At 72.5% G+C, this 56657-nt stretch carries 49 protein-coding genes (2 of these 49 running past the window's edge); 33 read left to right on the top strand and 16 right to left on the bottom strand.

Annotation, left to right across the window (positions count from 1 at the left end; all coding sequences use genetic code 11):
* Positions 1-448, bottom strand: partial view of a class I SAM-dependent methyltransferase gene (locus ACZ7CD_RS17610; protein WP_470379246.1) — the 5' portion only. Its footprint begins 233 nt before the window's first position; 448 of the gene's 681 nt are visible here — the first part of the coding sequence; the start codon lies at positions 446-448; the stop codon falls past the left edge of the window.
* Positions 449-654: 206 nt separating this feature from the next.
* Between ACZ7CD_RS17610 and ACZ7CD_RS17605 the strand changes: the two genes are divergently transcribed.
* The 11 genes from ACZ7CD_RS17605 to ACZ7CD_RS17555 all read left to right on the top strand — a co-directional run bounded on the left by ACZ7CD_RS17605 (position 655) and on the right by ACZ7CD_RS17555 (position 17457).
* On the top strand, positions 655-906 hold the full coding sequence (locus ACZ7CD_RS17605) for a hypothetical protein (RefSeq protein WP_360401597.1): 252 nt from the start codon (positions 655-657) through the stop codon (positions 904-906).
* The gene (locus ACZ7CD_RS17600; protein WP_470379245.1) at positions 903-1643 is read left to right on the top strand and encodes a PP2C family protein-serine/threonine phosphatase; all 741 of its coding nucleotides are present in this window, start codon (positions 903-905) and stop codon (positions 1641-1643) included. Before ACZ7CD_RS17605 ends, ACZ7CD_RS17600 begins: the two co-directional genes overlap by 4 nt.
* A complete protein-coding gene (locus tag ACZ7CD_RS17595) occupies positions 1640-2794 on the top strand; it encodes an FHA domain-containing protein (RefSeq protein ID WP_470379244.1) in 1155 nt (384 codons plus the stop codon). Before ACZ7CD_RS17600 ends, ACZ7CD_RS17595 begins: the two co-directional genes overlap by 4 nt.
* Positions 2791-4272 carry a serine/threonine-protein kinase gene (locus ACZ7CD_RS17590; protein ID WP_470379243.1) on the top strand — a complete coding sequence of 494 codons (1482 nt, stop codon included), beginning with the start codon at positions 2791-2793 and terminating at the stop codon, positions 4270-4272. The genes ACZ7CD_RS17595 and ACZ7CD_RS17590 overlap by 4 nt, the downstream gene beginning before the upstream one ends.
* Positions 4273-4377: 105 nt before the next feature.
* Positions 4378-10551, top strand: a complete 6174-nt coding sequence (locus ACZ7CD_RS17585) for an Ig-like domain-containing protein (RefSeq protein WP_470379242.1) — start codon at positions 4378-4380, stop codon at positions 10549-10551.
* A 17-nt stretch (positions 10552-10568) separates the two neighbouring features.
* Complete coding sequence (locus tag ACZ7CD_RS17580; protein WP_360401612.1) at positions 10569-11537, top strand: AAA family ATPase; 969 nt, start codon at positions 10569-10571, stop codon at positions 11535-11537.
* A gap of 1 nt (position 11538) precedes the next feature.
* Entirely contained in the window at positions 11539-12681 is a 1143-nt protein-coding gene (locus tag ACZ7CD_RS17575) for a DUF58 domain-containing protein (protein WP_470379241.1), read from the top strand.
* On the top strand, positions 12678-14921 hold the full coding sequence (locus tag ACZ7CD_RS17570; protein ID WP_458433485.1) for a transglutaminase domain-containing protein: 2244 nt from the start codon (positions 12678-12680) through the stop codon (positions 14919-14921). Before ACZ7CD_RS17575 ends, ACZ7CD_RS17570 begins: the two co-directional genes overlap by 4 nt.
* 135 nt (positions 14922-15056) lie before the next feature.
* A complete protein-coding gene (locus ACZ7CD_RS17565) occupies positions 15057-15611 on the top strand; it encodes an EF-hand domain-containing protein (protein ID WP_360401621.1) in 555 nt (184 codons plus the stop codon).
* Between the two features lie 72 nt (positions 15612-15683).
* Entirely contained in the window at positions 15684-15863 is a 180-nt protein-coding gene (locus tag ACZ7CD_RS17560; protein ID WP_470379240.1) for a hypothetical protein, read from the top strand.
* On the top strand, positions 15856-17457 hold the full coding sequence (locus tag ACZ7CD_RS17555) for a protein kinase domain-containing protein (RefSeq protein WP_470379239.1): 1602 nt from the start codon (positions 15856-15858) through the stop codon (positions 17455-17457). The genes ACZ7CD_RS17560 and ACZ7CD_RS17555 overlap by 8 nt, the downstream gene beginning before the upstream one ends.
* Before the next feature lie 42 nt (positions 17458-17499).
* Here the strand turns inward: ACZ7CD_RS17555 and ACZ7CD_RS17550 are convergent, their stop codons facing one another.
* Together ACZ7CD_RS17550 and ACZ7CD_RS17545 are read right to left on the bottom strand one after the other, a co-directional pair.
* On the bottom strand, positions 17500-17694 hold the full coding sequence (locus tag ACZ7CD_RS17550; RefSeq protein WP_470379238.1) for a ferredoxin: 195 nt from the start codon (positions 17692-17694) through the stop codon (positions 17500-17502).
* Positions 17691-18905: a cytochrome P450 gene (locus ACZ7CD_RS17545; protein ID WP_360401630.1), complete on the bottom strand. Its 1215-nt coding sequence runs from the start codon at positions 18903-18905 to the stop codon at positions 17691-17693. Before ACZ7CD_RS17545 ends, ACZ7CD_RS17550 begins: the two co-directional genes overlap by 4 nt.
* A gap of 73 nt (positions 18906-18978) precedes the next feature.
* Between ACZ7CD_RS17545 and ACZ7CD_RS17540 the strand changes: the two genes are divergently transcribed.
* Entirely contained in the window at positions 18979-19653 is a 675-nt protein-coding gene (locus tag ACZ7CD_RS17540) for a TetR/AcrR family transcriptional regulator (RefSeq protein ID WP_470368700.1), read from the top strand.
* A 31-nt stretch (positions 19654-19684) separates the two neighbouring features.
* Here the strand turns inward: ACZ7CD_RS17540 and ACZ7CD_RS17535 are convergent, their stop codons facing one another.
* Entirely contained in the window at positions 19685-22921 is a 3237-nt protein-coding gene (locus ACZ7CD_RS17535) for a hypothetical protein (protein ID WP_470379237.1), read from the bottom strand.
* Between the two features lie 235 nt (positions 22922-23156).
* Between ACZ7CD_RS17535 and ACZ7CD_RS17530 the strand changes: the two genes are divergently transcribed.
* Positions 23157-24812 (top strand): hypothetical protein, encoded by a 1656-nt coding sequence (locus ACZ7CD_RS17530; RefSeq protein ID WP_470379236.1) that lies wholly within the window; start codon positions 23157-23159, stop codon positions 24810-24812.
* A complete protein-coding gene (locus ACZ7CD_RS17525; protein ID WP_470379235.1) occupies positions 24809-25207 on the top strand; it encodes a hypothetical protein in 399 nt (132 codons plus the stop codon). Before ACZ7CD_RS17530 ends, ACZ7CD_RS17525 begins: the two co-directional genes overlap by 4 nt.
* Here ACZ7CD_RS17525 and ACZ7CD_RS17520 read toward each other — a convergent pair.
* The gene (locus ACZ7CD_RS17520; RefSeq protein WP_360401735.1) at positions 25176-25838 is read right to left on the bottom strand and encodes a hypothetical protein; all 663 of its coding nucleotides are present in this window, start codon (positions 25836-25838) and stop codon (positions 25176-25178) included. The two genes, ACZ7CD_RS17525 and ACZ7CD_RS17520, sit on opposite strands and share 32 nt — an antisense overlap.
* 224 nt (positions 25839-26062) lie before the next feature.
* On the opposite strand from ACZ7CD_RS17520, the gene ACZ7CD_RS17515 reads away from it, so the two are divergent.
* Genes ACZ7CD_RS17515 through ACZ7CD_RS17505 form a run of 3 tightly spaced genes read left to right on the top strand, consistent with a single transcriptional unit; the run spans position 26063 to position 28706 of the window.
* Positions 26063-26911 carry a helix-turn-helix domain-containing protein gene (locus tag ACZ7CD_RS17515; RefSeq protein WP_470373241.1) on the top strand — a complete coding sequence of 283 codons (849 nt, stop codon included), beginning with the start codon at positions 26063-26065 and terminating at the stop codon, positions 26909-26911.
* Positions 26886-27059 (top strand): DUF397 domain-containing protein, encoded by a 174-nt coding sequence (locus ACZ7CD_RS17510; protein ID WP_470373242.1) that lies wholly within the window; start codon positions 26886-26888, stop codon positions 27057-27059. Before ACZ7CD_RS17515 ends, ACZ7CD_RS17510 begins: the two co-directional genes overlap by 26 nt.
* A gap of 60 nt (positions 27060-27119) precedes the next feature.
* Positions 27120-28706 (top strand): FAD-dependent monooxygenase family protein, encoded by a 1587-nt coding sequence (locus tag ACZ7CD_RS17505; protein ID WP_470368697.1) that lies wholly within the window; start codon positions 27120-27122, stop codon positions 28704-28706.
* 3 nt (positions 28707-28709) lie between these two features.
* On the opposite strand, the gene ACZ7CD_RS17500 is transcribed toward ACZ7CD_RS17505, so the two are convergent.
* From ACZ7CD_RS17500 to ACZ7CD_RS17490, 3 genes are all read right to left on the bottom strand, one after another.
* On the bottom strand, positions 28710-29951 hold the full coding sequence (locus ACZ7CD_RS17500; protein WP_470379291.1) for a cytochrome P450: 1242 nt from the start codon (positions 29949-29951) through the stop codon (positions 28710-28712).
* An 81-nt stretch (positions 29952-30032) separates the two neighbouring features.
* Positions 30033-31928: an FtsX-like permease family protein gene (locus ACZ7CD_RS17495; RefSeq protein WP_470379234.1), complete on the bottom strand. Its 1896-nt coding sequence runs from the start codon at positions 31926-31928 to the stop codon at positions 30033-30035.
* The gene (locus tag ACZ7CD_RS17490; RefSeq protein WP_470379233.1) at positions 31922-32668 is read right to left on the bottom strand and encodes an ABC transporter ATP-binding protein; all 747 of its coding nucleotides are present in this window, start codon (positions 32666-32668) and stop codon (positions 31922-31924) included. The genes ACZ7CD_RS17495 and ACZ7CD_RS17490 overlap by 7 nt, the downstream gene beginning before the upstream one ends.
* A gap of 85 nt (positions 32669-32753) precedes the next feature.
* Between ACZ7CD_RS17490 and ACZ7CD_RS17485 the strand changes: the two genes are divergently transcribed.
* Both ACZ7CD_RS17485 and ACZ7CD_RS17480 read left to right on the top strand, forming a co-directional pair.
* On the top strand, positions 32754-34013 hold the full coding sequence (locus ACZ7CD_RS17485; RefSeq protein ID WP_470379232.1) for a sensor histidine kinase: 1260 nt from the start codon (positions 32754-32756) through the stop codon (positions 34011-34013).
* On the top strand, positions 34004-34645 hold the full coding sequence (locus ACZ7CD_RS17480) for a response regulator transcription factor (RefSeq protein WP_360401789.1): 642 nt from the start codon (positions 34004-34006) through the stop codon (positions 34643-34645). Before ACZ7CD_RS17485 ends, ACZ7CD_RS17480 begins: the two co-directional genes overlap by 10 nt.
* Here ACZ7CD_RS17480 and ACZ7CD_RS17475 read toward each other — a convergent pair.
* Positions 34632-35372: a DeoR/GlpR family DNA-binding transcription regulator gene (locus tag ACZ7CD_RS17475; protein WP_470379231.1), complete on the bottom strand. Its 741-nt coding sequence runs from the start codon at positions 35370-35372 to the stop codon at positions 34632-34634. The two genes, ACZ7CD_RS17480 and ACZ7CD_RS17475, sit on opposite strands and share 14 nt — an antisense overlap.
* Positions 35373-35420: 48 nt before the next feature.
* Between ACZ7CD_RS17475 and ACZ7CD_RS17470 the strand changes: the two genes are divergently transcribed.
* Positions 35421-35783: a DUF4406 domain-containing protein gene (locus ACZ7CD_RS17470; RefSeq protein ID WP_458433461.1), complete on the top strand. Its 363-nt coding sequence runs from the start codon at positions 35421-35423 to the stop codon at positions 35781-35783.
* 10 nt (positions 35784-35793) lie between these two features.
* Here the strand turns inward: ACZ7CD_RS17470 and ACZ7CD_RS17465 are convergent, their stop codons facing one another.
* Positions 35794-36390, bottom strand: coding sequence for a phosphoribosylanthranilate isomerase (locus ACZ7CD_RS17465; RefSeq protein ID WP_470379230.1), 597 nt, complete (start codon positions 36388-36390; stop codon positions 35794-35796).
* A 282-nt stretch (positions 36391-36672) separates the two neighbouring features.
* On the opposite strand from ACZ7CD_RS17465, the gene ACZ7CD_RS17460 reads away from it, so the two are divergent.
* Together ACZ7CD_RS17460 and ACZ7CD_RS17455 are read left to right on the top strand one after the other, a co-directional pair.
* Positions 36673-38364, top strand: a complete 1692-nt coding sequence (locus ACZ7CD_RS17460) for an L-aspartate oxidase (RefSeq protein WP_360401765.1) — start codon at positions 36673-36675, stop codon at positions 38362-38364.
* A 445-nt stretch (positions 38365-38809) separates the two neighbouring features.
* Entirely contained in the window at positions 38810-39433 is a 624-nt protein-coding gene (locus ACZ7CD_RS17455) for a TetR/AcrR family transcriptional regulator (protein WP_360401768.1), read from the top strand.
* On the opposite strand, the gene ACZ7CD_RS17450 is transcribed toward ACZ7CD_RS17455, so the two are convergent.
* Positions 39417-43217: a type I polyketide synthase gene (locus ACZ7CD_RS17450; RefSeq protein WP_470379229.1), complete on the bottom strand. Its 3801-nt coding sequence runs from the start codon at positions 43215-43217 to the stop codon at positions 39417-39419. The genes ACZ7CD_RS17455 and ACZ7CD_RS17450 overlap by 17 nt on opposite strands.
* A gap of 241 nt (positions 43218-43458) precedes the next feature.
* Between ACZ7CD_RS17450 and ACZ7CD_RS17445 the strand changes: the two genes are divergently transcribed.
* Together ACZ7CD_RS17445 and ACZ7CD_RS17440 are read left to right on the top strand one after the other, a co-directional pair.
* Positions 43459-43995: a LuxR C-terminal-related transcriptional regulator gene (locus ACZ7CD_RS17445; RefSeq protein WP_360401774.1), complete on the top strand. Its 537-nt coding sequence runs from the start codon at positions 43459-43461 to the stop codon at positions 43993-43995.
* Complete coding sequence (locus ACZ7CD_RS17440; protein WP_360401792.1) at positions 43995-44915, top strand: LysR family transcriptional regulator; 921 nt, start codon at positions 43995-43997, stop codon at positions 44913-44915. Before ACZ7CD_RS17445 ends, ACZ7CD_RS17440 begins: the two co-directional genes overlap by 1 nt.
* Positions 44916-45111: 196 nt before the next feature.
* On the opposite strand, the gene ACZ7CD_RS17435 is transcribed toward ACZ7CD_RS17440, so the two are convergent.
* Positions 45112-45963 (bottom strand): class II glutamine amidotransferase, encoded by an 852-nt coding sequence (locus ACZ7CD_RS17435; protein WP_360401777.1) that lies wholly within the window; start codon positions 45961-45963, stop codon positions 45112-45114.
* A gap of 119 nt (positions 45964-46082) precedes the next feature.
* On the opposite strand from ACZ7CD_RS17435, the gene ACZ7CD_RS17430 reads away from it, so the two are divergent.
* Positions 46083-46418 (top strand): hypothetical protein, encoded by a 336-nt coding sequence (locus ACZ7CD_RS17430; protein WP_360401780.1) that lies wholly within the window; start codon positions 46083-46085, stop codon positions 46416-46418.
* 64 nt (positions 46419-46482) lie between these two features.
* Here ACZ7CD_RS17430 and ACZ7CD_RS17425 read toward each other — a convergent pair whose 3' ends face one another.
* Positions 46483-46971, bottom strand: coding sequence for a GlcG/HbpS family heme-binding protein (locus tag ACZ7CD_RS17425; protein ID WP_470368689.1), 489 nt, complete (start codon positions 46969-46971; stop codon positions 46483-46485).
* Between the two features lie 111 nt (positions 46972-47082).
* Between ACZ7CD_RS17425 and ACZ7CD_RS17420 the strand changes: the two genes are divergently transcribed.
* Positions 47083-48045, top strand: a complete 963-nt coding sequence (locus ACZ7CD_RS17420) for a sensor histidine kinase (protein ID WP_360402168.1) — start codon at positions 47083-47085, stop codon at positions 48043-48045.
* Entirely contained in the window at positions 48042-48647 is a 606-nt protein-coding gene (locus tag ACZ7CD_RS17415; RefSeq protein WP_458433457.1) for a response regulator, read from the top strand. Before ACZ7CD_RS17420 ends, ACZ7CD_RS17415 begins: the two co-directional genes overlap by 4 nt.
* Before the next feature lie 37 nt (positions 48648-48684).
* On the opposite strand, the gene ACZ7CD_RS17410 is transcribed toward ACZ7CD_RS17415, so the two are convergent.
* Entirely contained in the window at positions 48685-49242 is a 558-nt protein-coding gene (locus ACZ7CD_RS17410) for an ester cyclase (protein ID WP_470373251.1), read from the bottom strand.
* A gap of 73 nt (positions 49243-49315) precedes the next feature.
* Here ACZ7CD_RS17410 and ACZ7CD_RS17405 point away from each other — a divergent pair, with 73 nt between their 5' ends.
* From ACZ7CD_RS17405 to ACZ7CD_RS17385, 5 genes are all read left to right on the top strand, one after another.
* On the top strand, positions 49316-49978 hold the full coding sequence (locus tag ACZ7CD_RS17405; protein ID WP_360402159.1) for a TetR/AcrR family transcriptional regulator: 663 nt from the start codon (positions 49316-49318) through the stop codon (positions 49976-49978).
* A gap of 25 nt (positions 49979-50003) precedes the next feature.
* Entirely contained in the window at positions 50004-50834 is an 831-nt protein-coding gene (locus tag ACZ7CD_RS17400; protein WP_360402156.1) for a phosphatase PAP2 family protein, read from the top strand.
* Positions 50835-50928: 94 nt separating this feature from the next.
* The gene (gene bla, locus ACZ7CD_RS17395; protein WP_470368894.1) at positions 50929-51786 is read left to right on the top strand and encodes a class A beta-lactamase; all 858 of its coding nucleotides are present in this window, start codon (positions 50929-50931) and stop codon (positions 51784-51786) included.
* A gap of 175 nt (positions 51787-51961) precedes the next feature.
* The gene (locus tag ACZ7CD_RS17390) at positions 51962-53659 is read left to right on the top strand and encodes a cellulase family glycosylhydrolase (protein WP_470379228.1); all 1698 of its coding nucleotides are present in this window, start codon (positions 51962-51964) and stop codon (positions 53657-53659) included.
* Between the two features lies 1 nt (position 53660).
* Positions 53661-54539: an NAD-dependent protein deacetylase gene (locus ACZ7CD_RS17385; RefSeq protein WP_458433453.1), complete on the top strand. Its 879-nt coding sequence runs from the start codon at positions 53661-53663 to the stop codon at positions 54537-54539.
* Here the strand turns inward: ACZ7CD_RS17385 and ACZ7CD_RS17380 are convergent.
* Both ACZ7CD_RS17380 and ACZ7CD_RS17375 read right to left on the bottom strand, forming a co-directional pair.
* Positions 54528-54887, bottom strand: coding sequence for an RNA-binding S4 domain-containing protein (locus tag ACZ7CD_RS17380; RefSeq protein WP_458433452.1), 360 nt, complete (start codon positions 54885-54887; stop codon positions 54528-54530). The two genes, ACZ7CD_RS17385 and ACZ7CD_RS17380, sit on opposite strands and share 12 nt — an antisense overlap.
* Positions 54888-54953: 66 nt before the next feature.
* Entirely contained in the window at positions 54954-55298 is a 345-nt protein-coding gene (locus tag ACZ7CD_RS17375) for an STAS domain-containing protein (RefSeq protein ID WP_470368684.1), read from the bottom strand.
* A 281-nt stretch (positions 55299-55579) separates the two neighbouring features.
* Here ACZ7CD_RS17375 and ACZ7CD_RS17370 point away from each other — a divergent pair, with 281 nt between their 5' ends.
* A protein-coding gene (locus tag ACZ7CD_RS17370) for a peroxidase family protein (protein WP_458433451.1) crosses the window boundary here: on the top strand, positions 55580-56657 show its 5' portion. 590 nt of this gene lie beyond the right edge of the window; the window shows 1078 of its 1668 coding nt (coding positions 1-1078); its start codon is at positions 55580-55582; the stop codon falls past the right edge of the window.

Genomic DNA, 56657 nt, shown 5'->3' with positions numbered 1-56657 from the left:
CGATCACGTCGAACTTCCCGTCCGGCGTGTGCGTGTCCGCGTCGGCGGCCCGGAACTCCGTGCGCTCGTCCACCCGCTGCGCCAGCCTCCGCACGGCCACCTCGGAGATGTCGAGCCCGACGTACCGCTCGTACCCGTGCGGCAGCCACCGGCTGTGCAGCACCCCTTCACCGCACCCGACGTCGAGCACACTGCCACCCGGCGCGAAGAACGTCCCGTACCCGACGATCACCGCGTAGTGCGCCTGCTCGCCCAGTCCCGCCAGGTGGTCCCACTCGCCCCTGGCGTACTGCGCGTCCCACGCGGCCCGCTCCCGGGGCGTGTCCCCCTTGGCCTCCCGCGCCTCGAAGTCGCGGACGAACCGCTCGACGCGGTCGTGGCCGGGGAACCGCCGCCCGTAACCGGCGGTGTAGTAGCCCGTGCGCAGCAGCCGACCAACACGACTCATCGGGCAAAGCTAGCAAACCGGACACGACGCCGGGAGTGTCGATTTCCGCGCCCGTGCCTTGGTCGGTCGAACTCCATCGCTTCTCGCGGCCGGAACGTTTCGCCTTCCGCTGACCACTTTTTGTCCCCAAATTTCAGCTAACGCCGAGCGTGCGCCGAACGACGAGAGGTCCGAACGGGTGAGCGGAGGAAATGCGGGTGTGCGCGGTGATCGGGTCCGATCCGGACCGGCTCGACCGGTTGGCGTCGACGCTGCTCGCGTGCGCCGACCGGGTGGACGGCGTCCGCTCCGAGCTCGCGGTCGTGCTCCTCGGTTCGCCCTGGCGCGGCCACGACGCCGCGGGGGCCTGGTACCTCTCGGACTCCGAGGACGACCCCGGCAGGAGCACCCCGGTCAGTCCCGGCGAGGCGTGCGCCCGCGTCGGCGAGCTGTTCCCGGACGTGGTGGGAGCACGGTGATCCGGACGGGGCTGACCACGCACCCCGGCGTGGTGCGGACGGTCAACGAGGACGACGCCGTCGCGGGCAGGCAGGTGTTCGCCGTGGCCGACGGGGTCGGCGGGCACGCGGCCGGCGAGGTCGCGAGCGGGCTCGTGGTCGCGCGGCTGCGGGAGCTCGACGGGCTGGAGCTGCCGGGGGTGGAGGACGTGCGGGCGACGCTGGCCGCCGCCGGCCGGTCGCTGGTGGAGGCCGAGCACGGCGGGATGACGACGGTCGCGGGGCTCGCGCTGGTCGCGTTCTCCGGGCAGCCGCACTGGGTCGTGTTCAACGTCGGCGACTCGCGGGTCTACCGCCTCGACGGCGCGGGGCTGACGCAGCTCACCGTCGACCACTCGGAGGCGCAGGAGCTCGTGGCGGCCGGGGTGCTGACCGCGGACGAGGTCAGGACCTACCTCCGCCGGCACGTCGTCACCAGGGTGCTCGGCAGCACCGGCGCCGGTGACCCGGACCTGTGGGTGTTCCCGCCGCGGGCCGGCGAGCGGTTCCTGATCTGCACGGACGGGCTGACCGGCGAGCTCGCGGACGACGAGCTGGACGAGGTGCTGCGGCTGCACGCCGACGCGGCCGGTGCCGCGGCGGACCTCGTCGCCCGCGCCGTCGTCGCCGGGGCCCGCGACAACGTCACCGCGCTGGTGGTCGACTACACCGAGGCGGTCGCGTCCAGCTGCGACACGGCACCGCGGGGTTCGCGATGACCGCTGTCGAGTACGTGCCGGGCACGTGGACCGCCGTGGTGGGGGAGCGGACGTGGCTCCTGCTGTCCGTGGCACCCGGCTCCGACCTGGTCCGCCGCTGCTGGGAGCTGGTGCGCGCGGACGAGCCGCTGGACGAGGTGCTCGCCGCGATCGTGCACGAGGGGTTCCGCGCGGTGAGCGGGTTCGCGCTCGTCCGCGTGACCGCGACCGAACAGCGCGCCGTGGTGCGCGGCGAGGTCCAGCTGCAGGCCGTCACCGGGTCCGGTGCCGTCGAGGAGATCACCGCGGCCGGTGTCGCGACGTGGGTGGACCGCGGCCTGGACGACGTGGCCCGGCTGCGGGTCACCGCCGGTCCGGGAGGCACCGCGCTGCCGTTGCGCGGGGGCGTGGTCCTCGCGGGTGAGCTCGTCGTGACGCTGTCCGACGTCGCCGCAGCTCTGCCGCCGCAACCGGCCCCGCAGACCGAGGTCGTCGAGCACACCGTTGTGCGCCAGGAAGAACCGGTCGACCTGCCCGTCGTCCGCGACCACGTCGCACCACCGCCGATGCCCGCGCTCGCCCGGACCGGTGGCGTGATCCAGTCGTTCGACTGGGCGCCCCGGGTCGCCGCTGCGGCGCCACCCGCCGAGCCGGTGACGCACACGGTGCTGCGCACGAACGCCATGTCTCCCGGCGACACCCGGATGCTGCACGCGGGGAACCACCGGGTGCGGGCGCGGCGGTGCCCGTCGGGACACCTCAGCTCGGACTACGCGGTGCACTGCCGGGTGTGCGAGGTCCTGCTGCCCGACCAAGTCGCCATCGTGCTGGACAGGCCCGTGCTGGGCCTGCTGCGGATGTCCACCGGCGACACGATCGCGCTCGACCGGGACGTGGTGGTGGGCCGCGACCCCGGTGGTGACCGCAGGCACGCGAACCTCGTGCAGGTCGGCAGCGAGACCGACGCGGAGATCTCGCGGACCCACGTCGAGGTGCGGCTAGAGGGCTGGGACGTGCTGGTGCGCGACCTCGGTTCCACCAACGGCACCACGATCTCCCGCCCCGGCTGCCCGCCGGAGCAGCTGGCCCCGCACATCGAGCAGTTCCTCACCCCCAGGACCAGGGTGTCGCTGAGCGAGCAGGTCTTCTTCACGTTCGAGGTGGGCGGATGACGCTGGGACCACCGGCGATCCCGGACTTCGAGTACCGCGGTGACATCGGTGCGGGCGGCTTCGCGACGGTGCACCGCTACTACGACGGCAAGCTCAAGGACGACGTCGCGGTCAAGGTGCCGCAGACGGCCGGCCTGTCCGACGAGGTGCGCGAGCGGTTCCTCGCCGAGGGCGAGTCGATGGCGAAGCTGCGCAAGCACCGCAACGTCGTCACGGTGTACGGCACCGGCACCGCGGTGGACGGGCGCCCGTACCTGGTGATGGAGTACTGCCCCGGTGGCGACCTGGCGAAGATGGCGAGCCGGATGCCGTTGTCGGTCAAGCAGGTCCTCGACATCGGGGTGCAGATCGCGGGCGCGCTGGAGACGGCGCACGGGCGCGGGATGCTGCACCGCGACATCAAGCCGGCCAACGTGCTCATGAACGAGTCCGGCGACGCGTGCCTGACCGACTTCGGCATCGCGGGCCGGCTCGCGGACCGCGGCCGGGAGACGCAGGTGGCGCTGTCGCCGCCGTGGTCGGCGCCCGAGCTGTTCGGCGTGGACGCCGTGGCGAGGTACGGCGTGCGCACCGAGGTGTTCTCGTTCGCCGCGACGCTGTGGCACCTCCTCGTGGGACGGTCGCCGTTCATGCCGCTCGGCACCGACCACTCGGTCGAGGCAGTCCAGCACCGGATCGTGAGCGGGTGGCGGCCGGACCAGCTGGCCGCACCCGACGAGCTCCGGCGGTTGTTGTTGCGCGCCATGGACCAGGACCCGGCGGCACGGCCGGGTTCCCTGCTCGACTTCGCCGCCGAGCTGCAGCGGATCCAGGTGATGTACCGGTTCGGCCGGACCGAACTGGTGCTGATGCCCGGCACCGTGCCGGAGCGGCACCCGGTGCGCACGGCCGGCGTCCCGTCGTTCGCGCCGCCTGCTCCGCGCACCGCGCCGCCGACCCGGCAACGGGTGCCGCCGACGGCGCCCCGCGCCCCGCACACCCTGGTGCGGCAGGGAAACCCGCAGCCGGCGACGATCGTCCGGGGGCCCGCCTCCGCACCGCGGCCGACACCGGCGGAGCACGTGGAACGGGTGCGCTGGCCGCTGTACGCCGCCGGTGCCGCCGCGGCGGTCGCGATCATCGGTGTGGGCGTGTTCCTGTTGTCCGGCGGGGAGGAACCCGCGACCGGACCGGCGCCGGCCACCGTCGTCGACGACGTCCCCGACCAGAACGCGGGCGCGGGCAGCGCCCCGCCGGGCCGTCCGGTGATCACCGCGACGCGCGTGGACGCGGGAACAGTCCGGTTCGAGTGGAGCTACTCGGCCCAGCAGGCCACGGACACGTTCTCCTGGCGCACGTCCGACGGTGCCCGCACCGGTGTGGAGAAGGCGCCGAAGGTGGTCGTCGAGGGCGCGAACCCCGTGTGCCTCCAGGTGAAAGTCGTGCGCGCGGACGGCAGCAACGCGACCGCCGACTGGTCGCAGGAGAGCTGCGGATAATCCTCCGCCCGCATTCGGGTGAAAGCTGCAACGGATTCAGGGATCGGCCCGACAGGCGGTTGACGGAACCGCCGGGGAGCGCCGCGACCGCAAACGAGGGGAACAGTGGGATTCTTCCGAAAGCACCGGACCACGCTCGCGTCCGGAACGGTGCTCGTTCTCGCGGCCGCCTCACTCGTCGCCTACGCGTTCACGTCCACCGGAAATCCGGTCCGCCAGGTCGACCTCGACGACGGCGGTGTCTGGGTCACCAGTGACCGCGACGGTTTGTTCGGCCGGCTCAACAAACCGGTCGGAGCGCTCGACGCCGCGTTCAACCCGCCCGGTGGGGCGCGGCAGAGCTATCAGCTCGACGTCGTCCAGGACGCCTCCGCGGTGGTCGCGCGGGACCGGGCAGGCGGCAAGCTGTACCCGGTCGACGTCGCCCGCTCGGTGACGCTCGGTGACCACGGGCTGGCGTTGCCCAGCGGCGGCCAGGTGGCGCTCGCGGGGGGCACGCTCGCCGTGCTCGACCCCGCCGCGGGCAAGGTCTGGGCGACCCGAGTCGACGTCGCCGCCGGCGTGAGCGCGCTCGACCAGGTGAGCCAGGAGACCCCGCCGCTCGCCGGCCTGGACGCCGCCGACACCGCCGCGCTGGCGGTCGGGCTGGACGGTGCGGTGCACGCCGTGTCCGCCAACGGCCGCACGGTGCGGGTGACCCCGGCCGGGACCGGTTTCGGCGAACCCGAGTACGGCAAGCTCCCCACCGCCCTCAAGGCACCGGCGATCACCGCCGTCGGCAACGACGCCGTCGTGCTCGACGCGGAGTCCGGCACCCTCTTCCTGCCCGGCGGCCGCACCGCGCGGGCCGGGCGCGAGTCCGTGCTGCAGCACGCAGGACCGGAGGCGGCCGCGGTCGTCGTGGCCGGCCGGACCGAGCTGACGGCGTTCGACCTGGACGGCGACGGCGCGGTGATGCTGCACGAGGGCGTGGACGGTGCCCCGGCCGAACCGGTGCGGCTCGGCGACTGCGTGCACGCCGCGTGGGCCGGCGCGTCCGGCGGCTACTTCCGCTCGTGCGGCGGCCAGAAGGCCGCACCGGGCAACATCCGGGACGCGAAGGCGCTGGTGCAGCCGGTGTTCCGGGTGAACCGCAAGGCGATCGTGCTGAACGACGTCGCGACCGGCGCGGTGTGGGACCTGAGCACTCAGCGCAAGGTCGACGACTGGCAGTCGGTGAAGCCGCCGCCCCAGCAGAACCCCAGCGACAAGGACAAGAACGAGAACACCACCGAGTCCGCCAAGGACAAGCCGCCGAAGGCCTCCGACGACACGCTCGGCGCACGACCCGGCCGCACCACGGTGCTGCACGTGCTCGACAACGACTCCGACCCCGCGGGCAACATCCTGTCCGTCACGGCCGTGAGCGACCTCGACCGCAAGGACGTGGCGCTCGCGATCGCCCCGGACGGGCAGACCGTCGAGGTGACGCTGCCGGAGCAGGCCCAGGACGCGCACTTCAAGTACACCGTCGACGACGGCAAGGGCCTCAACGCCACGGCCGCCGTCACCGTGCAGGTGCGCACCGCGACGCAGAACGAGGCGCCCGCCGTGCGCAAGGGCGCTGTGCCGCACGAGTGGTCGGTCGCCTCCGGTGGCCGGTTGACGCTGCCGGTGCTCGCGGACTGGCGCGACTTCGACGGCGACCCGGTCGTGCTGACCGAGGCCGCGGCCAAGGCGGGTGTCGCGACCACGACCAACACCGGGTTCGTCGAGTACGCGGCACCGGTCCAGGCCGGTCAGCAGGCGGTCGACTACCGGGTCACCGACGGCATCGCGAACGCCGTCGCGGGAGCGGAACGCGTGCGGGTGCTCGACGCCGCCGCACCGGCCGCCCTGCCCCCGGTCGCGCGCCCGGACGTCGCACGGGGCCAGGTCGGCACACCGGTCCTGGTGCGCCCGCTGGAGAACGACCTGCCCGGCGCCGACCCGGTCGACCCCGCCGCCGAACTGCGGCTCGCCGCCGACGTGGCACCGATCGCGGGCGCGACGGTCACCACCGACACGAAGACCGGCCTGGTCACGCTGACCGCGACGAAGCCGGGCACCTTCCCGCTGGACTACACCGCGGCGTTCGGCAACGCGCCGTTCGCCAAGGGCGCCATCCGCATCGACGTCGCCGCCGCACCCGCCTCCCCGCTGCCGCCGGTCGCCATGCCGGACAACGCGGTGGTGCGCGGTCAGGAACCCGTCGTCGCCGACGTGCTGGCCAACGACTTCAGCCCGGCGGGGTCGCTGCTGGGCGTGCAGCACGCCGAGAGCACCTCCGGTCAGCTCGAGGTCGCCGTCGTCAAGGGCCGCTGGCTGCGGATCAACGCGACCGCGCCCACCCTCGACCGCAACCCGCAGGTCGTGCGCTACACCGTGACCGACGGCGTGACCGGCCCGGTGACCGGCGAGGTCACCGTCACCCAGCTGCCGCCGCCCGCGGACGACACCCCGGTGCCCAAAGACGACCGGGCGGCGGCCCGCGCCGGTGACTCGGCGACGATCCCGGTGCTGGACAACGACATCTCACCGGCCGGTGCCCCGCTGACGCTGCAGTCCAACGTGCAGGGCGCGCCGGGCACCGGGCGCCTGACCGTCACCACGCGGGACGGCCGCCAGGACGCGGGCACCGCCTACGTCGCGGGCGACGTGGTCCGCTACGTGGCACCGGACCGGCTCGACACCCCGTTCGTCGCCGACGTCTCCTACGTGGTGCAGAACCCGGACGGCGACCAGGCCGTCGGCCACGCGCACGTGACCGTGAACCCGGCGCCGACGCCCGCCAACCCGAACCAGCCGCCGGCACCGGAACCCGTCGAGGTGCGGGTCGTCGCCGGCGACCGGGTGACGGTCACCGTGCCGTCGAGCGGCGCTGACCCCGACGGCGACTCGGTCGCGGTCACCGGCATCGCGTCCGCACCGGCGATCGGCCGCGTCGTCGGGATCGCCGGCACCTCGCTGACCTACGAGGCGTTCCCGACCTCGAACGGGACCGACACGTTCGGGTTCGTCGTCACCGACTCCTACGGCCGCACCGGCGAGTCGCTGGTCCGCGTCGCCGTGGTGCCGCCGGGAGACCCGCAGCCACCGGTCGCGGTGGACGACGTCGTGACCGCCGCACCCGGTGCGCGCCTGGCCGTCGACGTGCTCGCCAACGACGTGCGGGCACCCGGCGACACGGTGACCGTCGAACCGCTGGAGGCGCGCAACCCGTCGCTGCCCGGTGACGTGAAGGCCACCGACGGCCGCATCGAGCTGACCGCGCCGGACCTCACCGGCAAGCCGCTGGTGATCGCCTACGCCGTCACCAACGGACTCGGCCAGCCCTCGGTCGCCACGCTCACCGTCCGCAGCCGGGAGGGCTTCCAGGTCCCGCCGGTCGCCGGCGAGCTGTTCCCACTGGTGAGCAAGGGCGACAGCACGGTTGAGGTGGACCTCGCCGGCGCGGTCGCGGACCCCGACGGGCCGGCCGGCGAGCTGGAGGTCACCAAGGTCTTCCACGAGCGGGCCGAGGTCTCCGGGCTCAAGGCGACCGTGCCGGTCGGCGACCACCCGCGCACCCTCGTCTACGAGGTCAGGGACGCTTCCGGAGCCACGGCGGCGGGGCTGGTGCACGTGCCGTCGAAGGGCACCGGCGCCCCGCGCGCCATCCCGGACAAGCTGATCTCCGTGCCCGCGGACGGTTCCGTGACCGTGCAGGTCGAGGACTACGTCGAGGTCCCGTCGGGCAAGCAGCCCAAGCTCACGACGGTCGACCGGGTCACCGCCGCGCCCTCGACCGGGCTGGCGGTGCGCAACGAGGGCGACACCGGGCTCGTCCTCACCGCGCGCGACGGCTACACCGGACCGGCCGCGGTCACGTTCCAGGTCACCGACGGCAGCTCGCTCACCGACCCCGAGGGCAAGTTCGCCCTGATCACGGTGCCGGTGCAGGTCGGCCCCGACACGCCGGTGCTGCGGTGCCCGTCCTCGGCGCTCGCGGTCGTCGAGGGAGGCCTTCCGGTGAAGGTCGACGTCACGTCCGTGTGCCACGTGTGGGTCGCCGACCGGTCGAGGCTCGGGGACGTCCGGTACCGGGCGAGCTGGCTCGAACAGCCGGACGGCGTGTCGCTGGAGGGTTCCGGCGAACGCACGCTGACCGTCACCGCGGCCGGCGGCGCGAAGCCGGGCTCGACCGGCACGATCGAGGTCGGCGCGGGCGACGGGCCGAAGAGCAAGCTCGTGGTGGAGGTCGCCGCCGCACTGCCGCCCGCCATCGCACCGGTGACGGTGGACGGCGTGAAGGCGGGCGACACGGCGACCGTCGACCTCGTCTCCTACGTGCGCTCGCAGCTGCGCGACCCGAAGATCTCCGTCGTCGCGGTCACCCGGGTCAACGGTGCCGGGGCGAACGTGAGCAACGAGGGCTCGACCGTGCGCATCACCCCGAACGGCGACGCGCACGGCGCCATGGAGTTCAACGTCGTCGTGACCGACGTGGCCGACACCGGCCGGGAGGACCGCAGGGTCACCGGCCGGATCAGGCTGAACGTGCTCGGCGTGCCCGACGCCCCCGGCACCCCGGTGACCGGTCGCACGGTGCTGAGCAAGGTCGTCGAACTGTCCTGGAGCACGCCCTCGGGCAACGGCGCGCCGATCGACTCCTACGAGGTCGACCACGGCCGCGGCAAGCAGGTGTGCCCGGCGTCGCCGTGCACGATCACCGGGTTGTCCAACGGCACGGAGTACACGTTCACCGTGCGGGCGCACAACCTCGTCGGGTGGGGCAAGCCGAGCGGCTCGTCCGCGCCGGCCCAGCCGAACACGGTGCCCGGCGCCGTCACCGGGCTCAGCACGTCCGAGCCGCGGGACGGCACGCTGAAGCTGAGCTGGGCCGCGGCCGCCAACGAGGGCACGCCCGTGCTGCGGCACGAGATCAGCTGGTCCGGCGGTGGCCGCACGACGGCACCCGGCGGTGCGACGAGCGTGACGGCCACCGGCCTCGACAACGACGCGCAGACCGTGTTCACGGTGATCGCGGTCAACTCGCAGGGCCCCGGCCCCGCGGTCACCGTCGAGGGCCAGTCGGCCGGTGCCCCGGACGCCCCGGCGGCGCCGGCGTTCACCGCGACGAACGCCGCGAACGCCCAGACCCGCGCGGTCACCGTGTCGTGGGGCGCGGTCGGTGCGAACGGCCCCGGCCCCACGACCTACGCGCTGACCCGCACCGGCGGCGGCACCAAGACGGTGTGCTCGAAGGTCACCGCCACCACGTGCCTGGACGACGGCCTGCAGAACGACGGCACGATCTACAGCTACACCGTCGTCGCCGCGAACGCCGCCGCCGAGGCCGAACCGGCCGGGCACACCTCGCCGGCCAGCGCGCCCGCGCAGATGGAGGCGACCGCGACCCCGGACCCGATCACCGGGTTCACCGCGGCACCCACCGGCGTGGACGGGCAGGCGGCGCTGCGGTTCGACGTCGGCGCCTCGCACGGCAGGTCGAACACCGTGAGCTGCACCTGGTCCGGCGGCTCGTGCGGCACCTGGACCTACCCGGTCGGCGGGCAGGCCGGCGCGACGCAGACGATCAACGGACTGCCGAACGGGCAGCCGGTCACGATCAGCCTCCAGGCGTGCAACGGCAGTGGTGGCGGTGCGTACGCGGGCAACCCGTGCAACAGCGCGGCCACCGCGGGCGTGACCACCTACGGGCCGATGCGCGACCTCGCGCTCAACACCTCGAACAACAACACGGTCATCAACTTCTCCGTCTCGGTGAACCCGAACGGCAAGCCCGCGACCGTGCGCGTGACGACGAGCCGCGGCTTCGACCAGACCTTCACCACCGGTGTCGGCGGGTGGAGCTGGTCGGGCAGCCAGGACGTCGGCTACTCGCAGAACGTGACCGTGACCGTGACGGCGACGGTGTCCGACGCGGGCCGGCCGACGCTGAGCCAGTCCCGGCAGCAGGCCACCCCACCGCCTCCGCCGCCACCCACCGTGACGGTGTCGAAGGGAGCCGCCTGCGGTGCGGGCGGGTGCAACGGATCAGGTGTCTGCACTTCTTCGGCGTGTGCGTACGTCGTCGTGCAGACCGCGAATTTCAGCAGCAGCGTGACGTGCACGTTCAACAGCGACCACGGCCCGGTCGGATTCGTGAACGAGAACTTCGGCCCCAACGAGCGCCGGCAGACGAGGAACTACTACGGATATCCGGGCGAACAGGTCTACGTGACCTGTGGTGGCGTCCAGGGATCATTCCGTTGGTGAACAGTGAAGGAAATACCATGACCGTGACCCCTGAACAGGCTCGGCTGTTCGCGCAGACCTTCGAGCAAATGGTGCTGAACATCTCGCGGGCCATTTCCGGCAAGGAGCACGTGATCCGCCTGGCGCTCACCGCGTTGCTCTCCGACGGCCACCTGCTGCTGGAGGACTACCCCGGCACGGGCAAGACATCGCTGGCGAAGGCGCTGGCGAACACGGTGCAGGGCACCAGCGCCCGCATCCAGTTCACGCCGGACCTGCTGCCGTCGGACGTCACCGGTGTGCAGATCTACGACCAGCAGCGCGGTGTGTTCCGGTTCCACCCCGGGCCGATCTTCGGCTCGATCGTGCTCGCCGACGAGATCAACCGGGCCTCGCCGAAGACGCAGTCGGCGCTGCTGGAGGTGATGGAGGAGGGCCGGATCACCGTCGACGGCGAGACGCACCCGGTGGGGTCGCCGTTCATGGTGATCGCCACGCAGAACCCGATCGAGCAGGCCGGCACCTACCGGTTGCCGGAGGCGCAGCTCGACCGGTTCCTGATGAAGACCAGCATCGGCTATCCGGACCACAACGCCACCGTGGCGCTGCTGGCCGACGCGGCGACGCGGGACCGGTCGGCGACCGTGCCGCCGGCCATCGCGGCGAGCGCGGTGGCGCAGCTGACCGCGCTGGCCGACCAGGTGCACGTCGATCCGGCGGTGCTCGGGTACGTCAGCCGGATCGCCGAGGCGTCGCGGTCGCACCCCGCGGTGCGGCTCGGCGTGTCGGTGCGCGGGTGTCTCGCGTACGTGCGGTGCGCCAAGACGTGGGCGCTCGCCCAGGGGCGCGGTCACGTCGTGCCGGACGACGTCCAGCAGCTCGCGCACCCCGTGCTGGGCCACCGGATCCTGCTGCACCCGGAGGCGCAGTTCGACGGCGCCACCGTGGAGAAGGTGGTCGACTCGCTGTTCGCGGACGTCGAGCCGCCCGTGCGCCGGGGGGCCTGAGGTGGTGCGGCTGCTGGAGGTGGTCTCGCCGGCGGGCCGGTTGCTCGCGGTCGCGTCGGCGGTGGGGTGGGTGCTCGGCGCCGTGCTCGGCTGGGACGAGCTCGTGCTGCTCGGCGCCACCGGGCTGGTGCTGCTGGCGCTGGCGTGCGGGCTGACGCTGGGCCGCGGCGCGGTGCGGGTCGACGTGGCCGTCGCCAAGCGCCGCCTGCGGCCCGACGAGTCGACGCGCTGCGCGGTCGAGGTCGAGCACCACGGCCGCAGGACGCTGTTCGCGCCCGAGGTGGAGCTGCCGATCGGCCGGGACCGGGTCGAGGTCTTCGACAGCGGCCGCGAGGTGGAGGTCGCCGGGCTGCGGCGCGGGGTGATCGCGGTCGGACCGGCCACCACGGTCAGGGGCGACCCGCTCGGCCTGGTGCGGCGGACGGTCGCGATGACCGAGGTCGTCGAGCTGTTCGTGCACCCGCTGACCGTGCCGCTGGCGCCGCTGGGCACCGGGTTGCTGCGCGACCTGGAGGGCTGCACCACCAACGACGTCTCGATGAGCGACCTCGCGTTCCACGCGCTGCGCGAGTACGCGCCGGGCGACGACCGGCGGCACATCCACTGGCGTTCCACGGCGAAGCTCGCCGCGTCCACTCAGGACGGACGGTTCCTGGTGCGGCAGTACCTCGACTCCCGGCGCGCGCACGTCGTGGTGGTCGTCGACGGCGCCGAACAGTCCTATCCGGACCCTTCGGTGTTCGAGACGGCCCTGTCCGCCGGTGCGTCGGTGGTGCAGCGCGCGGTGGCGGACGGGATCGACACCAGCGTGGTCGCCTCCGGGCACCTCTCCGGCCGGGCCCAGCACGTGCTGGACGTGTTCGCCCGCGCAGAGCTGGGCGGCCCGTCGCTCGCCGAGGTGACCGCCCGTGCGGCGGCCGCGGCCCCCGACGCCACGCTGCTCGTGCTCGTCACCGGCGCGCGGCACGGCTACGGCGACCTGCGCGCCGTCGCGACCGCGTTCCCGGCCGAGGTGCGCAAGGTCGTGCTGCGGGTGGACCCGCGGCAGCGCACCGCGCGGTCGGCGAGCACCGCGTTCACCGTGCTCACCCTGCGCCGGCTGGGCGACCTGCCGGTGCTGCTGGCGGGAGGGACCCTGCAGTGACCGGACTCGTGCCCCGCCGCGACGACCTCGTCGACGCCGCCTTCCTGTGCGCGTTGTTCGTCGTCGCGCTGCTGGGGTTCCGCACCACCTACACCGGCTGGGGCTTCCTGCTCGCCGGCGGCACCGGCCTCCTGCTCGGCGTCCTGGCCGGGCACGTCGCGTCGGTGCTGCGCCGGCCGATGATCGCCGTCGCCGCCATGACGGTCGCGGTGTTCTTCCTCCTCGGCGGTGTCGTGGCGCTGCGCGAGGACGGGGGCCTGCCGACACCCGACGTCCTCGCCGGTCTGCTCGACCTCGGCGTGCACGGCTGGAAGCAGCTGCTCACCACGCTGCCGCCGGTCGACGGTGCAGGTCCGCTGCTGGTGATCCCGTACATCCTCGGCCTGCTGTGCGGGTCGGGAGGCTTCACGCTGGCCCGCCGCGTGCCGCTCAGCGGGGCACCGATCGGCGCGCCGCTCGCCGTGCTCGCCGCGGTGGTCCTGCTCGGCACCGGTGAGGCGGCCGGGGTGCTCGGCGCGGTGTTCGCCGCGGTCGCGGCAGGCTGGCTCGCGGTGCGCGCGGCCCGGCACCGCACCGGTGTGCGTGCCGGTGGGATGCGCCGGGTGCGCGCGGTGACCGCCGTGGCGCTCGTCGGCGTCGCGGCCGGGTTCGCGCTGGTGGTGTCGCCGGTGCTGCCCGGCACCGGCAGCGCCCACCGGGTGGTGCTGCGCAAGTACGTGGAGCCGCCGTTCGAGATCGGCGCCTACGCGAGCCCGCTGGTCGGCTACCGCAAGCACACGAAGGACGCCAACCAGCTCTGGGACCAGACGCTGTTCACCGTGCAGGGGCTGCCGGAGGGCGAACGCGTCCGGATCGCCACCCTCGACGGGTACGACGGCCGGGTGTGGGGCGCGACGAACGACCCGGCCGGTGCGGTGGACCCGGTGCAGCGCAACAACTTCCAACGCATCGGTGTGCGCATCCCGGCCACCGGGACCGGAACCGAGTCCGACGTGACCATCCGGATCGAGGCCGCCTACGCGACGGCGGACGAGCTGAGCGCGTGGCTGCCGACGGCCGGACGCGCACGGGAGATCGCCTTCAGCGGTGAGCGCAGGGCCGGTCACACCGAGAACCTGCGCTACAACCTCGCCACGGCGTCCGGCATCGTCGCCGACCGGTTGCGCGAGGGGGACACCTACTCGCTGCGCACGGTCCTGACCACAGCGGGCATCCCGGACGACGCCCAACCGTTCGGACGGCCGTCGGTGCGCACCTCCGAGCTGGCTTTCGTGCGCGGCAAGGTCGCCAAGTGGACCGGTGGCGCGACGACGACCGCCGAACGGCTGAAGGCGGCCGCCGCGTACCTGCGCGACAACGGCGCCTACACCGACGGCGGTCCCGGCGAGACCGAGTACCTGCCGGGGCACAGCGCGGGCCGGCTCACGGCGTTCTTCAACGCCAAGCGCCCGGCGGGCAACGATGAGCAGTACGCCGCCGCGTACGCGTTGGTGGCGAACGAGATCGGCATGCCCGCACGGGTCGTGCTGGGCGCGGTGCCGGGCAGCGGCGGTGTGGTGCGCGGCGAGAACGTGCAGGCGTGGGTGGAGCTGCACCTCGCGGACGGCACGTGGGCGGTCGTCCCGAACACCGAGTTCATGCCGGACCGCTCGAAGAAGCCGGACCACCAGCCGCCGCAGGAGATCGAGAACACCGACGCCGCGGTGGTGCCGCCGCCGAACACGGTGAAGATGCCCAGCTCGCTGGTCGACGCGAGCCGCACCGACGCGAGCGGCGTCGGCATCGGCGACCCCGGCGGGTCCTGGCTGCCGGGCTGGCTCGCCGGCCTGCTGGCCGACGCCGCCTCCGTGCTGCTGCCGATCGCCGCGGTGGTCGGTCTCGTCGTCGGGGGCAAGGCCGTGCGCCGCCACCGCCGCCAGACGCGCGGCAGCACCGCGAACCGGTTCGCCACGGGCTGGCACGAGCTCGTGGACCACGCCCGCGACCTCGGGGCACGGGTGCCGCGCGGCCTGACCCGGCGCCAGGAGGCCACCCTGCTGGCCGGGTTCGACCTGGGCGGCCTGGCGGTGCGGGCCGACGCCCACGTGTTCGGGCCGGGACAGCCGGACCAGGCGGCCGTGGACGCGTACTGGGCGGACGTGCGCGAGGCCAGGAAGCGGATGCGCACCGGCGTGCCGCGCTGGCGGCGGTGGCTCGCACCGCTCGACGTCCGCACGTTCCTGCCGGCCAGGGCCAGGTGAGGCCGTCAAGACCAAGTTCACGCTCGCGCGCTCTCATGCCGTTGAACCCGCAATCACCCGGAGCGGTGGAACAACTCCACCCGGCTGGGCGACCTGCGTTGCGCGCCAGGGGGTCGCGTGAACACAGTGCCGGACATGAAGCAGGTGTTGCAGCACAGGATCGACGCGACGTTCGCCCACTACGACGTGAACGGCAACGGTGTCATCGAGCTCGCCGACGTCTACGCGCTGGCGGAGCGGTTGTTGCGGGCGTTCGGGGAGCCGGCGGGGTCGGAGCGCGGGCGGGAGCTGGTGGAGGCGCACGACCGGTTCTGGGAGATGCTGGCCGTGCACTGCGACGCCGACCGGGACGGGCAGGTCTCGCCGGAGGAGTACCGGGAGGCGATGATCGAGATGTTCGTGACCGGAGGGCCGATCGAGGCGGACTTCCTGGAGGTGGTGCAGGAGCTGCTGGCCCTCGCGGACACCGACGGTGACGGGCGGGTCGACGTGGACGAGTTCACCGTGCTGCTCAAGGCGCGCGGGCTCGGTGACGACGAGTGCGGGGTGGCGTTCGCGCACCTCGACACCGACGGTGACGGGGCGATCAGCGTGCCGGAGTACATCGCGGCGGTGCGCGACTACTACACGAACCCGGCCGAGGACACGCCCGGCAGCTGGCTGTACCCGAAGGCGTTGCAGCGCACCTGACGGAACCGGGCCCCGTTCGCGGTGCCGGCGTTGCCGTGCTCCACCCGGTCGACGAGTGCGCTGAGCTGGTTCGTGGGCACGGCGCTGAGCCCGCCGGGCGTGCTCAGCCGCTCGCTGGTGACCGGTACCGCGACCTGGTCCGCCCCGGACCTGTCGACGATCCGGGGGGAGCTGCTGACGTTCGTGGCACGTCATCGTGCCCCCCGTTCACCGGACCGGGTGATCGGCTTGCGAGACTTCCCGCATGCGTGAGGTGGGCAACGGGCGCTACCGGCTGATCCGCGAGCTGGGGCGGGGCGGCATGGGTGCCGTGTGGCTCGGCGAGGACTCGGTCCTGGGCCGGGAGGTCGCGGTCAAGGAGCTGCTGCTGCCCGGCACCGTGCCCGCCCACGAGCGGGCCGTCTACCAGGAACGGGTGCTGCGCGAGGCGCGCATCGCGAGCCGGCTGTCCGAACCCGCCGTGGTGACCGTCTTCGACCTGATCTCCGAGGACGACCAGACGTTCATCGTGATGGAGCTGATCAACGCCCCCACCCTGGACGCGTGCGTCGACCGCGACGGCCCGCTCGGCGTGAGGGAGGCCGCCACGCTCGCCGGCCAGCTGCTGGACGCGCTGGAGGCCGCGCACGAGCAGGGCATCGTGCACCGCGACGTCAAGCCGGGCAACGTCATGGTGCCCGGCAGGGGCACGGCGAAGCTCACCGACTTCGGCATCGCGCAGTCGCTCGACGACCCGCGGCTCACCGCCACCGGGACGCTGATCGGCTCGCCCGCCTACATGTCACCGGAACGCCTGGCGGGCGGGGAGGCCTCACCGGCGTGGGACCTGTGGGCGCTGGGCGCCACGCTGTTCTACGCGGTCGAGGGCCGCGGCGCGTTCGACCGCCCGACGACCTCGGCGACGATCCTCGCGGTGATGAGCGAACGTCCGGTGCCGCGGGTCAGCGGACCGCTGGGCGAGCTGATCACCGGCCTGATGGAGCCCGACCCGCAGCGCCGCCTCGGCACCGGGCAGGCCCGCCGGCTGATCACCCGCGCGCTCGTGCAGCCGGACCTGACGGAACGCTTCGAACCGGTGTCGGGGCCGATGCCAGCGCCCAGGCCTCCCGCGTTCCACAGCGGCCCGGTCACCACGCCGCCACCGTTCACCACGCCACCACCGTTCACCGCGGCCCCACCGGTCGAGGTCCTCGTACCGCCGCGCAAGCGCCGCTCGGTCGGCATGTACCTGTCGGCGACGCTGACGCCGTTGTTCATCGTCGGAGTGTTCGTCCTGCTGTACTTCACCGTCTTCAAGCCGATGCTCGGCAACACGGGGTTCGGCAACACGGGCCTGGGCAACACGAGCCTGGGCAACACGGGTGCCGGCAACACGGGCGACGGCCCCGCCAGCTCAGCGGCGATGCAACCGGTGCTGACCCTGGGCATCGACGGCGACATCAAGGACGACAGCCTGCTGGCGTTCAGGAAGGACTGCCTGGCCTGGACGCCCGCGAAGGACGCCGCGCCGATCAAGCCGCAGCAGCGCGGCGGCTGTTACAAGGAGCACGCGACCGAGGTCCTCGACACCGTGCTCGCCAACTCCGAGATGGAGAAGGACGTGGCGTACCCGGGCGTGGAGGAGCTGACGAAGATCGGCGGCACCGCCTGCACCCGCACGTTCCTGTCGAACAAGGTCACCGGGCAGGACAAGGAGAAGACGCTGCGGTACTGGGTGGTGGTCCCGACCGCCGAGTCGTGGAAGGTGAAGACCCAGAACGGCTACCGGCACTCCAGCCGCATCATCCACTGCTTCGTGGGCAGGGCGGACGGCACGCCGCTGACCGAGCCGCTGATGGCGCAGTGAGGCGCGGCGCGGTGCGTCGAGAGCACCGCGCCGCACCGGTTCTCAGTCCTCCACGCTGATCGCGGACGCCGGGCACACCTCGGCCGCGTGCCGCACGTCGGTCCGGCGTTCCTCCGCGGGGCTCGGGTTCAGCAGGTCCACCAGCCCGTCCTCGTCGCGCTGGTCGAACACGTCGTCGGCGGCGAGCACGCACTGCCCGGCCCCGACGCACCTGCCCTGGTCGACGCTGACCCTCATTCCGACCTCCACGTCACCGGCAGTTCGGACACGCCACCCGTGAGCGTGGCCCTGATTTCAAGCTCCGACACGTCCTTGGCCAGCCGCATCCGCGGCAACCGCTTGGCCAGCGCCGCGAACACGACCCGCAGCTCGGTCCTGGCCAGCGACGCGCCGATGCAGAAGTGCGCGCCGTGCCCGAACCCGAGGTGCGTCCTCTCCGGACGGTCGGGGTTGAACACCTCCGCGTCGGAGTACACCCCGTCGTCCCGGTTCGCGGCGTTGATCGACAGGATCAGCGCGTCACCGCGCTCGATCGTCACGCCGGCGATGTCGACGTCCTCGTGCGCGTACCGCAGCAGCCCCAGGTCACCGGGCGCGCCGAGCCGCATGATCTCCTCGACCACCGCGTCGACGTGCCCGTCCGGGTCGGCGACCAGCGCGTCCCAGTGCTCGCGGTTGGTCATGAGGAACAGCACGCCGAGCCCGATCCGGTTGACCGTGGTCTCGTGGCCCGCGAACAGCAGCCCGACGCACAGCCGCACCATCTGCTCGTAGTCGAACGCCGAGTCGGCGCCCTGCGCGCGGACCAGGTCGGAGATCACGTCCTCGCCGAGGTCGGGCCGCTTGGTCTCGATCAGCCCGATCATGTAGCGGAAGAACTCCTCGCGCGCCCGGTGCGCCTCCTCGCCGATCGCCGTGCCCGCCATGCGCTCGGACAACGACGCGAACAGCTCGCTGTCGGCCTCCGGTACGCCGAGCAGACGGCAGATCATGGCCACCGGCAACGGGAACGCCAGCCCGCGGTGCAGGTCGACGACCCCGGCGGTCTCGTGCTCCGCCTCCAGCCGGTCGAGGTACCCCTCGATCAACCGTTCCATGTGGTCGGACAGCATCCGCATGCGCTTGGCGGAGAACGCGGGCGTGAGCAGGCGCCGCATCCGCGCGTGGTCGGCCTCCTCGGTCTCGTACTCGCCGGTCGGCCCGTCCAGCACGGCCGCGGTCGTGATCCGCGAGGCCTGCTCGGGGTGCGGGTGGGAACGGCCGAAGCGCTTGTCACCGAGCAGGAGGCGCACCTCCTCGAACCGGGTCACGAGCCACGCGGGGTCGCCGGTCGGTGTGGTGACCGGGGCGATGGGGGCCTCTCTGCGCAGCAGCGAGTAGAGCGGGGCGAGTTCGAGCACGTTCGGCCTGGGCAAAGGCAGCTGAATGCGTTCGGGAGCAAGGCTCATGACCCCGACCGTACCGTTTATTGGCACTAGCTGCCATTAAACTTTCGAGCCTCTGACGTGCTTGAATCACCCGATGGCGGACGTTGTGGCGGAAAACGGGGCACCCCGCAGGGGCCGGCCGCCGGTGAGCGGCGAGCAACGCCGCCGCCAGCGCCTGGAGATCTCCCGCCACGCCGTGCGCCTGTTCGCCGAGCAGGGCGTCGCCGCCACCTCCGGCGAGCAGATCGCCCGGGCCGCCGGCGTTTCCGAACGCACCTTCTGGCGCCACTTCCCGCACAAGGAGAGCTGCGTCGAGCCCCTCCTCACCCGCAGCGTGGACGCCTTCTGCGCCGTGCTGCGCGCCTGGCCGGCCGAGCTCGACCTGATCGACCACCTCCGCACCGCCTACCAGCCCGTCCTCGACGCGGGCTCCGACGACGACGTGGCCGCGGTCTTGGCGGTCGTCCGCCTCACCCACCACGAACCCGCCCTGCGCGCCGCGTACCTGATGCTCCGCGAACGCGACGAGGACGCCCTCGCCGAAGTCCTCGCCCACCGCATGGCCCTCCCCGCCGACTCGATCGCCGTCCGCGTCCAGGCCGCCGCCATGAGCGCGGTGCTGAAGGCCGCGACCGACGACGTGGCGGCCGCCACCGCCGGCGGCATCACACCGGAGGCACTCGAGGACCACAGGGAGCACCTCGCCCGCGCCCTCAGCCTCGTGCTGCGCGGCCTTTCGGACGCGAGCTCGCTGATGCGCGAACGCTGACCACTCCGGCGCGCCCGAACGGGCGCGGAACCTACTCGCGGGTTGTGACCAGTGCCAGGGCCGCCTCCCGAACGTCCGGGTCGGGGTGGGCGCGCAGCTCACGCAGCAGGGTGCGCCAGAACTCCGGCCAGCCCTCGGTTTCGCCGGCCACGTCGGCGAAACCGAGGGCCACCAAGGGCGCCGGGGCGAGCAGGGCGGTGGCCAGGGTGCGGAGCTGTGCGGGGGTGGTCTTGGCGGCGTTGTGGCGCAGCCAGCGCTGAAGTTCGGTGCGGGCGTCCAGTGCGAGCGTCGGGCGGGTGGCCAGGGAGGCGGTGAACAGCACCTGGTCGAGGACGTCGTCGGCCTGCCAGTCGACGGCGCTCGCGGCCAGGCGGATCGCTTCGCGCGGCATGGGGGTGGCCAGGTCGTGGGCCAGCAGGCGTTCGAAGGCGCGGTGGGTGGGGGAGGTGCGGTCGTCGGCGAGGAGGCGGACGACTGCGCGGATGCGTTGGCGTGCGGGGAGGTCGCGGTCCGGTTCGGCGTTGTGGGTGTCCAGTGTGGACAGCAGGCGGGTCACTGCCGTGCGCAACGGGGTGAGGTCGTCCTCGCAGGCGGCGACCAGGGCGGTGAGGGCCTGCTGCCAGGTCGCGGTGCGGGTGAGGTCGGTGGTGAGGCCGGCGAGCAGGTCCGTGCCGCCGGTGTCCCAGCGCGACCACAGCGGCAGGGTGGCCAGTGCCCGCCGGGCGGCTTCCGGTTCGGGGCGCACGGCGATCGCGCGGACCAGTGACGCGTAACGGGTGCGGTGGCGGTCGGCGACGTCCTGCGGTGGCAGGTCCAGCACCGACAGCGCCACGGGGGCCTCGCCTTCGGCCGCTGCCGACAGCAGGTCCCAGGCGGCCTCGTCGTCGAGGAAGTAGCGGCACGCCGAGACGATGGCGCGCTTGATGTCGCGGTGGGTGTCCGGCCAGATCGCCGCCAGCTCGGGGAGTGTGCCGGGCACCTGGTGTTCGGCGAGCAGGCGGACGGCCTCCTTGCGCGACGTCACCTTCTTGCCGCGCAACACCGGTGCGAGCAGCGCGCGCAAGCGGGTGGGTGGGGTGAAGCGTGCGCAACGGGTTGCGGCGTACACGGCGACGCGGGCGCGGTCGGTGTCGGCCAGCGCCAGCAGGTCCGGGAGCACGTCGGCCGGTTCGTCGGTCCACGCCAGGGCGCTCAGCGCCGCCTCGGCCACCCGGACCTCGTTGTCGCGCAACAGGGTGCGCAGGGTCGCGGCGGTGCCGGGCACCTGGCCGAGCGCGGTGGTGGCGTTCACCCGCGCGAGGACCGCGTGGCCGGTCGACCGCGCGATCGACGCGAGCTGGGCCGCGTGCTCCGCGATCTGCCGGGGCATCCAGAGGTGGAAGCACCGGGTGTAGTGCGGGACGAAGGTGACGTCGGAGTTCCAGAACCGGCCGCGCACGCGCCGGCCGACCACCAGGTCGAGGAGGTCCGTGCGCCGCGTCGACACGGCCCGCTGGACCTCGCCGAGCACGATCGACGAGATGTCGTCGGACAGCACCTGCCCGACCCGGTCGTCACGGGTGGCCGTCGGTGCCAGCCACAGGCCGATCGCCTGGCGCGCAACGTTTTCCTGCGCCGCGAACCGCGCCCGTCCGACGAGGTCCTGCAGTTCGGGCAGGTGCCACGCCCTGCGCTCGAGGCCCGCCGCCAGCGCGAGCACGAGCGAGTACTGGTCGCGTCCCGCGTCGGCGGTCATCCTGGGCCGCAGGGCCGCGAACACCTGGTGCTCGGCGCCGCGCGGCAGCGACCGGTGCAGGCCCGGCAGGTGGACGTGGGAGTTGTGCTCTCCCACCAGGTTCAGGCCGTCGAGGCCGGTCTCCACGAGCACCGGCTCGCTCGTCACGGCGCCCTGCCGGACCAGTGCGGTCGCGAGCTCCTGCACCGCGTGCCAGGTGCTCCACGAGCTGTCCCGCGCACGGGTCGCGTCGAGGAGCAGCTTGGCCAGCAACGGTGCCTCGGACGCGCGGAACAGCCACGCCGGCACCTTCGCCAGCGCCAGGAGCGCCGGGGCGCGCACCGGGTCCTGCTCGTTCGGCAGCCGGGTGAGGGTCGCGAGCATCGCGGCGAACGCGTCGGGGTCCTTGCTCGCCGCCGCGGCCTGGACGTAGAGCGGGTAGGCCTCGGCGCGTTCGTCCGCCGTGGCGCGCTTCGTGGCCGCCAGCAACGGTTCCCGCGCCTCCTCCCACGGCAGCCGCGCGGTCACCGCCAGCCGCTGGGACGGCGAGTCCGCGACCCGCCGCAGCCCGAGCAACCGTCGTGCCTGCACCGCGCGGTCGGCCACCGGCAGCTCGTCCAGCACCGCGAACGGCACGTCCGGCCGCTCGCCCACGGCTCCCTCGTAGACGGACGCCCGGCGCGACGGCGGCAGCGCGTGCAGCAGGTGCCGCAGCCCGGAGGGGTGCAGCCGGCGTGCGACGGCGACCAGCGCCCGCTCGTCGACACCGGCGAGGCGCCGCCAGAAACGGCCGCTGGCGGGCTGGTGCGCGGAGTCCTGGGCGAGCAGACCGGCGACCCGCTCCGGCGCGACGCGGGCCAGCACCGACGGCAGCCGCACCGACCACACGTGCGGCGCCACCCGTTCGACCAGGTCCAGCACGCGCATGGGCAGCTTTTCCGCCGCACTGCGCACGGCGACCTCGCGGTGGGACCAGATCTGCTTCCACGCCGACACCGGTGCCGCGGCCAGCTCCGCCTCGACCAGGTCGAGCAACGCCGCCGAGTGCCGCTTGCCGATCGCCGACCAGTTCGCCGCCGCGTGCTCCAGCTCCCGCAACGGCGGCGCCGAGCAGGCCACGAGCAGCGCCGCGGCCTCGTCGTCGCCGTGCCGCTCCCACACGACCGGCAGGAGCGCGTCGGCCAGCGCCGTCGCCTGCTCCCGGCGCACCAGCCGGTAGAGCCGCCGCCGGGTCGCGGCCGCCATCTCCGGCAGGCGTTCGAGGAACACCTCCGCGGGCAGGCCCAGCCGGACCGCCGCCCGCAGCGCCGTCCACTGCACCGCCGTCTGCGGTGCCGCGAGCTCCCGCCGGACGTGCTCGCGGTGCCCCGCGATGGCCGCCAGCTGCACCGCCAGCCGCCGCTCGAACGTGCCCCGCCCCGCCAGGTCCCGCAGCACGGCGTCGAGCTCGGCGGTGCCGGCCAGCGAGAGCGCGGTCGTGGCGATGTGCCGTTGCCGCGCGGGTGCGGGCAGCGGGTCGATCGCGGTGAGCAGGGCGGCGGCGGTAGTGGTCACAGCGGGTGATTCTCCGGTCGCCACCGTCCGGGCGCGACCGGATTTGCCCGGGGCGTGCGCACGCGTGCTGCCACAGCGGCTACCCTCGGACCGGGGGAGCGTGGCACCGCCTGACCGCGCCGGGAGCCTGGGAACTCCTGTGACGGTGCGGTCGGTGTACCTGGGGTTGGCCCGTTCTCTTCCTTCTGGGGGAAGCGCTGCACAGCGCTCAGGCGAGGAAGTGACGTGGGGGATGTTGTCTCTTGAGCTAGTGCCGTCCGCGGTGCCCGACCTGGTCGACGCCGACCCGGTCCGGACGTGGAGACGGCGGAGGTGGTCGCTGATCGGCGGCGAGGTGCTCACCTCGCTCGGTGCGGCCGGGGTGCTGCTGCTGTGGGCGCGCGGGGTGGAGGTCGACCCGGTGGACCGGGTGGGCCAGGTCAGCGGTCTGGCGGGTCTGCAGCTGGGGTTCGCGGTGATCGCGCTGGCCGTGCTCGTCGCGGTGGTCGTCGCCGCGCGGAAGCGGTACGCGCACGTCGTCGAACGGCTCGCTGCTGCCGCCGCCGCGGGGTTGTTCAGCGCGCTGGTGGCGGGTGCGGTGGTGGTCGCGTTGCGCGGCACCACCTTCGGCCTGTTCGCGGTCTACGGCGACGCGGGCGTGGTGGTCGGGTGGGCGCGGTCGCTGATCGAGACCGGTGGGATGCCGTACACCTACCCACCGGGCTTCATCCACGCGATGGCGTGGTTCAGCGAGCTCACCGGCAGCACGCCCGAGCACGCGCTCAAGGTGCTGCAGATCACCGGGACCGCGCTGTTCGGCCCGGTCGCGTACCTGGCCTGGCGGCTGGTGCTGCGGCCGATGTGGGCGCTGGTGCTGGGCGTGGTGCCGGGCATGGTGCTCATCGAGCCGTACAAGGTCTACGCGAACCTGATGCTCGTCGTGCTGGTGCCGGTGATGTTGTTCCTGCTGCACCGCCTGCGCAGGGCCGACCAGTTCACGTACCGCGCGCTCGTGGTGCGCGGCATCGGGGTCGGCGCCGTGGTCGGTGTGGTGTTCCTCGTCTACTCGGGCTGGTTCGTGTGGTCGGCACCCGGTGCGGTCGTGGCGGCACTGGTGGTGTTCCCGTGGCGCACGGGCCTGTGGCGCGGTCTCACGCTGCTGGCGGTGACGACGGTGACGTTCGTCGCGGTGTCATACCTCCACCTGTCCACCATCCTGTCCTCGTCGAGCGGCATGACGGACCGCTACTTCTACTTCGACGTCCACACCGAACCGACCTACATCGCGATGACCCGCGGCGACATGCCCGGCGCGGAACCGGGTCCGTGGCCGCCGCCCGGTGAGCTGGGCGGCGTGGGCGTGTTCACGATCATCGCGCTCGTCGGTGTGGCCGCGGCGATCGCGGTGGGGCGCAACCGGACCGCCGTGATCCTGCTGACGAGCCTCTTCGCCGGCGCGTGGCTGGTCCGGTTCTACTACGCCTCGACGATGTACGAGCGCGACGCCGTGCAGCTCTACCCGCGCAGCACCGCCGAGCTGCTCTACACGATGTTGCTGCTGTGCGGTTTCGCGCTGTACTTCGGCGTGCAACGGCTGGAGGGCCTGCCGAAGCTGCGACCGTGGCTCGGTGCGCGTTCGCTGCGGATCGCCGCGCTGGCGGGGATGTTCGTGCTGATCGCGATGGCCGGGGCGTCGATCGGCGACCGCTACATGCCGCGTTCGGACCACTCGCTGGGCATGCTCGCGCTGGCCTCGCACCTGACGCGGCAACCGGATGGGACGTGTCCGGCGTACACGCGGACGCTCCGCGTGGACTGCGCCGACAACGACGACGAGTACTGGAGCCTGTTGCCGGGCTTGGCGCGGGACGCGCCCCGGCCGGGCCTGCTGCCGCACCGGACCGGCGGATGAGCAGGGTCGTCGCGGTGGTGGCCGCGGTGTTCGCGGTCGCCATCGGCCTGGCCGACCGGTTCGCCGAACCGGTCGCCGTGCCGTTCGGGCAGGACCCGGGGTGGCTGCTGCCGCTGCTCGACGAGCTGCGGCTCTGCACCCGGTACGAGCTGGTCGCCGTGGTGGTCGTCGCGGCGGTGGTGGCCGGGTGGCGGCGGGACGCCGTCGTGCTGGCCGGGTGCGCGGGGCTGCTCGTGTTCCTGTGGCTGGACCACCCCGCGGAGCAGGGGACGGCGTTCCTCACCCAGGACGACTACGACTCCCTGCGCGTGTACAACTACAACGGGTTCATCGCGGCCGGTGTGCTGGTGGCGGCCGCGGTGGTCAGCGGTTGCCGACGAGCGAGTCCAAAGTAGCCGTGCCGTTCTGCTCGCAGCGGTGCCCGGACTCGCGCAGCACCTCGGGGTTCTTCGCGTCGTCCTCCTTGCCCGCGTCCTTGAACAGCTTCGTCAAGATCGCGAGCTGCTGGTCGGCACCGGCGAACAGGAACTCGTTGCACGTCGACCGCGCGTTCAGCGGCCCGTCGGACGGCCCGGAGGCACCGCCCGCGAAGTACAGGCCGCCGACGACCAGGGTCATGATCAGCAGACCGAGCGCGAGTCCGCCCTTGCCCGGCGGTTTCTCCTGCACTAGCCACGCCTCGACCGCCTCGATGAACGGCGCGGACGCGGTGAGCTGCTTGTCGATCCAGAACTCCCAGTCGACCTCCACCTGGTCGTCGGCCACCTCGAACTGGGCGTGGTCGGCCGCGAACAGCGCGCTCACCACCAGCTCGCGCGGGTACGACCACGACTGGAACGGGTCTGGCCGCACCACCACCAGGCGGTCGGGCAGCAGCAGGACGACGTCACGCGCGCCGCGCGCGAGACGTTGGGTGTGTCCTGATCCGATGACGGCGCCCGCGAGCCAGGCCAGCACCTGGCCGCGTTCGGGTTCGTCAAGGGCGTCAACGGCGATCTCGAACAGGCCGTCGAGGTCCGGCTCCATGGGCACCACTTTCGGCAGCGGGGGACGCCTGGCTATCGTTCGGCGACCGAGCCGGAGTTACCCGTGAAGGCTCAAGTTCGTCCGAATGGCGCTGTCGTGACGATGGCCACGTGACGCTGCGGTCACGGCCGTTCGCAGCCGGTCCACCGCACAACATCGGCCGCTGATCATTTTCACCCGAATGAGCCGGTACGTGCTCTTCGAGCAACCCCTAGCGTCAGCCTATGGCCACCACCACACCATCCACGGCGTACAGCCGCGACCTGGGCGACGAGCTGCGCCGGTTGCGGGAGACCTCCACGAACCTGAGCGGCGCCGCGCTCGCCGTCCGGCTCGGCTGGGACCCCAGCAAGGTGTCCACCATCGAGCACGGCAAGTACCGCGCCAGCGAGATCGACCTCGTGCAGTACCTGACGATGTGCGGCAAGGACGTCGACTTCTTCGAGGACTTCAAACGGCGCTACCGAACCGCGTTCGACGAGTACGTCGTGCAGATATCGGACAACCTGCGGACGCTCGCCCTGGCCGAGTCGACCGCGTTGTCGATCATCAGCTACGACTCGAGGGTCATCCCAGGCCTGCTGCAGACACCGGAGTACGCCGAAGCGGTGTACCGGCTGACCGGGTTCGTGCCGGAGGAGCGGATCTCGACGCTGGTCCAGTTCCGAATCGACCGGCAGTCGGTGCTGCGGCGCCACGATCGGCCGACTTGCTTGTTCTACGTCCATGAGCGTGCGTTGCAGCAACAGGTCGGCGACGGTCGGATCATGGAGGAGCAGTACCTCCAGCTGCTGTTCGCGGCGCGCATGGTCAGGATCGTGCCGGCCGACGAGCCCGTCGCCTGGTCGGACTGCGTGCTGTGGGAGTACGAGAAGGCGATGCCGGTCGCGTTCAGCGACACCGATCTGGCGAAGGTCTTCGTGCAGGACCCGGCGGTGATCGTTCGCACCCGGCTGCTGTTCGACCGTTTGGCTGAGGTCGCCTTGGATGAGGAACAATCGCGGAGCAAGCTGGCTGAGTACATCAGCCCACCGCGAGAGGACCTCGATGACTCAGGAACGAGCATGGCGTAAGAGCAGCTACAGCGGCGGCACCGAGGACAGCAACTGCGTCGAGGTCGCGCTGTCCGGCGACGCCCTCGTGCGCGACTCGAAGAACCCCGGGGGCGCCGTCCTGACGTTCGCTCCCGGCGCGTGGAAGAACTTTCTCGAAACTCGTTGAACCGTTCCCCGTCTCACCACGTGTCATCGCCGTCACCAGGTGAGCAGGGGGAGCGGTTCGATGGCACGCGACGACGAGAAGACGGTCCTGTTCGGCCAGGCGGCCGGCCCGACGGTGATGCTGCCGCGTCAGGGCGCACAGCTCGTGCGCCTGCCGCGGCGCAGCACCCCGATGCGCGTCGACGTCGCGGGCGGCGGCCCGGTCGGGCTGGCGTTCGCGTGCTCGCTGAAGACGATGCTCGGCGACCAGGTCTCGCTGCGCGTGCACGACCGCCGCTGGAAGCGCCACGCGGGTCGTGTCGTGTGGAAGGACGCCTCCGACGGCAACAACCGCCGCGAGCAGGTCGTGACGCTGCAGAGCAACGTCTGGGCCGCCCTGCCCGCCGAGGTGCGGCAGCGGTTGTTCGCCGACGGCCGCTTCTCCGAGATGTGGCCGCTCGGCCCCGACTCACCCGCGTCGAAGGGCCGTCCGCGCAACATCAAGATCCGCTGGATCGAGGACGCGCTGCTGGACCTGGCCCAGGACCTCGGCATCGAGCTGCTGCCGCAGGCCTACACCGTTCCGTCGAAGTGGGACGGCCTGCACGTGCTCGCCATCGCCGACGGCGCCCGTTCCGCGACCCGCGAGGCCCTGAAGCCGCACTTCGGCACGCCGTCACGCGAACTGTTCAGTGTGGACGGTTCGCCGCTGGACGAGCGCGTGCTGGGCATCCGCGTGGTGTCGTCGAAGGTGCCCGACGAGCACACCGTGCCGTTGACGGTGGCGCAGAACCGGTTCCTGTTCAACTCGATGGGCGGCGGCTTCATCAACATGCGCCTCACCGCGGAGGAGGCCTCGGAGATCGTCGCGCTGGGCGCCAACGGCCCCATCGCGTGCATCGGCAGGTTCGGCTGCACGATGCGCCCCGAGGGCGGTCGCTTCGTGTGCGACCGGCACCGCTCGGTGTTCAAGCCGTCCGTGGACAAGCTCTCCTACCTGTGGCCCCGGATTCTCGACGGTCTGCGGTTCTTCGGCGCCGGCGTGGCCGACGTCGTGGGCATCACGTCGTTCACCCTGGGCATGCAGCAGATGTCGAAGTTCACCGCGCAGCTCTCGCCGTCCACGTACGGCTTCCTGCTCGGCGACGCCGCCAACTCCCTGCACTTCTGGCCCGGCCGCGGCCTCAACACGGGCCTGAAGAGCGCCCAGTCGCTCGCGGTGAACCTGTTCCAGCGCTGGAAGGGCCGCGGTTTCCGCGCCGCCGACTTCGCCCAGCACGAGGGGATCATGCAGCAGCTCCAGTACCGCGAGAAGTCCCGCGCCTGGACCACGATGCTGATGCCCGACGCCGACGGCGTGCCGCGCGGCATCGAGGACCGCATCCGCGACGGCCTGACCGGCCCGTTCGACCGCGAGCCGCTGGTCGCCGAACTCTTCCAGCGCGTCAAGGACGTCAAGGCGCGCATGGGCGACCGGATGGGCTCGCTGGCCTCCGACGAGTGGTACCTGGGGCGCATCCAGGCGCTCGACGTGCGGACGTTGAAGGTGATGGTCGAGTCGGGGGCGTGGATCACGCGGGAGATCGGCGGGGACGAGGTCGTGGTGCCGGCCGCGGTGCCCGCCGAGCCGGTGGCCGGGGTGCGCCCCGGTCTGTCGCTGGTCTCGTGACGCTCAACCCAGGCTGACCGGCAGCCGTTCGAACCCGCGCAGGATGCGCGTCGGTCGCCGACCGGCGCCCTGCTCCAGCCGCAGCCCCGGGAACCGCCGGAACATCGCCCGCAGCCCGATCTCGCCCTCCATCCGCGCGAGCGCCGCCCCGAGGCAGTAGTGGCGGCCCGCTCCGAACGACACGTGGTCGCGCGCGTTGGCGCGGGTCACGTCGAAGGTGTGCGGGTCGGTGAACACGTCCGGGTCGCGGTTCGCACCGGCCAGCACGGTCGCGACGAGCTGCCCGCGGCGGACCGGCACGCCGAGGACCTCGGTGTCCTTCACGCAGGTCCGGCCGGTCAGCAGCACCGGCGGGTCGTGGCGCAGCACCTCGTCGATGGTGTTCGCCCACAGCTCCGGCCGCGCGCGCAGCACCTCCAGCTGCCCGGGGTGGCCGGCCAGCAGCGAGATGCCGTTGCCGAGCAGGTTCACCGTCGTCTCGAACCCCGCCGCCAGCACCAGGCCCGCCGTGGACTTGAGCTCGCGTTCGGTGAGGCCCACGCCGTCGTCGCTCGCGGTGACCAGGCGGCTGAGCAGGTCGGTGCCGGGCCTGGCGCGCAGGGCGTCGATGTGGCGGCTGAGCCAGGCGTCGAACTCGGCCAGCGTCGTCTCGACGTCGCGGAACACCCGCCACGACAGGCCCAGGTCGAGGCTCGGTGCCGCGGAGGCGCCGAACGCCAGCACCCTCGCGCGGTCTTCCTGCGGCACGCCGAGGATCTCGGAGATCACCGTGACCGGCAGCAGGCCGCAGTAGGTCTGGATCAGGTCCACCGGGTCACTCGGGTCGAGGCCGTCGAGGAGCTGGTCCGCGATCTCCTGCGTGCGGTGCCGCAGCTGCTCGACCGCGCGCACGGTGAACACGCGCGTGACGAGCTTGCGGTAGCGGGTGTGCGCGGGCGGCTCGGTGACCAGCAACGACGGCGGCTGCACCGGGTGCAGCACGTCGGTGGCCGCCCAGTCCGCGATCCTGCCCAGCACACCGTTGCCGTAACGGGGGCGGCTGGCCTGGAAGGCGTCACTGCCCAGCACCTCGCGCACGGCGGCGTGGCTGGTCGTGACGTGTCCGATGCCGGTGGGCGCCAAGGGGCCGTGTGCCCTGATCTCGTCGAACAACCCCGTGAGGTCGTTGCCGTTGTTCGCCTCGACCGTGATGCGGCCCTGGAGGTCGCCCTTGCGCGCGGCCAGGCGCAACGCCACCCTCGGCACGCCGTGGTTCAAGCCCCAGCGGATGACCGTTTTGATGGCCGCCTCCTTCGCACGGGAACGACGCCCAGGGTAGGCGCTGGTTCACGAGGTTGAGGAGACCTTCCAGGTCGTGAGCGCGCAAGCGACCGCGGTGACCACCAGCGCGCCCGCCGAGAGCACGCCGAACAACCCCCACGGCACGGCCACGACGCCACCCGTCCCACCGGCCACCCCGATCAACGCCCCCGCCGCCACCAGGGCACCGAGCAGCAGACCGACCACGGTGACCACGGTCGCCTCGATCAACGCGGCCGTGGTGACCTGCCGGCGGGTGAGGCCGGACAGGCGCAGGACCGCGAACTCGGCGCGGCGTTCGGCACCGGCGATGACCACGGCGTTGACGGCGGCGATGGCCGCGTACAGACCGGACAGTCCCATGAGGACGGCCATGATGACGAGGTTGCCGCCCTGCTGGGCCTTCGCGGCGGCACCGGCCCACTCGGCGACGGTGCGGACGGTGCCAAGGTCCCCGGCGGCGATGGCGGAGCGGACGGTGGCGGGGTCGGTGCCGGGGGTGAGGCGCAGGAACGTCTGCGTGGGGGAGGTGGCGAGCAGGTCCGCCGGGATTGCGTCGCGGGAGACCAGGAACTCCTCGCCCAGCGCCAGGGTCTCCGGCAGGCGTGCGACGAAGCGAAGGGTGGTCTCCTGGCCGTTGTGCCGCAGGGTGACCGTCTCACCGACCAGTCGGTCGCCCCACACCGCGGAACCGCCGGCGACCGTCAGGCCGGTCAGTGCGGCGAGGTCGCCGGAGCGGGGCTGGGTCACGTGGGTCTCCAGGTAGGTCACCGGGTCGACGGCGAACACGAGCTGGTCGTAGGTCTGCGGGCGGGGCGGGTCGTCGGGGGACTCGGCGCTCAGGGCCGTGATCGACACCGGGAGGAGGGTCTGCGGGGCGGCCACGGCGACGCCGGGGAGTGCGGCGAGGCGGGCGGACTGGGCGCCGGTCGAGTCGACGACCAGGTCGGCGCGGACGGACCGCTCCTGTTCGACGCCGGTGAGCTTCGCCAGCGACCCGAGGGAGCCGTCGATGCCCAGGACCAGCGCGACGAGGACGATCAGCGGTGCGGCGGTCGAGGCGCTGCGGCGGACGCCGTCGCGCAGGTTCGCCCGTACCAGCTCGGCGAGAGTGCTTCCGGGAAGGACGAACAGCCGGCCCACCAGGGGCACCAGCAGCGGGCTCAGCCTGCTCAGGGCGACTGAGCCGGTCATCGAGATCAGCAACGACATTCCGAGCGCCACCAGCAGGTCGCCGGAGCGGGTCAGCGCGATGAACCCGGCCGTGGCGGCAGCGCACAGCAGGCCGGTGACCCACCTTCCCGGCGTCATCACCCGTGCTGCGGAACCGGTGTCGCGCAAGGCGTCGAGCGGCTGGACCCGCGCGGCGCCGCGGGACGCCGACAGCACGCCGAGGACCGCCACGCCCACGCCGATCGGCACCGACGCGCCCAGCACCCACGGGCCGAACGGCGCCTCGAAGCCGTCGGGCAGGAAGCCGAAGCCGTGCAGCACGGCCGACTGCGCCAGCGTGGCGGGGAACGCGAGGACGACGCCGACCAGCGTGCCGAAGACGCCGAGGAACAATGCCTCGCACAGCAGCAGGCGGCGCAGCTGACGCCGGTTCGCTCCCAGCACGCTCAGCAGTGCGAGGTCGCGGCTGCGCTGGGCGACGGTGAACGCGAACGTCGACCCGACGATGAACACCGCGAGGAACGCGGCGAGCGGCACGGTCATCCCGAGCAGCGTGGCGGCGCCGACGTACCCCTCGTTGATCCGCAGCGCCTCCTCCTCGGTGACGCCCGGCGGCACCCAGCCGCGCCCGGTGGCGGCCATGACCAGCAGGGCCGCCTGCACGAGCGCGACGCCCAGCGCCACGGTCAGCACGGCGCCGACGAACAACGGCCAGCGTTCGCGCAACGTGCTCAGCGACAGGGTCAGCACGACTCCTCCAGGCGTGCCAGGCGTTCCGCCACCGCGTGGGTGGTGGGCCGGTCGAGCCGGTCGACCACCCGGCCGTCGGAGAGGAAGACGACCGAGTCGGCCGAGGCCGCGGCGGCGGGGTCGTGGGTGACCATGATGATCGTCTGACCGGCGGTGACGAGGTCCTTCAGCAGGCCCAGCACCGTGCGCGCGGACCGCGAGTCCAGTGCGCCGGTGGGTTCGTCGGCGAACAGCACGGCCGGGCGGGTGATCATCGCGCGGGCGATGGCGACGCGCTGCTGCTGACCGCCGGACAGCTCGCGCGGGCGGTGGTGCTGCCGGTCGGCGAGACCGACCCGGCCCAGCGTCTCCGCGACGTCCTGTGTGGACGCACGGGAGCCGGCGAGCTTCAACGGCAGCGCCACGTTCTGCGCGGCCGTCAGCGAGGCGACCAGGTTGAAGTGCTGGAAGACGAAGCCGATCGACCGGCGCCGCAACGTCGTCAGGTACGCCTCCGGTGCCCTGGTGATGTCGGCGCCGGTCAGCAGCACCTGGCCGGTCGTCACGCGGTCCAGGCCGGTGGCGCAGTGCAGCAGCGTCGACTTGCCCGACCCGGACGGCCCCATGACCGCCGTCCAGGTGCCGGGCGGGAAGCCGAGGCTGACCCCGTCGAGCGCGCGCACCGTGGCGGACTTGGTCCCGTACTGCTTGGTCACCGCGCGCAGCTCGACCGCGAACGGTGTGGTTCCCCCGTAGCTCACGGTGTCAAAGCCAACCGTGCGGAGCCGGGTGCCGGCACTACGTCCAGCGCCCGGATCGAGGTGGGGCTGGGCCTACCCTGGGCGCATGGGGGAGGGCGCGCCGGTGACGGTGCTCGACGCGGTGACCGGTCGCGGGTTCCTGCTGGGCGGCTGGCCGTGGCGGTCGCTGTGGTACCTGGTCACGAACCTGCCGGTGGCGTTGGTCGCGGGGGCACCGCTCGCGCTCGTCGTGCTGCTGTGGCAACCGATCGCGACCAAGGGGCCGAGTCCCGCCGCGGTGTTGTCGGCGGCGCTCGGCGTGCTGGCCGCGACCGTTGTCCCGGTGCTGGCGACGCAGCTCGCGAAGGTGGAACGGGCGCGGGTGCGGCTCGTCGACACCAGGCCGATCACGACCGGCGACCGCGCGGCGGGCCTGCACCGCTACGGCGAGGCGGCGACGTGGCGGGAGGTCGCCCACACGTGCCTGCTGGCGACGGTCGTGCCGGTGGTGTCCTCGGCCTTCTTCGTGCTGTTCCTGCTGGTGGTGGCGTTCGCGCTGATGCCGGCCCTGGTCGTGGACGGGCCGGTGGCCGTGCTGTTCTGGGAGGTCGGCACGGCCGCGGAGGCGTGGGCGTGCACCGCGGTCGGGCTGGCCGGGCTGGTGGCGCTCATCTACCTCGCGGCCGGGATCACCGGTGTGCAGGCCCAGCTGGCGCGGGAGCTGCTCGGCGGTCGCGGCGACCTGCGTGCCGAACTGGTCGAGGTGTCGGCCTCGCGGGCACGGCTGGTCGACGCGTTCGAGGCCGAGCGGCGCCGCATCGAACGCGACCTGCACGACGGCGCGCAGCAGCGGCTGGTCAGCCTCACGATCCAGCTCGGGCTGGCCCGCGTCGACCTGCCGGGCAACGAGAACGTCGCGGCGGCGCACGAGCAGGCCAAGGAGCTGATGGCGGAGCTGCGCGAGCTCATCCGCGACATCCACCCGCAGGTGCTCACCGACCACGGCCTGGCAGCCGCGCTGGACGACCTCGCCGACCGGATGCCGCTGCCCGTCACCGTCAGCGCGGACCTCACCCGCCTGCCCGCAGCCGTCGAGTCGGCGGCGTACTTCGTGGTGTCCGAAGCGCTCACGAACGTGGCCAAGCACGCGCAGACGACCGAGGCGCAAGTCCAGGCACGGCAGGAGGGGTCCGCGCTCGTCGTCGAGGTCGTCGACAACGGGCACGGCGGTGCCGACCCGGCCGGCGGCACCGGTCTGACCGGGCTGGCCGACCGGGTCGCGGTGGTGGGCGGGAGAATGCTGCTGTCCAGCCCGACCGGTGGCCCGACCCGACTGCGCGTGGAGATCCCGTGCCGATCCGAGTAGTCCTCGCCGAGGACGGCGTGCTGCTGCGCGAAGGGCTCACCGGTCTGCTGGGCCGGTTCGGGTTCGAGGTGGTGGCGGCGGTCGGGGACGCGGAGGCGCTGCGGGCCGCCGTGACCGAGCACGGCCCGGACCTGGTGCTGACCGACATCCGCATGCCGCCGGACTTCACCGACGAGGGACTGCGGGCCGCGCTCGCGTTGCGCCGCGACCACCCCGGGCTGCCGGTCGTGGTGCTCAGCCAGTACGTCGAGCACCGGCACGCCGCCGACCTCATCGACAGCGGCGATCGCGTCGGCTACCTGCTCAAGGACCGGGTGGCCGACGTCGAGGAGTTCGTCGCGAAGCTGCGGCACGTCGTCGCGGGCGGCACGGTCATCGACCCCGAGGTGGTGCGCGGACTCGTCCGGCGCTCCCCGCTCGCGACGCTGTCCGCCCGCGAGACCGAGGTGCTCGGGCTGCTCGCCGAAGGGCACTCCAACGCCGCCATCGCCCGCCGGCTCACGTTGTCGGACGCCGGGGTGGGCAAGCACGTCGGCAACATCCTCGCGAAGCTCGGCCTGCCGCCGGACGACGACGTCAACCGGCGGGTCATGGCCGTGCTGACCTACCTGCGCACCGTCAGGAGCGGATGACCGGCACGGGCAGGGCGCGCACGACGTCGTCGTCCGCGTCGGTGACGACCCCGGCGACCTCCTCCAGCGGCAGCACCGAGAACCGCGACGCCGCACCGATCTTCTCCGCGCTCGCCAGCACGTAGGTGTCCGCCGCCCGGTGGGCCAGCGCGCGTTTCATCGCCGCCTCGTCCGCGTCCCCGGTCGTCAGCCCTGCCTCCGGGTGCACACCGGTGACGCCCAGCAGGAACAGGTCGGCGTGCACGCCCTGGGCGGCCTCCACCGCGGCGGCGCCGCACGCGACCATCGAATGCTTGAACAGCCGGCCACCGATCACGTAGACGTCCACGTTCTCGTGGTGCTCCAACGCACTCGCGACCGTCGGGCTGTGCGTGACGACCGTGGCGCGCAAGTCCGACGGCAACGCGCGCACGACGGCCAGCGCGGTCGTGCCACCGTCGATGATCACGGTGCTGCCCGGTTCGACCAGCGCCGCTGCCGCCGCGGCGACCCGCTGCTTGCCGGGCACCGACACCTCCTGCCGCGCGGTGTAGTCGGCGACCGCGGGCGAGGCGGGCAACGCGCCGCCGTAGACGCGCTGGCACAGCCCGGCCGCCGCGAGGTCGCGCAGGTCGCGGCGGATCGTGTCCTCGGACAGGCCGACCTCCGCGGCGAGGTCCTTGGCGACGATCCGGCCGTCGGTGCGCAGGCGTTCGAGCAGCAGGTCACGGCGTTGAGCGGTAAGCATGCACGTTTCTCCTTGTTTTTGCCGAGTCTTGCACATTATGGTCGGGGCATGCTGATCCTGATCGCCGGCCCCTACCGCTCCGGCACCGGGGACGACCCGGACCTGATGGCGCGCAACCTCGAACGCCTGGAGGAGGCCGCATGGCCGATCTTCCGCAGCGGCCACGTGCCGATGATCGGTGAATGGGTGGCGCTGCCGGTGCTGCGCGGCGCGGGCGGCAGCTCCCCGGCCGATCCGGTGGCCGAGGGGATCATGTACCCGACGGCGCAGCGCCTGCTCGAGAAGTGCGACGCGGTGCTGCGGCTGCCCGGTGCGTCGACCGGCGCCGACCAGGACGTGCGGATCGCCAGGGAACGCGGTCTGCCGGTCTACCACCGGGTCGAGGACATCCCCGGCTACCGCGCGGCCTGACGTGCCGCGTTCAGACGCGGGCGGCGGCGACGAACTCGCGCATGCGGCCGTGGTCCTTGACCCCGCGGCTGGACTCGATGCCGCTGGACACGTCCACGCCCCACGGCCGTGCCACCGCGACCGCGTCGGCGACGGTCTCCGGCGACAGGCCGCCCGCCAGCACCCAGGTGCCCTCCGGGCGGCGGTCCGCGAGGCGGGTGACGTCCCACTGCTCGCCGGAGCCCGCGACCGGGGAGTCGATCAGCAGCAGCTGCTCGCCGAACGCGCCGGTGCGCACGTCCGTGTCCGGGCCCAGTGCGGTCGCCCGCACGAGCGTGAACGGGTGGCCGCTCAGCTCGTCGAACGACTCCTTCGGGTAGGCGCCGTGCAGCTGCAACGCGCGCACGCCGGTCCGCAGAGCCAGCTCACCCGCCTCGCCGGCGGGGATGCCGCGCACGACGGCCACGGTCAGCACGTGGTCCGGCACCGCGGCCACCAGACGGCGGGCCAGGTCCACGTCGATGCGGCGGGGGCTGGCGGTCAGCACGAACCCGACCGCGTCGGCCCCCGTCGCGACCGCGACGTCGACATCGGCTTCGGTGCGCAGACCGCAGAGCTTCACGAACACACCCCAATCCTATGCTCTCGCCCCCTGTTGCTCAGGCATCTGCAAGTACCACCAACTCGCCCCGCCACCGGCCGGACCACGGACGGCCGGCGGCGCTGTCAGTAGTGGAGAAGTGCCTGTTGATGTTGAGTTGGCGAGCTGCTCAGGGCGGCACACGTGACGCGGCTCGCGGTGTCGCGCGGCTAACAGTCACAAGCGCATGCGCTGTCCGGTCCTGGTTAATGGAACCAACGGGCAACGGAGGCCGTGATGACAGAAAAGCAAGTCGCCACATCGGTGTTGGTGATCGGAACCGGGGGCGCGGGGCTGCGCGCCGCCATCGAGCTCGCCGAACGCGGCGTGGACGTGACGGTCGTCGGGAAGCGGCCGAAGTCCGACGCGCACACCGCGCTCGCCGCGGGCGGCATCAACGCGGCGCTCGGCACGATGGACGAGGCCGACACCTGGCAGCAGCACGCAGCGGACACCGTCAAGGAGAGCTACCTGCTCGCGAACCCGGAGATCGTCCGGGTCGTCGCCGAGCAGGCCCCGCGCGGCATCGCCGACCTGGAACGCTGGGGCATGCCGTTCGCGCGCGAGGACGACGGGCGCATCTCGCAGCGGTTCTTCGGCGCGCACACGTTCCGGCGCACGTCGTTCGCCGGCGACTACACCGGGCTGGAGATCCAGCGCACGCTCGTCAACCGGGCCGCGCAGCTGGGCGTCCCCGTCCTCGACTCGTGTTATGTCACCCGCATCCTGGTGCGGGACAACGTGGTCTTCGGCGCCTACGGGTTCGACCTGACCGACGGCACGCGGTACGTCTTCCACGCCGACGTCGTGATCCTCGCCGCCGGTGGCCACACCCGCATCTGGCGGCGCACGTCGTCGCGCCGTGACGAGAACACCGGCGACTCGTTCCGGCTGGCCGTGCTCGCCGGCGGCCGCATCCGCGACCCCGAGCTCGTGCAGTTCCACCCGTCCGGCCTGCTGGAACCGGAGAACGCGGCCGGCACGCTGGTGTCCGAGGCGGCGCGCGGCGAGGGCGGAATCCTCACGAACGCGCTGGGCGAGCGGTTCATGGACCGCTACGACCCGGCCCGGAGGGAACTGTCCACCCGCGACCGGGTGGCGCTCGCCGCGTACACGGAGATCAAGGAGGGCCGCGGCACCCCGAACGGCGGTGTGTGGCTCGACGTGTCCCACCTGCCGCGCGAGCAGATCATGCGGCGCCTCCCGCGCGTCTACCAGACGTTGCTGGAGCTGCAGATGAAGGACATCACCCGCGAACCGGTCGAGATCGCGCCGACCGCCCACTACTCCATGGGCGGGGTGTGGGTGTCGCCGTCGGACCACTCGACCGGTGTGGACGGCCTGTTCGCCATCGGTGAGGCGTCGAGCGGTCTGCACGGCGCGAACCGGCTGGGTGGCAACTCGCTCATCGAGCTGCTGGTCTACGGCCGGATCGTCGGCGAGGCCGCCGCCGAGTACTCGGCTTCCCTGACGGCACAACACCGTTCGCACGCCGCACTGGCCGAGGCACGGGCCGAGGTGGACGCGCTGCTGGCCGCCGACGGCCCGGAGAACGTCCGCGCGCTGCAACGGTCGCTGCGCAACACGATGACCGAGCACGCGGGCGTGGTGCGCGACGAAGCCGGGCTGCGCAAGGGGTTGGCGGAGCTCGACGAGCTGGAGGCGCGCATCGAGCAGGTCGGCGTGCACCCGGACCTCGCCGGCCACCAGGACCTGGCGCACGCGTTCGACCTCAAGGCCTCGGCGCTGGCGGCCCGCGCGACCCTGGAGTGCGCGCTGGAACGCCGGGAGACCCGCGGCTGCCACAACCGGTCCGACCACCCGGAGCTCGACCCCGCGTTGCAGGTCAACCTGGTGTGGTCGGGGCCGGGACGGGTGGAGCGGGAGGAGATCCCGCCGGTGCCCGAGGAGATCGCGGCGCTGATGCGCGAGGTCGACACGGCGGGCAAGCTGGTGGAGTGACCGCCGCCGGGCGGGAGCGCGGGCTCCCGCCCGGTCCGGGCACGGCCACCTCGACGGCGAAAAGTGTGAAGAGGACGAAGAGGCTCGTTCCAGCGAGCACGGAACCGGTGGACGACCCCGAGACCCGTTCCACCGCGAGGGGCGCGACGGCCCTGGCGGGACACCGCCCCTGGCGCTCACGGCGGTGCGCGTGATCTTCTGCGTTCACCTGGTCGCCGAGCACAGGTGACCGGGAAAGGCGCCGGACGTGGTGGCAACACACTCCTGGCGGTGCGTACGTTGGGCGGCATTGCGACACTCGCGGTACCGGCATCCACCACTGGAGCACGCATTCGTAGCAGAGTGTGATCGCACCATCGGGCGGTACTTCCGGGCGCGGCGTACCGCTAGCCTGTACTGCGGTACACACTTAGACGGGGGTTCACGTATGGCGGGGACGCGACGCGTGGCCGAGCCCGCGGAGCCGACTCAGGCCGTCGGGAGGCGTGAGCGGCACAAGCGGGCCATGTACGAGCGGCTGTACACGGCGGCGCTCGACCTGTTCACCGAGCAGGGCTACGACGAGACCTCGATCGAGGACATCACCGAACGGGCCGATGTCGCGCGGGGCACCTTCTTCAACTACTTCGAGAAGAAGGAGGAGGTCATCGCCGCGTGGGGCACGCGGCGCAGGGAGACGCTGCGGGCGGAGCTCGGTGCCATCGCGGGCGGCGGCAACGACGTGCTGTCCTCGCTGGAGAACTGCATGCGCGCGCTCGCGCGGATCAACAAGCTGGAGTGGCGCACCACGCAGGTCATGCTCGCGGCCTGGGTGCGGTGCGGCCACCCCATCTTCGAGGAGCCGTACGCGACGCCGTTGTTCGCCGAGATCGTCAGCGCCGGCAAGGACGCGGGTGACGTGGGGGACCACGTCGACCCGATCCTCGTCGGCAACATGCTGCGGGACGTCTACCTGGGCACGCTCTACCGGTACGTCGGCCGCGGCAAGCAGCCGACGACGCTGGCGAACGAGCTCGTCACGACCCTGCGGGTGCTGATGCACGGCGTTCTGGTCAGGCCGGACCGCTAGCCAGCAGGCGGTCGGCGAGCGCGCCCACCTCCTCCGGCCCCAGCAGCAGGGCGGCGGGCACGGTCCGCCCGAACGCCTTCTTCAGGCGTGCGGCGAGCTGCGCGGCCATCAGGGAGTCGAGGCCCAGGTCGCGCAACGCCCGCCGGGTGTCCACCCGGTCCGGTGTCGTGCCCAGCACCGCCGCCACGTGCTCCAGCACCGCGTCCACCGTCTGCCCGGCCGGTTCGTCCGCGAGGGCCGGGACGGCAGGGACGGCCGGGACGACGGGGACGGTGGCGGCGACCGGGACCGGTTCCCGGGCCGGCTCGGGTCGCGGCCGCCGGGTGCGGGCCGTGCGCAGCAGGCCCGCCACACCGTTCACCAGCCCCGCGAACGGCCCGGCGGTGCCGGTGCGCACGGTGACGCCGCTCAGCTCGGCGAAGCACTCGTGCTCGGCGTCGAACAACCGCACGTCGACGACCGGCTTGCCACGCCGCTTGCGGGCGACCGCCCAGAACTCGCCGCTCGCCCGGCCGGTGACCCGCACCCGTTCGACGCCCAGCGGCACGACCGCGGTGCCCAGTGCCAGCAGCACGGCCTGCATGCCGGTCTCCAGCACCACCGGCCCCGCCGCCGTTCCCGGCGTGAACCTGGCGACCGCCGCGTCCTGCCCGCGCCACGCCTGCCGCAGCGTGCGGAACGGCCCCTCGAACTCGTACCCCTGCCGGGCGGCGAGGTCGCGGAAGTCGCTGTCGCGCACGTACTCCCGGCACCGCGCCAGCGCCCAGTCCAGCCCGGACGAGGCGACCGCGCCCCCGCGTTCCACCTCACCGCTCACGCACCGCACGCCCTCGTCGGTGTGCACGGTGAACGCCCGCACACCACCGCGTTCCGGCCGCACCGTGACCGTCAGGGACGGCAGCGCGTCGGGATCGACCGTGCACAGCTCGTGGAAGCGGATGTTGCGCAACGTGTGCGTGGTGCCGGTGCCGCGCACGACCGACAGCACGGCCTCGAACAGCACGGCCGCCGGCAGCGGTGTGAGACCGCGGAACCGCAGGCCCCGCAACGCCTCTGCCACGCCGAGGGAGGCCACGTCGACCTCGCGGACGACCTCGGTGTCGGCGGTGAACGACTCGAACCAGTACTCCTGGTGCTGCCACGGGTAGGCGGGCAGCGGCACGCACCGGCCGTCGCCCTGGCGGCTCGCCCAGTCGACCGGCACGCCCGCGACGTGCAGCGCGCCCAGCGCCGCCGTGACCGCGCGCAGCTCGGGCTCGTCGCGCAGCAGCGTCGGCACGCCCGTGCCGGTCCAGCCCGCCGCCTCCCCGATCTCCGCGACGGCGGTCAGCAGCACCGGGTGCGGGCTGACCTCCAGCACCACGGCGGTGCGGGCGTCGGCGAGCACCCGGCGCACGGTGTCGTTGAGCCGCACCGTGCGCCGCACGTTGTCCGCCCAGTACGCGGCGTCGAGCTCGCGCCTGCCGTGCTCCACGGTGGACCGGAAGTCGACCTGCGGTGCGTTCGGGCGCAGGTCCTCCAGTTGCTCGCGCAGCGCCGTCGCGACCTTGTCCATCAACGGCGAATGCGACGCCACGTCGACGTCGCGCACCGGCCGGCAGGCGATGCCGAACGCGTCCAGGTCCTCCGCCACACCCGCCATCAGCTCCGCGGGCCCGGCCAGCACGCACGTGCCGGGCGAGTTGTCCGCCGCCACGCACACCTCGCCGCGGTACCGGTCGACCAGGCCCTCCGCGCGTTCGGCTGACAGCTCGGCCCACAGCATCGCGCCGCTGCCCGCGGTCTCCTGCATCGCCGCGCTGCGCCGGCAGATCACCGCCGCCGCGGCGCGCACCGTGAGCGCGCCGGACACCTGGGCCGCGGCCACCTCGCCCATGCTGTGCCCCACCACGACGTCCGGTTCGACGCCCCACGACCGCCAGTGCGCTGCCAGCGCCACCTGCACCGCCCACAGCACGGGTTGCAGCACCGACAGCGCCTCCGGCCACGGCGCGTCGCCGAGCAGCACGTCCACGACCGACCAGCCGGCCTCCTCGCGCACGGCCGCGTCGCACTCCAGCAGCGCCTCCCGGAACGCGGGGGAGACCGCGTGCAGCTCCCGGCCCATGCCGCGCCACTGCGACCCCTGGCCGGGGAACAGGAACACGACCTTCGGCCGGTCGGCCGCCCGGCCCGCCACCGCGCCCTTCGCCTCGGCGCCCGCGAGGAACGCCCGCAGCCCGGCCAGCAGCTCGGCGGTGCTCACGCCGGAGACCGCGAGCCGGTGCTCGTGGTGGTCGCGCCGCACGGACGCGGTGTGGCAGACGTCCCGCACCGCGTCGGTCTCCCGCAGGTGCGCCAGGTGCGCCTGCGCGGACTCGCGCAACGCGGCCCCGCTCTTCGCGGACAGCGTGAGCACGCGGGGACGGCCGTCGGGTTCCGCCGCGGGCTCCCCCGGCGGTGGCGAGGTCAGCACCGCGTGCACGTTGGTGCCGGAGATGCCGAAGGAGCTGACGCCGACCACCGGGTGCTCGGCGGTCAGCGGCTGGTTGCGGGTGACGACCCGCATCGGGGCACCGGTGAGCTGCTCGGCCTGCACCTGCGCGTGCAGCGAGGCGGGCACGGTCCGGTGCTCGGCGACCAGCACGGCCTTGATCAGCCCGGCGATGCCCGCGGTGGCCTCGGTGTGGCCGATGTTGCTCTTCACCGACCCCAGCAGCAGCGGGTGCTCCCTACCGGTGCCCGCGACCTCGGCCAGCGCCGTCAGCTCGACCCGGTCGCCGACGCTCGTGCCGGTGCCGTGCGCCTCGATGTAGTCCACAGTGGACGGATCGAGGCCGGCGTCGCGGTACGCCGCCTGGAGCATCTCGACCTGACCGCGCACCGCCGGTTGCAGCAGCAGGCCGCTGCCCCTGCCGTCGTTGCTGATCGCGCTCCCGAGCAGCAGGGCACGCACCCGGTTGCCGTGCTCGACGGCGTCGGCGTGGCGTTCCAGCACGACCGCGCCGACGCCCTCGCTGCGCACGAAGCCGTTCGCGTTCACCGACCCGAACTTGCACCGGCCGTCGGGTGCGAGCATCGCGGCCTGCGAGTAGGCGATCGCGTCGTCGGGCAGCAGGATCACGTTGACCCCGGCCGCGACCGCGAGGTCGCACTCGCCCGCGAGCAGCGCCTGCCGGGCGTTGTGCACGGCCACCAGCGAGGACGAGCAGGCCGTGTCGACCGTGATCGACGGCCCGCGCAGGTCCAGCGCGTAGGACAGCCGGCCGGACGTCACCGCGCGCAGCTCACCGCCGGCCGCGTGGCGCACGTCGTGGTTGCCGGCACTGCGGCTGGCCTTGCCGTACTCGGCGGTCGCCTGCCCGACGAAGACGCCGACCCGGCGCCCGGCGAGCCCGGACGGCCGGATTCCGGCGTCCTCCAGGGCCTCCCAGGCGACCTCCAGCAGCAGGCGTTGCTGCGGGTCCATGGCGCGGGCCTCGCGCGGGGAGATGCCGAAGAACTCCGCGTCGAAACCGCGGACATCTGCGAGGAACCCGCCGTGGCGCGAGATCGTCCTACCCGGAGCGGGTTCCGGTGAGTAGTGGTCGTCGACGTCGAACCGGTCGCGCGGGATCTCGGTGATCGCGTCGGTGTTGCCGAGCAGCAGGTCCCAGAAGGCACCGACCGACCCGGCGCCGGGTAAGCGGCAGGCCATCCCGGCGACGGCGACCGCGCGGTCCCGTGCAGGGGCACCCGCCGATCCGGTCCGAGCACCGGGTCCGGTAGTGGTTCCCGAGGTGCTGGAGGCGTTGCGGCGTGTCAAGTTTCCCCCGAGTTGGGTTCAAAGTGGTTCCCAGTACAACTATGTACCCGGAGTCAAGTTTAGCCGCTGCGTCGCGCCTCCTGGTAGTGAAAGTACGCAATTGCCGGTGTACTCGGGCAATGCGGTGAAGCTCGGTCTCGCAGGATGGAACCGGGGCACCTACACTCAAACTAGGTCTTGCGTTCAAGTTTGTACTGACGTACTCACTGGTGCGGTCAACGCTTCGGCAGGGGGGATCGGCATGGCGCGCTTTGTCGTCGAGATGGTGTTCGGGCCGGAACACGAGCGGTTAGCCGGCGTTCGGCCCGCTCACCGGCGGTACTGGGAAGAGCTGGCGGGGCGCGGGGTCCTGCTGGGGGGTGGCCCGTACGCCGACGAGTCCGGTGGGTTGCTGCTGTGCGAGGCCGAGGACGACGTCACTGTCCGCCGTTTGGTGGCCGCCGATCCGTACGTTCGCGGAAAGTTGTTGCGCGGTATCAGGATTCGTGAATGGCGCGGGTTCCTCGACGGCCTTCCCGGTCCGTCCGGAAAGGAGGCGGAGCCGCAGCAATCGGGAATTCCTATGGCTTCCCGCCCATCCGGATCCTCGATGGGGAGCCGCGCGCTGACAGCGCACGAGCAGCGCATCGCCACGCTCATCGTGGACGGCCGGACCAACCGTGAGATCGCTTCCAGGTTCCGGGTGTCGGTCCGCGCGGTGGAGCTGCACATCACGAGCATCTACCGCAAGCTCGGGATCCACCGCAGGGCCCAGCTAGCCGGCGCGCTGGCCGCGTGATGGCAGACCTGGACGTCCGCAAGCTGCGGATGCTGCGCGAACTCGACGAGCGGGGCACCGTCGCCGCGGTGGCCCAGGCGTTGCACCTCACGCCGTCGGCCGTGTCCCAGCAGCTCGTGTCGCTGTCGAAGGAGGCGGGGGTCCGGCTGGTCGAGCCCGCGGGCCGCCGGGTGCGCCTCACCGACGCCGCCCGCGTGCTGCTCAGGCGCGCCAACGAGATCTTCGCCGAGCTGGAACGGGTGCAGGCCGACCTCGCGGCCTACTCGGAGGGCTCGGTGGCCGAGGTGCGGGTCGCGGGGTTCGCGGCCACGTTGTCCGGGCTCGTGCTGCCCGCGGTGCGCGAGCTGCGCGACACCCTGCCCGGGGTGGTGGTGCGGCTGGTGGAGTCCGATCCGCCGCACTCGTTCGACCAGCTGGTGCGCGGGGACGTCGACGTCGTGCTGAGCGTGGAGTCCAAGGAGAGCCCGGCGGCGACCGACCGGCGGTTCCACCGGCTCGCGCTGTTCGCCGAGCGGTTCGACGTGGCGCTGCCGGTGGGCCACCCGCTGGCGGACGCGCCGGTGGTGCGGCTGGCGGACCTGTCCGGCGAGGCGTGGATCTTCCCCACCCCCGGCACGTGCCGCGACATCTCGTTCGCCGCGTGCGTCACCGCCGGGTTCACGCCGGAGATCGTGCACGAGATCGCCGACTGGGACACGACGCTGGGCGCGGTGGGACTCGGGCTGGGCCTCGCTCTGGTGCCCCGGCTGATCACCGCTGCACCGCCCGAGGACGTGGTGATCAGGGTGCTCGACGCGGAACAACCCACCCGGCACGTGTTCGCGGCCGTGCGACGGGGAAGTGAAGAAGCACCGCACCTCGCGGCGGTGCTCAGGGCACTCGGTGCGGCGGCGGCGCTCGCGACCGTGCAGCGCTGCTGATCGTTCGTTCGAGAACAGGAGGAACGGTGGTCGTATGACCGTGCGATCGAGGAACAGGGATTTCTGATCGGGTGACCGGCGGGCCCGGCGGTGACACGTGCGCTCACCGCTGGGCCGGCGGTGGTGGGACGGTAGGACGTCTGTGCGCGCAGCCGTTGTCGCGTGACTGACGGTCTCGGCGCGGTCCTGCTCCGGCTCAGCCGCGCGGCACCAGCGCCGAGGCCTCCGGCCGGAACGGGAAGAACTCCTCCACCCCGGCCCGGACGACGACGCACGTCGACTCCGGCACCTCCAGCCACGCCCCGCGCAGGTCGCCCAGCGGTTCGGACACGATCAGCCGCGACCCGTCCGCGAGGTCGTGCAACGCCGGGTTGTCCGGGTACTGGTCGCGCAACGTCGACAGGTCCGCGCTGTGGAAGAGGCTGCGCGACCTGCCGCGGCTGGAGTAGCGGAACGCCCACGTGGTCGTGCCGTCCGTGGTCGCGACCGTCATCTGGACCGGGAACTCGACCCCGTTGCGGTGGCCGACGTCCTCGACGAACGCCACCATCCGCGCCACCGCGCCCGTCGGGTCCTGCTCCAGGCCGAACCCGACGGCCAGGTAGAACATGACCTCCGAGTCCGTGGACCCCTCGATCAGCGGGTACAGCTCCGGCGTCACGGCCAGCGCGAGCTCGCGGCGCACCAGCGGGAACTTCGCGATGAGCCCGTTGTGCATCCACAGCCAGTTCTTGTACCGGAACGGGTGACAGTTCGTGCGCTGCACCGCGGCCCCCGTCGACGCCCGGACGTGCGCGAACACCCGGTCCGCGGTGATCTGCGCCGCCAGCTCGCGCAGGTTGCGGTCGTTCCACGCCGGCTCGGTGCTGAGGAACAGCCCCGGCGTGCCGGTGACCGCGCCGTACCAGCCGATGCCGAACCCGTCGCCGTTCACCGCCGTCGCGCCGAGCCGGGCGTGCTTGCTCTGCATGACGAGCGAGTTCTCCGGCCGGTAGAGGATGTCCTCCAGCAACACCGGTGAACCGGAGTAGGCGAGCCACCGGCACATGTCGACCTCCTGTCGTTCCGCCGCACATGGGACCACGGCGCCGGGTGCCGGTGCGAGGTTTGCCCCGGCGTGCCCGCGTCGGGCACGATGGTTTTCGGCCCCCGACCAAAGGTGCGTACGTGACGCCTCCTCACCTGCCCTCCCGCGGGCACTTCGAGACGGTCGAGACGATGGCGCCCTTCGAGCCCGTCGCCCAGCTCCCGCCGCTCGCCCCGCTGGACCAGCGCGAGGACCGCACCGAGCCCGCCGGCCACATCGCCGTCATCGGCCCGATCGCCGCCGTGGTGCTGGCGTTGACGATCTGCACGCTGGTCCTCGACCACCCCGGTGCCCGCGCCGTGGCCGCCGTGCTGGCCACGCTCGGGCTCATCACCGCCGTCGTGGTGCTGCTGATGGCGAAGCGGCCGGAACCGGGGCGGCACGTGGCCCGCCACGCACGGGAACACCAGGACTGACCGGGCCGCTCGGCACGGCACGCGCCGGGACTGGCGGCCCCGCCAGCACCCCTGACGCCCCCTGTCAGCGCAGCGTCGCAAGTCCCGCCCGTGCGAACTTCTCGTCCAGATCACCGCTGGGCGCCCCGCCGACCCCGATGCCCGCGACCGGCGTGCCGTCCACGGCCACCGGCACCCCGCCGCCCAGGAACAGCGTCCCCGGGATGTCCCGCAGCGTCGCGCCCTGCCCGGTCACGCGACCGGCGAGCTCCGAGGTCGGCGCGCCGAACGACACCGCGGTGAACGCCTTGCGCCGCGCTGACTCCTCGGTCTGCGGGCCGGCGCCGTCGCCCGCGAGCAGCACGACCAGGTCGCCGCCGCGGTCGACGACGGCGACCGTGACCCGCTGGTTCTCCTTCTCGGCCGCGTCGAGGGTGGCCTGGGCGGCGCGGACGGCGGCGTCGATGGTCAGCACCTTCTCGGTGCGGGTCGTGGTGCGCTGGTCGGCGGCCGCGTAGCCGCCGCCGACGGTCAGCACGACGAGGGTGGCGACTGCGATCTTCTTGATGTCCATGTGCTCCACGATCGCGAACGGGAGCAGCGGGAACCTGGTGGTGACGGTTGAACCGGCGTTCAACCCATCGGTTGACCCGCGCACCGGCACCGCTCGCCTACAGTCGCCGACGTGTGGCTGCACCGGGCGATGCACGCGGGCTTCTACGTGCTGTTGACGGCGTCGGCGGCGCGGTACGCGACGTACCACGGCGCCGGCGTGCTGGTGCTCGGCCTGACCGCGGCGCTGGGGCTCGCGTACCCGGCGGGGGTGCGGTGGACGCGGGCGTTGCCGGTCGTGCTCGCGGTGTGGCTGGTGCTCGTGTGGGTCGCGCCGAGCTTCGGGTGGTGCGCGATCCCGCTGTTCTTCCAGTGCCTGCGGCAGCTGCGGCCGCGGGTCGCGCTGCCGATCGCGGGCGTGCTGACGTGCGCGGTGGTGCTGGCGCAGATCCGGCTGGCGGCGGCGTTCGACCTCAGCCTCGTGCTCGGGCCGATCGGGGTGGCGGTGCTGACGGCGGCGGTGTTCTTCGACCGGGCGCGGCTGCTGCGCGAGGCGGGGGCGCTGCAGGAACGCCAGCGGGTCGCCCGCGAGATCCACGACACGCTGGCGCAGGGGTTCTCCAGCATCACCCTGCTGCTGGAGCTGGGAGAGCACGACCGCGCGGCCACCGTCGCCAGGGACAGCCTCGCCGAGGCGCGCCGGTTCGTCCGCGACCTCGCGCCGATCCGCGGCACGCTGGTCGACGCGCTGCACCGGCTGTGCCCGCACGTCGAGGTCGACGGCGAGCCGTACCCGTTGAGCGTGCAGACCGAGGTGGCGCTGCTGCGGGTCGCGCAGGGCGCCGTGGCCAACGCCGCCGAGCACGCCCGTGCCGCGCGGGTGGCGATCACGCTGTCGTACCTGGGGGACGCGGTGACGCTGGACGTGGTGGACGACGGCCGCGGGTTCGACCCGGCCGCGGTCGTGCCGGTGGAGGGCCGCGGCTACGGCCTGGCCTCGATCCGCGGGCGCATCACCGAGCTGGGTGGCACGGTGTCCGTGGAGAGCGCGCCGGGGGAGGGAACCGCCGTGGCCGTGACGGTGCCGACGCCGTGAGGGTGCTGGTGGTCGACGACCACCCGGTGGTCCGGTTCGGACTGGTCGGACTGCTGTCGCGCGACTTCGAGGTGGTGGAGGCGCCGACCGGTGAACGCGCCGTCGAGCTGGCGTCCACTGTGGAGGTCGTGCTGATGGACCTCCAGCTGGGCAAGGGCATCGACGGTGTCGAGGCCACCACGAGAATTCGCGCGCTGCCGTCGCCGCCGCAGGTCGTGGTGCTCACGACGTACGACTCGGACGCCGACATCGTGCGCGCGGTCGAGGCCGGCGCGATCGGCTACCTGCTCAAGGACTGCGCGCCAGAGGACCTCGCCGCCGCCGTGCGCACCGCGGCGAGCGGCCAGACCGTGCTGTCGCCCGACATCGCGCAACGGCTGCTGAGCCAGGTCCGCCGTCCGGCGCCGAAGCTCAGCCGCCGTGAGGTGCAGATCCTGGAGCACCTGGCCAAGGGCCTGTCGAACCGGGAGATCGCCAGGGCGTTGTTCATCAGCGAGGCCACCGTGAAGACCCACCTGGTGCGGATCTTCGACAAGCTCGGCGTGGAGACGCGCACGGCGGCCGTGACGACCGCCGTGGAACGCAAACTGATCCGCCTCTAACCCCCTGTTTGCCCAGGCATCTGCCAGAAGCAGGGGGTCAGAGTGCGGGTGGGGTGGTGGCGGTGAGGCGCGGGTCGGGTTTGCCGCCGGACATCGCGAGCATGCCCCTCATCACCTTGAACAGCTTCGCGAGCCCGCGCGGTGAGCGCCGGTCGATGCCGCTGATCACCTGTTTGAGGACGGTCAGCTGGTCGAAGTAGACGCGTTCGGTGACCAGGTTCTCGTCCTCGTCGAACACGAAGTACGCCGTCATGCGCGTGCGGTGCCTCCCGCCCGTCGGCGGGATCTTGCCCAGCGGCCCGAGGTGCGTGCCCAGCAGCCAGAACTCGACGATCACCGCGTCGTGGCTGTGCCGCAACGCGATCAGCTCGTGGTCCTGGTCGGGGAACGCCGTGCGCGTGTCGGCGTAGTACCGCCGCACGTCCTCGTCGCCGTCGTGCACGACCATCTGCGCGATGAGCTCGTAGTGCGGGTGCGGGAACGTCGAGAGGGTCGCGTCCCAGTCGTGCACCACCTCGTCGTGGAAGTGGTCGAGCACGAGCTTCTCGCGCGCCTTCAGGACCTCTTCACCGGGCATGTCGAACCGCGATCGCATGTCTCTCCTTCATTTACCCACGGTGTGGGTTAAAGTAGGTCCACGGCGTGGGTTCGAGCAAGGGGTGGTGGGCATGACCCGTCGGGGCAGGCCGCCCAAGGGCGCCGCCGTGCTGTCGCGCGCGGCGGTCGTGGCGGCGACGTTGCAGGTCCTGGACGCGGAGGGGACGGCGGCCGTGGGCATGCGGTCGGTCGCGCGCGTCCTCGGGGTCGACCCGAAGAGCCTCTACAACCACGTGGCCGGCAAGGACGACCTCCTCGACGCGGTCGCCGAGCACCTGCTGGCCGGTCTCGCACTGCCCGCACGCACCGGCGACCCCCGCCACGACCTGCACGCCATCGCCGACAGCTTCCGCACGCGGGCCCTGGAGCACCCGCAGGCCGCGCCCCTCGTGCTGACCCGCCAGCTCGGCTCGCTGGAGGGCCTCGCCCCGGTCGACGCGGTGCTGACCGTGCTGCTCGACGCAGGCGCACCGGCCGCGGAGGCCGTCCACCTGCTGCGGATGCTGCTCGCGACGCTGGTCGGCACCCTGCTGCGCGAGGTGGCAGCGGCCCCCGCGTTCGGCGACCCGGACGGCTCCCGCGCGGAGGTGCTCGCCGGCTCCGGTCTGCCCGCCGTGGCGGCGCTCGCCCCGCAGCTCGCGCGGTTCGACCGGCGCGCCGAGTTCGACTACGGCGTGATGCTCGCCGTCACGGCCGTGCTCGACCGCATCGCCGATCTTCGACAGGCGAGTTGATCAGAACAGCAGCAGACTCCTGCGCGTGAACTCTCGACGCTGGCCGGTGGTGGCGGTCTCAGGTTTCGTGGTGGCGGCGGTCGTCTACGTGCTCGCCGTGCTGACCAGAGCCGGTCAGACCATCGAGAACGCCGCCCTGCGCGGCGCCGACCAGGACGACGTGTCCGAAACGGACGCCGCCTGGCAGGCGCTGGGGGACATCACCGTCTACTCGCTCGCGGCGGCCGTCGTGGCCGTGGCGCTCGTCGGGGTCCTGCGCAAGCGCTGGGACCTGGCCGTCGCCGCCGTCGGGGTGATCGTCGCCGGGCAGGCCGTGGTGCAGGTGCTCAAGCGGTTCGTGCTGCCGAGGCCGGCGCTGGTGCAGGTCACCGGCGACTACGCGCACAACAGCCTGCCCAGCGGGCACACGACGATCGCCATGACGGTGCTGTTCGCGGCGGTGATCGTGGTGCCGTACCGGTGGCGGGGCGTGATGCTGTTCTTCGTCCTGCCGTGGGCGGTCGGCATCGGGCAGTACACGCTGGTCGCGAAGTGGCACCGGCTCAGCGACACGCTGGCCGCGGACGCGATCGCGCTGGCGGTCGCGGCGCTGGCGTCCTGGTGGCTCGCCCGCAGGGGAGCACTCGAACGGTATGAGGGGCCCAGCAAGAAACCACGTGTGGTGCTGATCGTGTTCTGGGCGCTGGGCGGCCTGGTGTCGCTCGTGCTCGGCGTGTTCCTGTGGGCGGTGCCGCTGGCCAGGGAGGGGCTCGGCGCGGACGAGTGGGTGATCTACCTGGGCGCGGGGTCGCTCGCGTCGGCCGGGTCGGTCGCGGCGGCGCTCGCGTTCCTGGCCTGCTGGCGGCGCGTCTGCTGACCGCCGGGCAACCAGTTGATCTCCAGCGCGTCCTGGTGGGCGAGGGGTTACGTGGAAAGGGGACAATGCGTTGGGAGTCAACCGTCGGGTAGCGCTGGCGTTGGGGGCGGGGGCCGCACTGGCCGTCGCGGTGCCCGCGCAGGCGCAGGCCTCACCGATCACCGGCCGGCTGCGGGACCTGGAACGGCAGCACGGTGCCCGGCTGGGCGTCTTCGCGAGCGACACGGGAACCGGCAGGACGGTCCTGCACCGGTCGAACGAGCGCTTCCCGATCTGCTCGGTGTTCAAGACGCTCGTCGCGGGGGCGGTGCTGCGGCGCGACCAGGACGGCGCGCTGCTCGGGAAGGTCGTCCGCTACACCTCCGCGGAGGTCGAGAAGTCCGGCTACGGGCCCATCACCGGCAAGCCGGAGAACCTCGCGAACGGCATGACCGTCAGGGCCCTGTGCGAGGCCACCATCACCTACAGCGACAACGCCGCGGCCAACCTCCTGCTGCGCGAGCTGGGCGGCCCGAGCGCCGTCACCCGGTTCTGCCGTTCGATCGGCGACCCGGTCACGCGCCTGGACCGCTGGGAGCCCGAGCTCAACTCCGCCGAACCGTGGCAGGAGCTCGACACGACCTCGCCGCGGGCGATCGGCCAGTCCTACGCCCGCCTGACCGTCGGCCACGCGCTCGAACGGCCGGACGCCCGCCAGCTGACCGACTGGCTGCTCGCCAACACCACCGGCGCCAACCGCATCCGCGCCGGCCTGCCCGGTGAGTGGCGGCTCGGCGACAAGACCGGCACCGGCAGCTACGGCACCACCAACGACGTCGGCATCGCCTGGCCGCCCGGCCGCGCGCCGATCGTGATCGCCGTGCTGGTCACCAAGCCGGAGGACCCGAAGGCCGGGGCGGACGAGCCGCTGGTGGCCCAGGTGGCGGGACTGGTCGCGGACGCGTTCAGCTGATCGGCGACGTTTCGGTGCAGCCGGGGTGGCGCGGAGCCGTTCGTTCCGCGCCACCCCGCTGCTCAGAGTGCTGCTCAGAGTGCTGCTCAGAGGGCTGATCGGCCGCTGGTCCGGTCCGACCGCATCCGCTACGGTCCAACATGAATCTCGTTCATGTTCGGCAAAGGCGGCGGCGATGCGGCGATCGGTTCTCCTGGCTGTGCTGTTCCTGTTCTCCTCCCTGGTCACGCCCGTGCGGGCGGAGTCGTTCGACGGCACCGAGCTGCGCGTCTCCGGCGGGGTCCTGCGCGACGAGCACGGCCGCGAGGTGGTGCTGCGCGGCTTCAACGTCTCCGGCACGGCCAAGCTCGCCGAGCACCGCGGCCTGCCGTTCGCCACCACCGCGGACGCGCGCCGGTCCGCCGAGCTGATGAAGCGGCTGACCGGGGCGAACGCCGTGCGGTTCCTGCTCACCTGGGCGTGGGTCGAACCGCAGCGCGGCCGGATCGACCACGGCTACCTGCAGCGGATGACCGAGCAGCTGCGCGCGTTCACCGGCCAGGGCCTCCGGGTCTACCTCGACTTCCACCAGGACCTGTACTCGCGGTACCTGTTCAACCCCGGCAGCTGGTACACCGGCGACGGCGCACCGGCGTGGGCCGCGAGCGGGTACCCGCAGGAGTCGTGCGGCCTCTGCTTCCACTGGGGGCAGAACATGAAGAACAACACCGCGGTCACCGCAGCCACCCACGACTTCTGGCACAACCGCAACGGTGTGCAGGACTCGTTCATCGCAGCCGCGGGCGAGGCGTTGCGACACGTGCGGGAAGCGTTGCCCGCCGCCGAGTTCAAGCTCGTCGCCGGCGTCGACCCGCTCAACGAGCCGTACGCCGGCCGGTACGACCAGGGCCAGACCTCGCAGACGTGGGAGCGTGACCTCCTGATGCCGTTCTACCGCCGGTTCCGCGCGGAGATGGACGCCGAGGGCTGGGCGCACAAGGCCGCGTTCGTCGAACCGCTCGTGTTCTGGAACCAGAACGTCGACTTCTTCGCCGAACCCGGCGGTCTCACGCTCGTGCCCGCCCTCGGTGAGCGGTTCGTGTTCAACTCGCACTTCTACGACGGCAAAGCGCAGTCCGGCGTCCTCATGCCCGGCAAGGCGTCGGACGGTCAGTACGTTTCGGCGTTCAACACCATCCGCTCCCGCGCGCAGGCTCTCGGCACCACGGCCATCGTGTCGGAGTTCGGGCACCCGGTCGCCGGCTTCACCTCCGACAAGAACGCCTCGGTGCTCAAGGCGATGTACCAGGCCCTCGACTCGACCGCGGCGGGCGCGCAGTGGTGGTCGGCGCCGCGCGGCACCGTGGTCTCGGGCAGCCAGTGGCACTGGGACACCGGCTACGACCGCCACCACGAGCTGATGAACGACAACCCGGACAAGGTCAAGACCGAGGGCGACGCCATGAACGACGAGCACTTCTCGGCGATCAGACTCGACGCGGCCGGCACCCCGGTGTTCACCGTCGACCGCGCGGTCGTGGACCGCGTCTACCCGCAGGCCGTCGCGGGCACCACGCTCGCGTTCACCTACGAGGACCGCGTGCACCAAACCTGGCAGCAGATCCCGTTGCCCGCCGTGCGCGCGCTGGTCGGCTCGGCGCCGTTCGCGGTCCTGGTCTGGGACTCGACCGGCGGCCCCGCACCGACGGAGGTGCACCTGCCGGAGTCGCTGCGCTCGCCGCTCGTGGTCAGCTCCGCGAACGCCGCGGTGAACGGGGACGAGCTGCTCCTCACCGGCGGCCCCGGACGGCAGTTCGCACTGGTCACGGCCCCGTCGGCGGGCAACGCGGCCGCAGCGGAGGCCGAGCTCCGCCAGTGGCACGTAAGCTGGTGACGTGCGGACACGGCCCACGCTGACCTGGTCGCCTTCGGGCCCTCCGTTGCCGCGCACCTCCGACCTGACCGAGGTCGTGGGTCTCGTCGAACGCGGCGGGGTCCTGGTGCTCAGCGGCGCGGGCCTGTCGACCGAGTCCGGCATCCCCGACTACCGCGGCGAGGGCGGCTCCCTGCGCCGGCACACCCCGATGACCTACGAGGAGTTCACCACCAGCGCCGCGGGCCGCCAGCGCTACTGGGCGCGCAGCCACGTCGGCTGGCGCACCATCGCCCGCGCCCACCCCAACGCGGGCCACCACGCCGTGACCCGGCTGGACGAGCGGCTGTCCGGCGTGATCACCCAGAACGTCGACGGCCTGCACCAGGCGGCGGGCACCCGCGACGTCGTCGAGCTGCACGGCGGCCTGGACCGGGTGGTCTGCCTGGGCTGCGGCCTGCTGTCGCCGCGCGCCGAGCTCGACCGGCGGCTGCGCGAGGCGAACCCGGACTTCGCCGCCACCACGACCGAGATCAACCCCGACGGCGACGTGTTCCTGCCCGAGGAGCAGGTGCGCGGCTTCGCGGTCGTCGACTGCCCGGCGTGCGGCGGTGTGCTCAAACCGGACGTCGTGTTCTTCGGCGAGAACGTCCCGCGCCCGCGCGTCGAGCAGTGCTACGACCTCGTCGCCGGCGCGAAGTCGCTGCTGGTGCTGGGTTCCTCGCTGACCGTGATGTCGGGCCTGCGGTTCGTCCGCCGCGCAGCCGAGGCCGGGCTGCCGGTCGCGATCATCAACCGCGGCGAGACCCGCGGCGACCGGTACGCCACCGTGCGGGTAGACCTGCCGCTGGGCTCAGCGCTCACCGAGCTCGCCGACGCGGTGGAGCGCCTAGCCCTGTGACCGGAAGCGGTCGAGCACCCGGCGTTCGCGCTTCGTCGGCCGCCCGGCACCGCGTTCGCGCTGTGCCACCACCGGCACGTCCTTCGGCGGAGGCGGTGTGCGGTCGATGAAGCACGTCGAGGCATCCGCGGCACCGACCCGTTTCTGGATCACCCGCACGACCTCGACGATCTTCGTCCGGTCGCCCACGCGGGCCCGCACCTCGTCACCGGGCACGACGACCGTGGAGGGCTTGGCCGGCTTGTCGTTGATGCGCACGTGCCCGCCACGGCACGCGGCGGCGGCGTCGGGACGGGTCTTCGTCAGCCGGACCGCCCACAGCCAGCGGTCGATGCGCGTGGACTCCACCCCGCCATCATGGCATCCCGGCCGATCCGATGTGCACGGTCCGCTCCCCGCCCGCCGGCCGGGAGGTCAGGACCGGACGGCCGCCGCCTGTGAGTCCACAGTGGACTGAAGTCCGAACATCCGTGCCAGACCGGAGATCTCCAGCACCTTCAGCACCTGCGGCGAGGCTTCCGAGATCCGCAGTCCGCCGGCCGCCGAGGACGCCCGCGCGTGCCCGCGGACGAGGGCGCTCACCCCGCTGGAGTCGCAGAACTCGACGCCGCCGAGGTCCAGCACCAGCCGCCGGTGACCCTGGTCGAGGAGCCGGTCGAGCCGGGACAGCAGGCGTTCCGCGCCGTTCTTGTCGAGCACTCCGGCCACCGTGAGCAGCGTGGAGACGCCGGACGACGCCGTGGTCGTGACAGAGAGCATTCTTGTGGGTACCCCGTGCTGCGGGCTCCGAATCCCCATTCACCGGAAAGATTCCAGGCCGCCCGGCGTGGCTGTCGGAAGATCCTTTCGAAAAAAATCATTCCGACCGCCTCGTATCCGCTGCGTGACGACGTTTTGGGTTTCCTCGAAAGCTTCGACGGTGTTTTCCACCGTCTGGAGACTGGCGTTGGGGCAGGTGCTTGTTGGGGAGAACAGGTCGCCTGGATCAGGGGAACACAGGGGGACACATGAAAAGGCATTCGCGCGACAGTTTCTTCGTCGTGGGCGAAGGTGTGCTGGAATTCGGCGAGAACGGCGAGGCCACCACCCGCCGGCCCTCCACGACGGAGGAGCTGCGGCGGTTCCGGTTCTCGCGCCTGGGGCCCAAGGGCACCGGGACGAGCGAGGAGCTGCGGGTGGCGCTCGCGACCGCGATGGCGCCCGGCCCGGCCGTGGCGCAGCCCGACTCGGAGGACCCGGCCGTGCCGGCGGGGTTCACCTACCTCGGGCAGTTCGTGGACCACGACCTCACGATGGACCGCACCGAGGCGCAGCTGGGCAGCGAGGTCAACCTCGACGAGCTGCTGCAGGGCCGCTCGCCGGCGCTCGACCTCGACTCGGTCTACGGGCGGGGGCCGCGTGACCGCGACGACCGGGTGTTCTACGCCGAGGACGGGGTGAAGCTCAAGGTCGGCACGACGACGCCGGTGCCGTTCCCGGACGAGGGCACCAACGTGCCGTTCGAGGGCTTCGACCTGCCGCGCCGCGGCGGGGACGCGGGCACGGCGGCGGACCGGCGGCTGCCGCTGATCCCGGACGCGCGCAACGACGAGAACCTGGTGGTGGCGCAGACGCACCTGGCGTTCATCCGCTTCCACAACCGGGTGGTCGACGAGCTCGCGCTCACCGGCCTGACCGGGGAGCGGTTGTTCCGCGCGGCCAAGGAGCTGGTGGTGCGGCACTACCAGTACATGCTGAAGACGGACTTCCTGCCGCGCATCGTCGACCCGGCGATCGTGGACGACGTCTTCACCAACGGCCGCCGGTTCTTCGAGGTGCCCGGCCGCTGCCACGGCCGCGACAACACGCCGACGATGCCGATCGAGTTCTCGGTCGCGTCGTACCGGCTGGGGCACAGCATGATCCGCGGCGCCTACCAGTGGAACCGGGTGTTCAACTCGACCGGTCCCGGCGGGATCGCGACGCTGTTCGCGCTGTTCACGTTCACCGGCGTGGCGGGCAACTTCGACCCGAGCTCGCAGACGCCCGCCGACCTCGACGACGTCAACCGGGGCCCGATCTTCACGTTGCCCAGCAACTGGATCGCGGACTTCCGGCGGCTCTACGACTTCGCCGAGG

The sequence above is a fragment of the Lentzea sp. NPDC036949 genome (assembly GCF_055608075.1).
Note: the sequence above shows the minus strand (reverse complement) of the source record. Positions and strands in the feature narration are given on the sequence as shown.

What these genes read in the sequence shown, in the direction of transcription:
- ACZ7CD_RS17440 (WP_360401792.1), top strand. Translation starts at nt 43,995, where the DNA reads ATGGCAGACCTGGACGTCCGCAAGCTGCGGATGCTGCGCGAACTCGAC.
- ACZ7CD_RS17510 (WP_470373242.1), top strand. Translation starts at nt 26,886, where the DNA reads ATGACTCAGGAACGAGCATGGCGTAAGAGCAGCTACAGCGGCGGCACC.
- ACZ7CD_RS17485 (WP_470379232.1), top strand. Translation starts at nt 32,754, where the DNA reads ATGGGGGAGGGCGCGCCGGTGACGGTGCTCGACGCGGTGACCGGTCGC.
- ACZ7CD_RS17525 (WP_470379235.1), top strand. Translation starts at nt 24,809, where the DNA reads ATGAGCAGGGTCGTCGCGGTGGTGGCCGCGGTGTTCGCGGTCGCCATC.
- ACZ7CD_RS17555 (WP_470379239.1), top strand. Translation starts at nt 15,856, where the DNA reads ATGCGTGAGGTGGGCAACGGGCGCTACCGGCTGATCCGCGAGCTGGGG.
- ACZ7CD_RS17565 (WP_360401621.1), top strand. Translation starts at nt 15,057, where the DNA reads ATGAAGCAGGTGTTGCAGCACAGGATCGACGCGACGTTCGCCCACTAC.
- ACZ7CD_RS17580 (WP_360401612.1), top strand. Translation starts at nt 10,569, where the DNA reads ATGACCGTGACCCCTGAACAGGCTCGGCTGTTCGCGCAGACCTTCGAG.
- ACZ7CD_RS17375 (WP_470368684.1), bottom strand. Translation starts at nt 55,298, where the DNA reads ATGCTCTCTGTCACGACCACGGCGTCGTCCGGCGTCTCCACGCTGCTC.
- ACZ7CD_RS17475 (WP_470379231.1), bottom strand. Translation starts at nt 35,372, where the DNA reads ATGCTTACCGCTCAACGCCGTGACCTGCTGCTCGAACGCCTGCGCACC.
- ACZ7CD_RS17405 (WP_360402159.1), top strand. Translation starts at nt 49,316, where the DNA reads ATGACCCGTCGGGGCAGGCCGCCCAAGGGCGCCGCCGTGCTGTCGCGC.
- ACZ7CD_RS17505 (WP_470368697.1), top strand. Translation starts at nt 27,120, where the DNA reads ATGGCACGCGACGACGAGAAGACGGTCCTGTTCGGCCAGGCGGCCGGC.
- ACZ7CD_RS17445 (WP_360401774.1), top strand. Translation starts at nt 43,459, where the DNA reads ATGGCGCGCTTTGTCGTCGAGATGGTGTTCGGGCCGGAACACGAGCGG.
- ACZ7CD_RS17545 (WP_360401630.1), bottom strand. Translation starts at nt 18,905, where the DNA reads ATGAGCCTTGCTCCCGAACGCATTCAGCTGCCTTTGCCCAGGCCGAAC.
- ACZ7CD_RS17540 (WP_470368700.1), top strand. Translation starts at nt 18,979, where the DNA reads ATGGCGGACGTTGTGGCGGAAAACGGGGCACCCCGCAGGGGCCGGCCG.
- ACZ7CD_RS17520 (WP_360401735.1), bottom strand. Translation starts at nt 25,838, where the DNA reads ATGGAGCCGGACCTCGACGGCCTGTTCGAGATCGCCGTTGACGCCCTT.
- ACZ7CD_RS17410 (WP_470373251.1), bottom strand. Translation starts at nt 49,242, where the DNA reads ATGCGATCGCGGTTCGACATGCCCGGTGAAGAGGTCCTGAAGGCGCGC.
- ACZ7CD_RS17425 (WP_470368689.1), bottom strand. Translation starts at nt 46,971, where the DNA reads ATGGACATCAAGAAGATCGCAGTCGCCACCCTCGTCGTGCTGACCGTC.
- ACZ7CD_RS17470 (WP_458433461.1), top strand. Translation starts at nt 35,421, where the DNA reads ATGCTGATCCTGATCGCCGGCCCCTACCGCTCCGGCACCGGGGACGAC.
- ACZ7CD_RS17515 (WP_470373241.1), top strand. Translation starts at nt 26,063, where the DNA reads ATGGCCACCACCACACCATCCACGGCGTACAGCCGCGACCTGGGCGAC.
- ACZ7CD_RS17435 (WP_360401777.1), bottom strand. Translation starts at nt 45,963, where the DNA reads ATGTGCCGGTGGCTCGCCTACTCCGGTTCACCGGTGTTGCTGGAGGAC.
- ACZ7CD_RS17595 (WP_470379244.1), top strand. Translation starts at nt 1,640, where the DNA reads ATGACCGCTGTCGAGTACGTGCCGGGCACGTGGACCGCCGTGGTGGGG.
- ACZ7CD_RS17550 (WP_470379238.1), bottom strand. Translation starts at nt 17,694, where the DNA reads ATGAGGGTCAGCGTCGACCAGGGCAGGTGCGTCGGGGCCGGGCAGTGC.
- ACZ7CD_RS17590 (WP_470379243.1), top strand. Translation starts at nt 2,791, where the DNA reads ATGACGCTGGGACCACCGGCGATCCCGGACTTCGAGTACCGCGGTGAC.
- ACZ7CD_RS17390 (WP_470379228.1), top strand. Translation starts at nt 51,962, where the DNA reads ATGCGGCGATCGGTTCTCCTGGCTGTGCTGTTCCTGTTCTCCTCCCTG.